Source organism: Pseudomonadota bacterium (genome assembly GCA_027624955.1).
Classification (GTDB): domain Bacteria; phylum Pseudomonadota; class Alphaproteobacteria; order UBA828; family UBA828; genus PTKB01.
This window is the reverse complement of sequence record JAQBTG010000005.1, coordinates 1-56,049: the sequence shown is the minus strand read 5'-3', so window position 1 is coordinate 56,049 and position 56,049 is coordinate 1. Positions and strand designations below refer to the sequence as shown.

The 56,049-nt window shown below is 60.1% G+C and carries 57 protein-coding genes, 1 tRNA gene and 1 other RNA gene (1 of these 59 only partly in view); 28 read left to right on the top strand and 31 right to left on the bottom strand.

Annotated features, from left to right (window positions below):
* The 3 genes in view from O3A94_03345 to O3A94_03335 are tightly spaced (at most 39 nt apart) and all read left to right on the top strand, a layout consistent with a single transcriptional unit that may run on beyond the window.
* Positions 1-2,146, top strand: the 3' portion of a protein-coding gene (locus tag O3A94_03345) for an aldehyde dehydrogenase family protein (protein MDA1355284.1). The gene continues 284 nt to the left of window position 1, outside the view; the window shows 2,146 of its 2,430 coding nt (coding positions 285-2,430); its start codon lies beyond the left edge, outside the window; it ends in the stop codon at positions 2,144-2,146.
* On the top strand, positions 2,143-3,492 hold the full coding sequence (gene deoA / locus O3A94_03340; GenBank protein ID MDA1355283.1) for a thymidine phosphorylase: 1,350 nt from the start codon (positions 2,143-2,145) through the stop codon (positions 3,490-3,492). Before O3A94_03345 ends, deoA begins: the two co-directional genes overlap by 4 nt.
* A 39-nt stretch (positions 3,493-3,531) precedes the next feature.
* Positions 3,532-4,731, top strand: a complete 1,200-nt coding sequence (locus tag O3A94_03335; GenBank protein ID MDA1355282.1) for a phosphopentomutase — start codon at positions 3,532-3,534, stop codon at positions 4,729-4,731.
* Between the two features lie 158 nt (positions 4,732-4,889).
* Here the strand turns inward: O3A94_03335 and glnT are convergent, their stop codons facing one another.
* On the bottom strand, positions 4,890-6,197 hold the full coding sequence (gene glnT, locus O3A94_03330) for a type III glutamate--ammonia ligase (protein MDA1355281.1): 1,308 nt from the start codon (positions 6,195-6,197) through the stop codon (positions 4,890-4,892).
* A 91-nt stretch (positions 6,198-6,288) separates the two neighbouring features.
* Positions 6,289-6,504 (bottom strand): hypothetical protein, encoded by a 216-nt coding sequence (locus tag O3A94_03325; GenBank protein ID MDA1355280.1) that lies wholly within the window; start codon positions 6,502-6,504, stop codon positions 6,289-6,291.
* Between the two features lie 151 nt (positions 6,505-6,655).
* Between O3A94_03325 and O3A94_03320 the strand changes: the two genes are divergently transcribed.
* Positions 6,656-7,294: an XRE family transcriptional regulator gene (locus O3A94_03320; GenBank protein MDA1355279.1), complete on the top strand. Its 639-nt coding sequence runs from the start codon at positions 6,656-6,658 to the stop codon at positions 7,292-7,294.
* Positions 7,295-7,576: 282 nt separating this feature from the next.
* Here the strand turns inward: O3A94_03320 and tsaD are convergent, their stop codons facing one another.
* Positions 7,577-8,653, bottom strand: coding sequence for a tRNA (adenosine(37)-N6)-threonylcarbamoyltransferase complex transferase subunit TsaD (gene tsaD / locus O3A94_03315; protein MDA1355278.1), 1,077 nt, complete (start codon positions 8,651-8,653; stop codon positions 7,577-7,579).
* Between the two features lie 28 nt (positions 8,654-8,681).
* Positions 8,682-9,056, bottom strand: a complete 375-nt coding sequence (locus O3A94_03310) for a nuclear transport factor 2 family protein (protein MDA1355277.1) — start codon at positions 9,054-9,056, stop codon at positions 8,682-8,684.
* Positions 9,057-9,196: 140 nt separating this feature from the next.
* Between O3A94_03310 and hemC the strand changes: the two genes are divergently transcribed.
* The 11 genes from hemC (at position 9,197) to O3A94_03255 (ending at position 21,344) form a co-directional block, all read left to right on the top strand.
* Complete coding sequence (gene hemC, locus O3A94_03305) at positions 9,197-10,132, top strand: hydroxymethylbilane synthase (protein ID MDA1355276.1); 936 nt, start codon at positions 9,197-9,199, stop codon at positions 10,130-10,132.
* An 8-nt stretch (positions 10,133-10,140) separates the two neighbouring features.
* Complete coding sequence (locus tag O3A94_03300) at positions 10,141-10,893, top strand: uroporphyrinogen-III synthase (GenBank protein MDA1355275.1); 753 nt, start codon at positions 10,141-10,143, stop codon at positions 10,891-10,893.
* A gap of 2 nt (positions 10,894-10,895) precedes the next feature.
* Entirely contained in the window at positions 10,896-12,191 is a 1,296-nt protein-coding gene (locus O3A94_03295; GenBank protein MDA1355274.1) for a hypothetical protein, read from the top strand.
* A complete protein-coding gene (locus O3A94_03290) occupies positions 12,188-13,603 on the top strand; it encodes a tetratricopeptide repeat protein (protein ID MDA1355273.1) in 1,416 nt (471 codons plus the stop codon). Before O3A94_03295 ends, O3A94_03290 begins: the two co-directional genes overlap by 4 nt.
* Before the next feature lie 61 nt (positions 13,604-13,664).
* Positions 13,665-13,740 (top strand) — tRNA-Thr (locus O3A94_03285).
* 68 nt (positions 13,741-13,808) lie between these two features.
* Positions 13,809-14,894 carry an LLM class flavin-dependent oxidoreductase gene (locus tag O3A94_03280; GenBank protein ID MDA1355272.1) on the top strand — a complete coding sequence of 362 codons (1,086 nt, stop codon included), beginning with the start codon at positions 13,809-13,811 and terminating at the stop codon, positions 14,892-14,894.
* A gap of 29 nt (positions 14,895-14,923) precedes the next feature.
* The gene (locus O3A94_03275; protein MDA1355271.1) at positions 14,924-15,313 is read left to right on the top strand and encodes a RidA family protein; all 390 of its coding nucleotides are present in this window, start codon (positions 14,924-14,926) and stop codon (positions 15,311-15,313) included.
* 433 nt (positions 15,314-15,746) lie between these two features.
* Positions 15,747-16,883 (top strand): substrate-binding domain-containing protein, encoded by a 1,137-nt coding sequence (locus tag O3A94_03270; GenBank protein ID MDA1355270.1) that lies wholly within the window; start codon positions 15,747-15,749, stop codon positions 16,881-16,883.
* A gap of 76 nt (positions 16,884-16,959) precedes the next feature.
* Complete coding sequence (locus tag O3A94_03265; GenBank protein ID MDA1355269.1) at positions 16,960-18,531, top strand: sugar ABC transporter ATP-binding protein; 1,572 nt, start codon at positions 16,960-16,962, stop codon at positions 18,529-18,531.
* The gene (locus O3A94_03260; protein ID MDA1355268.1) at positions 18,528-20,606 is read left to right on the top strand and encodes an ABC transporter permease; all 2,079 of its coding nucleotides are present in this window, start codon (positions 18,528-18,530) and stop codon (positions 20,604-20,606) included. The genes O3A94_03265 and O3A94_03260 overlap by 4 nt, the downstream gene beginning before the upstream one ends.
* A 33-nt stretch (positions 20,607-20,639) precedes the next feature.
* Entirely contained in the window at positions 20,640-21,344 is a 705-nt protein-coding gene (locus tag O3A94_03255; GenBank protein MDA1355267.1) for an SDR family NAD(P)-dependent oxidoreductase, read from the top strand.
* Here O3A94_03255 and O3A94_03250 read toward each other — a convergent pair whose 3' ends face one another.
* The 7 genes from O3A94_03250 to O3A94_03220 form a co-directional block, all read right to left on the bottom strand.
* Positions 21,345-21,587, bottom strand: coding sequence for a hypothetical protein (locus O3A94_03250; protein ID MDA1355266.1), 243 nt, complete (start codon positions 21,585-21,587; stop codon positions 21,345-21,347).
* Between the two features lie 2 nt (positions 21,588-21,589).
* The gene (locus tag O3A94_03245; protein MDA1355265.1) at positions 21,590-22,366 is read right to left on the bottom strand and encodes a hypothetical protein; all 777 of its coding nucleotides are present in this window, start codon (positions 22,364-22,366) and stop codon (positions 21,590-21,592) included.
* A 2-nt stretch (positions 22,367-22,368) separates the two neighbouring features.
* Positions 22,369-23,424, bottom strand: coding sequence for a ferric reductase-like transmembrane domain-containing protein (locus O3A94_03240; protein MDA1355264.1), 1,056 nt, complete (start codon positions 23,422-23,424; stop codon positions 22,369-22,371).
* Positions 23,421-23,546 carry a hypothetical protein gene (locus O3A94_03235; protein ID MDA1355263.1) on the bottom strand — a complete coding sequence of 42 codons (126 nt, stop codon included), beginning with the start codon at positions 23,544-23,546 and terminating at the stop codon, positions 23,421-23,423. Before O3A94_03235 ends, O3A94_03240 begins: the two co-directional genes overlap by 4 nt.
* Positions 23,547-23,559: 13 nt before the next feature.
* The gene (locus O3A94_03230; protein ID MDA1355262.1) at positions 23,560-23,802 is read right to left on the bottom strand and encodes a hypothetical protein; all 243 of its coding nucleotides are present in this window, start codon (positions 23,800-23,802) and stop codon (positions 23,560-23,562) included.
* Between the two features lie 145 nt (positions 23,803-23,947).
* The gene (locus O3A94_03225; protein ID MDA1355261.1) at positions 23,948-24,508 is read right to left on the bottom strand and encodes a PA14 domain-containing protein; all 561 of its coding nucleotides are present in this window, start codon (positions 24,506-24,508) and stop codon (positions 23,948-23,950) included.
* 62 nt (positions 24,509-24,570) lie between these two features.
* Positions 24,571-26,289 carry a CocE/NonD family hydrolase gene (locus O3A94_03220; protein MDA1355260.1) on the bottom strand — a complete coding sequence of 573 codons (1,719 nt, stop codon included), beginning with the start codon at positions 26,287-26,289 and terminating at the stop codon, positions 24,571-24,573.
* Between the two features lie 533 nt (positions 26,290-26,822).
* Here O3A94_03220 and infA point away from each other — a divergent pair.
* The gene (infA, locus tag O3A94_03215; protein ID MDA1355259.1) at positions 26,823-27,041 is read left to right on the top strand and encodes a translation initiation factor IF-1; all 219 of its coding nucleotides are present in this window, start codon (positions 26,823-26,825) and stop codon (positions 27,039-27,041) included.
* Between the two features lie 20 nt (positions 27,042-27,061).
* Here infA and O3A94_03210 read toward each other — a convergent pair whose 3' ends face one another.
* The 4 genes from O3A94_03210 to O3A94_03195 are packed head-to-tail and all read right to left on the bottom strand — an operon-like array spanning position 27,062 to position 30,926.
* Positions 27,062-27,379 (bottom strand): antibiotic biosynthesis monooxygenase, encoded by a 318-nt coding sequence (locus O3A94_03210; protein MDA1355258.1) that lies wholly within the window; start codon positions 27,377-27,379, stop codon positions 27,062-27,064.
* Between the two features lie 58 nt (positions 27,380-27,437).
* Positions 27,438-28,313, bottom strand: coding sequence for a DMT family transporter (locus O3A94_03205; GenBank protein MDA1355257.1), 876 nt, complete (start codon positions 28,311-28,313; stop codon positions 27,438-27,440).
* A gap of 37 nt (positions 28,314-28,350) precedes the next feature.
* Positions 28,351-29,871 (bottom strand): amidase, encoded by a 1,521-nt coding sequence (locus O3A94_03200; protein MDA1355256.1) that lies wholly within the window; start codon positions 29,869-29,871, stop codon positions 28,351-28,353.
* A gap of 23 nt (positions 29,872-29,894) precedes the next feature.
* Positions 29,895-30,926: a zinc-binding dehydrogenase gene (locus tag O3A94_03195; protein ID MDA1355255.1), complete on the bottom strand. Its 1,032-nt coding sequence runs from the start codon at positions 30,924-30,926 to the stop codon at positions 29,895-29,897.
* A 148-nt stretch (positions 30,927-31,074) separates the two neighbouring features.
* Between O3A94_03195 and O3A94_03190 the strand changes: the two genes are divergently transcribed.
* From O3A94_03190 to O3A94_03180, 3 genes are read left to right on the top strand one after another with little or no spacing between them, the layout of a single operon-like run.
* Positions 31,075-32,061 (top strand): Gfo/Idh/MocA family oxidoreductase, encoded by a 987-nt coding sequence (locus tag O3A94_03190; GenBank protein ID MDA1355254.1) that lies wholly within the window; start codon positions 31,075-31,077, stop codon positions 32,059-32,061.
* Between the two features lie 35 nt (positions 32,062-32,096).
* Entirely contained in the window at positions 32,097-32,261 is a 165-nt protein-coding gene (locus tag O3A94_03185) for a hypothetical protein (GenBank protein MDA1355253.1), read from the top strand.
* 42 nt (positions 32,262-32,303) lie between these two features.
* Positions 32,304-33,239, top strand: a complete 936-nt coding sequence (locus O3A94_03180) for a tetratricopeptide repeat protein (GenBank protein ID MDA1355252.1) — start codon at positions 32,304-32,306, stop codon at positions 33,237-33,239.
* 29 nt (positions 33,240-33,268) lie between these two features.
* Here the strand turns inward: O3A94_03180 and O3A94_03175 are convergent, their stop codons facing one another.
* From O3A94_03175 to O3A94_03165, 3 genes are all read right to left on the bottom strand, one after another.
* Positions 33,269-33,757 (bottom strand): tetratricopeptide repeat protein, encoded by a 489-nt coding sequence (locus tag O3A94_03175; GenBank protein MDA1355251.1) that lies wholly within the window; start codon positions 33,755-33,757, stop codon positions 33,269-33,271.
* Between the two features lie 62 nt (positions 33,758-33,819).
* Positions 33,820-34,620 (bottom strand): alpha/beta hydrolase, encoded by an 801-nt coding sequence (locus O3A94_03170; protein ID MDA1355250.1) that lies wholly within the window; start codon positions 34,618-34,620, stop codon positions 33,820-33,822.
* Positions 34,621-34,623: 3 nt separating this feature from the next.
* The gene (locus tag O3A94_03165) at positions 34,624-35,922 is read right to left on the bottom strand and encodes an O-acetylhomoserine aminocarboxypropyltransferase (protein MDA1355249.1); all 1,299 of its coding nucleotides are present in this window, start codon (positions 35,920-35,922) and stop codon (positions 34,624-34,626) included.
* Positions 35,923-36,083: 161 nt separating this feature from the next.
* On the opposite strand from O3A94_03165, the gene O3A94_03160 reads away from it, so the two are divergent.
* The 3 genes from O3A94_03160 to O3A94_03150 are packed head-to-tail and all read left to right on the top strand — an operon-like array spanning position 36,084 to position 38,984.
* On the top strand, positions 36,084-38,339 hold the full coding sequence (locus tag O3A94_03160) for a N,N-dimethylformamidase (protein MDA1355248.1): 2,256 nt from the start codon (positions 36,084-36,086) through the stop codon (positions 38,337-38,339).
* Between the two features lie 14 nt (positions 38,340-38,353).
* Positions 38,354-38,641, top strand: a complete 288-nt coding sequence (locus O3A94_03155; protein MDA1355247.1) for a DUF1330 domain-containing protein — start codon at positions 38,354-38,356, stop codon at positions 38,639-38,641.
* A gap of 55 nt (positions 38,642-38,696) precedes the next feature.
* Positions 38,697-38,984, top strand: a complete 288-nt coding sequence (locus O3A94_03150) for a DUF1330 domain-containing protein (GenBank protein ID MDA1355246.1) — start codon at positions 38,697-38,699, stop codon at positions 38,982-38,984.
* Positions 38,985-38,991: 7 nt separating this feature from the next.
* Here O3A94_03150 and O3A94_03145 read toward each other — a convergent pair whose 3' ends face one another.
* Together O3A94_03145 and O3A94_03140 are read right to left on the bottom strand one after the other, a co-directional pair.
* On the bottom strand, positions 38,992-40,215 hold the full coding sequence (locus tag O3A94_03145) for a CoA transferase (GenBank protein MDA1355245.1): 1,224 nt from the start codon (positions 40,213-40,215) through the stop codon (positions 38,992-38,994).
* Between the two features lie 48 nt (positions 40,216-40,263).
* A complete protein-coding gene (locus O3A94_03140) occupies positions 40,264-42,567 on the bottom strand; it encodes an MMPL family transporter (GenBank protein ID MDA1355244.1) in 2,304 nt (767 codons plus the stop codon).
* 31 nt (positions 42,568-42,598) lie between these two features.
* Here O3A94_03140 and O3A94_03135 point away from each other — a divergent pair, with 31 nt between their 5' ends.
* Together O3A94_03135 and O3A94_03130 are read left to right on the top strand one after the other, a co-directional pair.
* Positions 42,599-43,006, top strand: a complete 408-nt coding sequence (locus O3A94_03135) for a nuclear transport factor 2 family protein (GenBank protein ID MDA1355243.1) — start codon at positions 42,599-42,601, stop codon at positions 43,004-43,006.
* 345 nt (positions 43,007-43,351) lie between these two features.
* A complete protein-coding gene (locus O3A94_03130) occupies positions 43,352-44,293 on the top strand; it encodes a methylenetetrahydrofolate reductase (protein ID MDA1355242.1) in 942 nt (313 codons plus the stop codon).
* Positions 44,294-44,321: 28 nt separating this feature from the next.
* On the opposite strand, the gene O3A94_03125 is transcribed toward O3A94_03130, so the two are convergent.
* Positions 44,322-45,074, bottom strand: coding sequence for a hypothetical protein (locus O3A94_03125; GenBank protein MDA1355241.1), 753 nt, complete (start codon positions 45,072-45,074; stop codon positions 44,322-44,324).
* A 45-nt stretch (positions 45,075-45,119) separates the two neighbouring features.
* Here O3A94_03125 and O3A94_03120 point away from each other — a divergent pair, with 45 nt between their 5' ends.
* Positions 45,120-45,977 (top strand): SRPBCC family protein, encoded by an 858-nt coding sequence (locus tag O3A94_03120; protein ID MDA1355240.1) that lies wholly within the window; start codon positions 45,120-45,122, stop codon positions 45,975-45,977.
* Positions 45,978-45,995: 18 nt separating this feature from the next.
* On the opposite strand, the gene truA is transcribed toward O3A94_03120, so the two are convergent.
* Genes truA through def form a run of 3 tightly spaced genes read right to left on the bottom strand, consistent with a single transcriptional unit; the run spans position 45,996 to position 48,201 of the window.
* On the bottom strand, positions 45,996-46,733 hold the full coding sequence (gene truA / locus O3A94_03115) for a tRNA pseudouridine(38-40) synthase TruA (protein MDA1355239.1): 738 nt from the start codon (positions 46,731-46,733) through the stop codon (positions 45,996-45,998).
* Complete coding sequence (fmt, locus tag O3A94_03110; GenBank protein ID MDA1355238.1) at positions 46,715-47,665, bottom strand: methionyl-tRNA formyltransferase; 951 nt, start codon at positions 47,663-47,665, stop codon at positions 46,715-46,717. The genes truA and fmt overlap by 19 nt, the downstream gene beginning before the upstream one ends.
* Positions 47,666-47,679: 14 nt before the next feature.
* On the bottom strand, positions 47,680-48,201 hold the full coding sequence (def, locus tag O3A94_03105; GenBank protein MDA1355237.1) for a peptide deformylase: 522 nt from the start codon (positions 48,199-48,201) through the stop codon (positions 47,680-47,682).
* A 102-nt stretch (positions 48,202-48,303) separates the two neighbouring features.
* Between def and rmuC the strand changes: the two genes are divergently transcribed.
* Positions 48,304-49,425, top strand: coding sequence for a DNA recombination protein RmuC (rmuC, locus tag O3A94_03100; protein MDA1355236.1), 1,122 nt, complete (start codon positions 48,304-48,306; stop codon positions 49,423-49,425).
* Between the two features lie 3 nt (positions 49,426-49,428).
* Here rmuC and recR read toward each other — a convergent pair whose 3' ends face one another.
* The 4 genes from recR to ffs all read right to left on the bottom strand — a co-directional run bounded on the left by recR (position 49,429) and on the right by ffs (position 52,382).
* The gene (gene recR, locus O3A94_03095) at positions 49,429-50,028 is read right to left on the bottom strand and encodes a recombination mediator RecR (protein MDA1355235.1); all 600 of its coding nucleotides are present in this window, start codon (positions 50,026-50,028) and stop codon (positions 49,429-49,431) included.
* A 27-nt stretch (positions 50,029-50,055) separates the two neighbouring features.
* The gene (locus O3A94_03090) at positions 50,056-50,379 is read right to left on the bottom strand and encodes a YbaB/EbfC family nucleoid-associated protein (GenBank protein ID MDA1355234.1); all 324 of its coding nucleotides are present in this window, start codon (positions 50,377-50,379) and stop codon (positions 50,056-50,058) included.
* Between the two features lie 22 nt (positions 50,380-50,401).
* Entirely contained in the window at positions 50,402-52,219 is a 1,818-nt protein-coding gene (locus tag O3A94_03085) for a DNA polymerase III subunit gamma/tau (protein MDA1355233.1), read from the bottom strand.
* Between the two features lie 66 nt (positions 52,220-52,285).
* Positions 52,286-52,382: signal recognition particle sRNA small type (ffs, locus tag O3A94_03080), an RNA gene on the bottom strand.
* Positions 52,383-52,473: 91 nt separating this feature from the next.
* Between ffs and nudC the strand changes: the two genes are divergently transcribed.
* Positions 52,474-53,418, top strand: coding sequence for an NAD(+) diphosphatase (nudC, locus tag O3A94_03075; GenBank protein ID MDA1355232.1), 945 nt, complete (start codon positions 52,474-52,476; stop codon positions 53,416-53,418).
* Positions 53,419-53,434: 16 nt separating this feature from the next.
* Here nudC and O3A94_03070 read toward each other — a convergent pair whose 3' ends face one another.
* Both O3A94_03070 and O3A94_03065 read right to left on the bottom strand, forming a co-directional pair.
* Positions 53,435-54,310, bottom strand: coding sequence for a prephenate dehydratase (locus tag O3A94_03070; protein ID MDA1355231.1), 876 nt, complete (start codon positions 54,308-54,310; stop codon positions 53,435-53,437).
* Between the two features lie 23 nt (positions 54,311-54,333).
* Entirely contained in the window at positions 54,334-55,140 is an 807-nt protein-coding gene (locus O3A94_03065) for a 3-deoxy-manno-octulosonate cytidylyltransferase (GenBank protein MDA1355230.1), read from the bottom strand.
* 160 nt (positions 55,141-55,300) lie between these two features.
* Here O3A94_03065 and O3A94_03060 point away from each other — a divergent pair, with 160 nt between their 5' ends.
* Positions 55,301-55,771, top strand: coding sequence for a cytochrome c family protein (locus O3A94_03060; GenBank protein MDA1355229.1), 471 nt, complete (start codon positions 55,301-55,303; stop codon positions 55,769-55,771).
* Between the two features lie 12 nt (positions 55,772-55,783).
* On the opposite strand, the gene O3A94_03055 is transcribed toward O3A94_03060, so the two are convergent.
* On the bottom strand, positions 55,784-55,915 hold the full coding sequence (locus tag O3A94_03055) for a hypothetical protein (GenBank protein MDA1355228.1): 132 nt from the start codon (positions 55,913-55,915) through the stop codon (positions 55,784-55,786).
* Between the last annotated feature and the right edge of the window lie 134 nt (positions 55,916-56,049).

Sequence of the window (56,049 nt, the reverse complement as noted above, 5' to 3'; positions counted from 1 at the left end):
CGCGGCGCAACCAGCCTGGGCCAAACTCACCGGCCACGCCCGGGCACGTTATCTCTATGCCTTGGCGCGCTTGGTGCAGCGCCATGCCCGCCTTCTCGCGGTGCTGGAAACGCTCGACAATGGCAAGCCCATCCGCGAAACCCGCGATATTGATATCCCCCTCGTCGCTCGCCATTTTTATTATCACGCCGGCTGGGCGCAGATTGCCGCGCAGGAATATCCCAATCACACCGCGCTCGGCGTCGCTGGACAGATCATCCCGTGGAACTTTCCGCTGCTGATGCTCGCCTGGAAGATCGCGCCGGCGCTGGCGACCGGCAACACGGTGGTGCTGAAACCGGCGGAATATACCAGCCTCACGGCCCTCCTCTTCGCTGAGATGTGCCAACAGGCCGGCCTTCCGCCGGGCGTGGTGAACATCGTCAGCGGCGACGGTGCGGTGGGCGAATTGATCGTCGCGCACCCGGACATCGACAAGATTGCGTTTACCGGATCCACCGAAGTCGGGCGAAGAATCCGCGACATTACCGCAGGCACAGGTAAGAAGCTCTCACTTGAGCTGGGTGGCAAATCGCCATTTATCGTCTTTGACGATGCCGATCTCGACAGCGCCGTCGAAGGTCTGGTCGATGCCATCTGGTTCAATCAGGGACAGGTGTGCTGCGCCGGCTCACGCCTGCTGGTGCAAGAGAACATCGCCGAGACCTTGCTCGCTAAAACGCGCGCCCGCATGGAGAAGCTGGTGGTCGGCGACCCGTTGGAAAAAGGCATCGATATCGGCGCCATCGTCTCGGCGCAGCAATTGACGCGCATCCGTGACCTGGTGGCGACAGGCGAACGCGAGGGCGGCAAAATTTGGCAGCCCGCAAACCCCTGCCCGGCTGAGGGCTGGTTCTATCCGCCGACGCTGATCACCGATGTGGCGCCGGCGGCGACCGTCGCCCAGGAGGAAATATTCGGCCCCGTGCTGACCGCTATGACGTTCCGCACGCCGGACGAGGCTGTGGCGCTCGCCAACAACACGCGCTATGGCTTGGCCGCCAGCGTGTGGAGTGAAAACATCAACCTCGCCCTTGATATTGCGCCGAAGCTCGCCTCCGGCACCGTATGGATCAACGCGACCAACCTGTTTGACGCGTCTTGCGGATTTGGCGGCGTCCGCGAATCGGGCTTCGGGCGCGAGGGCGGAGGTGAAGGGTTGCAGGAATATCTCCGGCCGTCCTGGCAAGCAAAATTGCCTATCTATGAAACGCCGAGTGCGCAACCGCAGCCGCGCGCGCCACAGCCAAGCGCGGAATTGCCACTCGATCGCACCGCCAAGCTCTATATCGGCGGCAATCAGAAGCGCCCGGATTCAGGTTATAGCGCGCCGGTTTGCGCAGCCGAAGGCGCGCTCTTGGGAGAGGTCGCGGCAGGCAACCGCAAGGATATCCGCGACGCAGTCGAAGCGGCACAGAAGGCCGCTGGCTGGAGCAAAGCGAACGCCCACAACCGCGCCCAGGTGCTCTATTACATCGCCGAGAACTTGGAAGCCCGGGCGAGCGAATTCCGCGCCCGCCTGATCACCATGACCGGCGCGTCACGCAGCCAGGCAGCGCGTGAGGTGCGCACATCGGTGTCACGGCTTTTCGCCGCTGCAGCATGGGCCGATAAATATGAGGGCACGGTGCACCAGCCACCCATGCGCGGCATCGCGCTGGCGCTGCACGAACCGCTCGGCGTGATTGGCATCGCCTGCCCGGACGAGCAACCGCTCCTGGCATTCCTGTCCCTGGCTGCGCCGGCGCTGGCGATGGGCAACCGAGTGGTCGCCGTTCCGTCAGAACGCTATCCGCTCTCGGCCACCGATCTCTATCAAGTGCTCGATACCTCCGACCTGCCGGGCGGCGCGCTCAATATCGTCACCGGCGCACGCGACGAGCTGGCACTTGTGCTGGCCGAACATGATGACGTGGACGCGATCTGGTATTTTGGTTCGGCGGCGGGCAGTGCTGCGGTGGAACGCGCCTCGGCAGGTAATTTGAAACGCGTCTGGAGCGATCATGGGCGGCGGCGTGATTGGTTATCTGACCGCCAGTGCGAGGGCCGGGAAGTACTGCGCCACGCAGTTAACGTCAAAAATGTTTGGGCGCCCTACGGCGAATGAAAATGAAACAAGCTGGGTATTTGCCTCAGGAAATCATCCGCAACAAGCGCGACGGCGCGGAGCTGAGCGATGGTGAAATCGAATTCATGGTCGCCGGGCTGACGTCAGGCGCGATTTCGGAAGGCCAAATCGCCGCCTTCGCCATGGCGGTATTCTTCAACGGCATGAACATGACCGAGCGGGTGGCGCTGACCCGGGCCATGACCCATTCCGGGACGGTGCTTGACTGGTCCGATGCCGGCTTCGACGGCCCGGTTCTGGACAAACATTCGTCCGGCGGCATCGGCGACAAAGTAAGCCTGATTCTAGCGCCGATCATGGCCGCCTGCGGCGCCGCCGTGCCGATGATTTCGGGCCGTGGACTGGGCCATTCCGGCGGCACACTCGACAAGCTGGATTCGATTCCCGGTTACGCCACCACGCCCGATCTCGATACATTGCGACAAACAGTCAAACGGGCAGGCTGCGCGATCATCGGCCAGACTGCGGAGCTCGCCCCGGCGGACGGTCGCCTTTATGCCATCCGCGATGTAACGGCCACGGTCGAATCGCTCTCCCTGATTACCGCCTCGATTCTTTCCAAGAAACTCGCGGCTGGCCTAGACGGCCTGGTTATGGATGTAAAATACGGCACCGGCGCCTTCGCCGCCCGCTTTGAAGATGCGCTGGAATTGGCCGAGAGCATCGTTTCCGTCGCCAACGGCGCTGGCCTTTCTTGCGCGGCATTGCTCACAGACATGAACCAATGCCTTGGGCGCAGCGCCGGCAACGCCTTGGAAGTTCAGGAAGCCATCGATCATCTAAGCGGCGCAGCGCACGACGAACGCCTGCTCGATGTCACCCTGTCCCTTGCGGGAGAAATACTCGCGATCGGCGGCTTAAGCAAAAGCGCCGAGGACGGCCGCGCACAGGCCGACCGGGTCTTAAGTTCAGGCCAGGCGGCGGAACATTTTGCCCGCATGGTGGCTGCATTGGGCGGCCCCGCTGACATCATGGAACAGGCAGTCAAATATCTTCCCACCGCGCCCGTCGCAGAGTGTCTTGCACCGGCCCGGGCTGGCATCGTCACGGCGGTGGATGCGCGCGCGCTCGGCCTCGCGATCATCGATCTCGGCGGCGGACGGCGGCGCGTCGAAGACAGTATCGACTATGCGGTGGGCCTATCAGAAGTCGCCGCTATCGGTGAAGCAGTCGGGCCGGACCGCCCGCTTTGTGTCATTCATGCCGCGAGCGTTGCCGACGCAGAGCGCGCCGGTGCGACCGTTCGCGCCGCCGTCACCATCGGCGACAAAGCGCCACTGCCGGCACCAACAGTGCGCCAGCGCATCGGACCGTCAGGTGCGTAAAACCCACCAGCGCCGTCCGGTGGGTAGAACCCGCAAGCCATGAGCCGCGCCTTCGTTCTGGTCATGGATTCGTTGGGTCTGGGCGGGGCAGCGGACGCCGAAGCATTCGGCGATAGCGGCGCCGATACGTTGCGCCATATTGCTGAGAAACGGGCGCTTGAAATACCCAATCTGATGCGCCTTGGCCTCGGCGCGGCGGCGCAGAAAAGCAGCGGCGAATCGTTGCCGAACGTGCCGGCAGACGGTCCGATCTCGGGCGCTCATGGCGCGGCGCAAGAGAAGAGCGCCGGCAAGGACACACCGAGCGGCCATTGGGAAATGGCGGGCGTGCCGGTGTGGACCGACTGGGGCTATTTCCCGCGTGAGATACCTTGCTTCCCCGCCGACCTGACCGAGGCCTTGATCACCCGTGCCGGCCTCCCCGGTGTGATCGGAAATTGCCATGCCTCGGGCACGGAAATTATTGCTGAATTGGGCGACGCGCATATGGCGAGCGGCAAGCCCATCGTCTATACCTCCGCCGATTCAGTATTTCAGATCGCCGCGCATGAGGAGAGCTTCGGCCTCAAGCGCCTTCTTGAAATTTGCATCATCGCCCGGGAATTGGTGGATGAATATAATGTTGGGCGCGTCATCGCCCGGCCGTTCGTCGGATCGTCGGGAAGCTTCACGCGTACCGGCAACCGGCGCGATTATTCGCTGCCGCCGCCAGCACCTACCCTCCTCGACCGCTTCACCGGGGCTGGCGGCGCGGTGGTTTCGATCGGCAAGATCGGTGATATTTTCGCCCATCACGGCACCGGCCGGATCATCAAGGCAAACGGCAATGCCGAGCTTTGGCAGAAAACACTAGAGATCGCTGGCGGCAGTGAAAATGCGCTCCTGTCGCTGACCAATTTCGTCGATTTCGACACGCTCTTCGGCCACCGCCGCGACATCGAAGGCTACGCCGCGGCGCTCGAAGCCTTCGACCGGGCGCTGCCCGATTTCGAAGCGCTACTGCGCCCGGGCGATTTGGCGATCATCACCGCAGACCATGGCTGCGATCCGAGCTGGCGCGGCAGTGATCACACACGTGAGAATGTGCCCGTGCTTGCATTTGGACCGGGCGTGCATCCGGCGGCGCTGGGATTGCGCGAGAGTTTCGCTGACATCGGCCAGACCGTGGCCGGCCATCTCGGCCTGACGCCGCTTGCCCACGGCCAATCTTTTCTCACCGAAATCAATGCGCCAATATAGATCCTAACTCGCCAGGCGGTTTCCCACAGCCCAAATGGAACGACCAACCGGGGTGCCTGTCACATTTCGGCCAGCGCCCCCGCGCGCCCGAGCTTATGCGAGGTGAGCCAAGGCCGCGGAGGCGGCCGCCCGGCGCTTGAGGGGCCTCACAAAGAAAATTAGCAATCGAGCGTGTTATCGCGCTCCCATTGCGAAAGCGAGCCGGCATAATCGTTCCACTGTCTGTTTTTCAGCTTCACATAGCTGTCGATAAAAGATTCGCCGAAGCCGTCACGTAGGTTCTTGTCCTTGTCGGTCAGGCGGATGGCGTCGAGCAGGTTGAGCGGCAGTTTACGCAAACCGCGAACCTTGTGGCCGTCGGTATAGAGATTGATGTCGATGCGCTTGCCGGGATCGCGCTTGTTGTTGATGCCGTCGAGGCCGGCCACGAGGATACCGGCCTGCAACAAATAGGGATTGGCGGCGCCGTCCATCAGGCGCAACTCAATGCGCCCGGCATCGGGAATGCGCACCATGGTCGAGCGATTGTTGCCGCCGTAAGCGATGGAGTTGGGCGACCAGGTGGCGCCAGAGGAAGTAACCGGCGCGTTGATGCGCTTGTAGCTGTTGACGGTCGGATTCCAAATCGAACACATGGCCGCAGCGTTCTGCAGAATTCCCGCAAGAAAATTATAGGCCAGGCTGGACAGACCAAGTTCGCCCTTGGCGTCGTGAAACAGATTCTTGCGCCCGGTGTTGTCCCACAGCGAGACATGCGCGTGGCAGCCATTGCCGGTTAGATTGGCGAAGGGCTTGGGCATGAACGTCGCGCGCATGCCGTGGTTTTCGGCAATGGTACGGGTCATGAATTTGAAAAAGACGTGGCGGTCGGCGGTCTTGAGGGCATCATCATAGTCCCAGTTCATCTCGAACTGGCCGTTGGCGTCTTCATGATCGTTCTGGTAGGGCCCCCAGCCGAGCGCCGTCATGCTGTCGCAGATTTCGGTGATGACGTCATAGCGCCGCATCAGCGCGGACTGGTCGTAACATGGCTTGCCCTGGGTATCGAACGGATCCGACAAATCGCCACCATCGGGCGTGAGGAGGAAAAATTCCGCTTCGACCCCGGTTTTCATGCGGCAACCGAGTTTGGCCGCTTTGGCGAGCTGGTTCTTGAGCATGACGCGCGGCGTATCTGCCATCTCGGCGCCGTTCATCCAGCAATCTCCGGCGAGCCAGCCGACTTCCGGCTTCCACGGCAGAATCACCAGGCTGTCGGCATCGGGAATCACCAGCATGTCTGGATCGGCGGGCGTGCTGTCGAGCCAAGCCGCGAACGCGGCGAAACCTGCGCCATTCTTCTGCATGCCGCCGATCGCCGACGCCGGCACCAGCTTGGCGCGCAGGACGCCAAAATAATCAACAAAACTGATCAGGAAATATTCGAGCTTCCGCTCCTTGGCGATCTTCGCCAGGTCTGCCGCCATGTCGTCACCCTGTTTTTCTAGCTTGTGGACAAATTGATTTTTCGCCGGACGAATGCGAGTCCTACTCGCGTCCCTGTACCCACAATAGCCGTTATTTTCTGGGAATCCAGTCGGTTCCGGCGAGCGACTCTCTGGCCATAGTCGCCGATTCTATGGTGAGCGTCGCCAGAACCCCGGCTTCGAGATTACGGATGTGCGATTCGCTGTTGGCGCCCTTGCTGCTTTCTAACTCAAGCACCATTGCACTCAGATAATTGCGCGCCGGGCGCCCGCCACGCTCGAGATATGGATGCGTGTTCCTTTGCATGGTTTCTCAAATATTGGCAAAATAAGGCTCTCTACAGGAAAGAAAACCGCGTTAATTTGTGTAAAATATTTTCACGGCTGCGCGCATAGGCGGTATAGATTAATGTGGATCAGCCACCACGACTCTTATGGCTGAGAATGGGAATACCGGGATGTTTAAGGAACAAGGCGACAAAGTCGCCGGGTTCGAATCGCCGGTGGAACGCGTCAAACGCGTTAACCGGCTAGAGATGTGTATTGGGCGCGAAGTTCGGCAACTGCGCCAAAAGCACAATATGACCGTGACAGAGCTTGCAGAATTGGCGAGCCTTTCTTCTGGCATGCTGTCAAAGATCGAAAACGGCCTGACATCGCCTTCCCTCGCGACGCTGCAATCTCTCGCTTCGGCACTCAACGTATCGGTCACTGCGCTGATGCGCCGCTTCGAGGAACGCAGCGATGCGACCTTCGTGCCAGCCGGCGGCGGCCTCAAAATCCAGCGCCGCGGCACGCGCGCCGGGCATGAATATCGTGTGCTTGGCCATTCGCTCGGCGAAGAAATCACCATGGAGCCTTTCGTCATCACGCTGACCGACAAATCGGAAGTGTTTCCCGACTTCGAACATCCGGGCACCGAGTTTCTCTACATGCTGGAAGGCCGCATGGACTATCACCATAGCGGCGCGACCTACGCCATGGGCCCGGGCGATTCGCTGTTCTTCGATGCCGAAGCGGCGCATGGGCCGGAGAATCTGATTGAAACGCCGATCCGCTTCGTCTGCGTGATCGTATATTCGGCCGTACGCGCCTAACCCCACCCGTCGCGCGCGGCTTCATGGCATGGGGTTATTTTCACAGCCCTGGGCGTGACGTGGGCGTGACGTGGGCGTGACGGTGCAGGAACCGCGGCATCATCCGCAGCCGCTGCAACGGGTCGTTTTCAAATTACTCCAGGGAAAACGTTCCGCAACCCTACCCGCCAATTCGTCCGCACCCAGGCAACATTTGAATGCGCCGAATCCTGGGAAGAGCGCCGAAGATAACCTGGGCCCAAGTCAACATTGTTGTCTGATTTTCAAGTAATTTGGCCGCCGTTAGGCCTTCGGTCCGAGTTTTCCCGATTTGCCGGCACCGGGCGCCGGAGCGGCATCGCCATCGAGCGGCCAACGAGCCCGAGGCACGGCATCAAGACCGTCCTGGAGCCCGCAGCCGAGACGCTCGATACCCGCCCAGGCAATCATCGCCGCATTGTCAGTGCACAGGGCGATCGGCGGCACCGCGAGGGTGAGGCCATTTTCCGTCGCCAAAGTTTTGAGACGGGTGCGCAACAGGCTGTTCGCCGCCACGCCGCCGGCCGCGACGAGGGAACGGCCGCCGGGGTGCGCCGCCTGGAATTGGCGGATGGCGTTCCGTCCGCGGTCGATCACCACATCGGCTACCGCCTGTTGAAAGGAAGCCGCAAGATCAGCGCGGATGGCGTCATCGAGACGGCCCTCCAGGGCTCGCACTTTGTGCAACAACGCGGTCTTCAGTCCTGAGAAAGAGAAATCACAACCCTTGCGGCCCTTTAACGGGCGCGGGAGGTCATAGCGCGTGCCATCGCCATCCCGGGCAGCACGTTCGATCGCCGGCCCGCCGGGATAGCCAAGGCCAAGGAGCTTGGCCGCCTTATCGAAGGCTTCGCCGGCGGCATCGTCAATTGTGGTGCCAAGGCGCTGGTATCGCCCGACACCCTCGACGATCAAAAATTGGCAGTGCCCGCCGGAGACCAACAATAGAAGATAGGGAAATTGCAATTCCGCATCGCTCAGTCGGGCGCTCAATGCGTGTCCTTCGAGATGATTGACGGCAGCCAGCGGCACATTATGCACGGCGGCCACGGCCTTGCCGGTCATCAAGCCAACCATGACCGCGCCGATCAAGCCAGGGCCGGCAGTCGCCGCAACGCCATCAAGATCGGCGAAATTCACGCCGGCATCCTTCATAGCGCGAGCGATCACGCCATCGAGATGCTCGATATGGCTGCGCGCCGCGATCTCGGGCACGATGCCGCCATAGGGCGCGTGCTCGTCGAGCTGCGATAGCACCACATTGGCGCAAATCTCACGCTTATCGGTAACCAGCGCCGCTGCCGTCTCGTCACAACTTGTCTCAATACCGAGGATCAGCATGGATTAGGCCGGGAGCCGGACTCTGGCCCTATTCGTGAGTCTCGCTACGGAACGATTTGGAGACGATCTGCCACCGGCCGTCGAGCTTCAGAAGGGTCAAATAGTCGGTAAAATAACGTGGTGGGACGGCGCAGTTGAGCTTGGCAATTGCCGTCGTCTCGTCGGACATGTCGATCGAGATAATGCGATCGTGGCGCGACAATCCCTGACTCTTCGGCGACGGGCGCCCCTTCACGACTTCAAACCATTTTTCACGCGACCAATCGAGAAACTCTCCGCCTGAATTGGAAAACAGATGGCTTACGGGGTGAAAAACGCTGCCAAGCTTTTCCGTATCGCCCTCGTACAGGCCGTCTAAATATGTCCAAAGGGCGCTAGAAATATCGTTGTAATTTTTATCCATGGGCTGTTCCTCATATTTTAATGTTCTGCACCAGCGGCGCCCATAGTGCTTCCCGTATGGCCCTGTGGTCCAGCGCCAAATTGCCTTTCTCCCCGCCTCCCGTGTATGAAGACGAAAGACATGGAAGGGAGCCATTCGGCGTGACAATCGGCTTGCCGCTCAAAATTGGTACTAGAGGAAGCCCGCTCGCCCTCGCTCAGGCGAACGATGTGCGCGCCCGCCTGGCCGCCGCCCATGGCGAACTGGCGGAAACGGGCGCCATCGAGACGCATATCATCAAAACCAGCGGCGACAAATTTATCGACCGACCACTCGCCGATATCGGCGGTAAAGGGCTCTTCACCAAGGAGATTGAGGAGGCGCTCAGCGCCGGCGCCATCGATGTTGCGGTGCACTCGATGAAGGATGTGCCGACCTGGTTGCCGAATGGCTTGGAAATTTCTTGTATTTTGCTGCGCGAGGACCCGTGGGATGCCCTCATCGGTGACGGTCTATCCGGTCTCGCGGACCTACCCAAAGGCGGGCGCGTCGGCACGGCGTCGCTACGCCGGCGCGCGCAGCTCTTGAGTCTTCGGCCCGATCTCGAGATTACTTTGCTGCGCGGCAATGTGGCGACCCGGGTACGCAAAGTGGCGGAGGGTGATATTGATGCGACGCTATTGGCGGTGGCCGGCTTAAAGCGGCTCGATTGCGCCGAGCATATCGCCGCCGTTTTGTCACCCGAGGAGATGTTGCCCGCCGTCGCGCAAGGCGCCATCGGCGTCGAATGCCGCACCGATGATAGCCGCGTCCTGACCTTTCTCGCGGCGCTCAATGACAGCGAAAGCGCCCAACGCGTTGCCGCTGAGCGCGCCCTGCTCGCGGCGCTCGATGGCTCCTGCCGCACCCCCATCGCGGCGCTGGCAGAAATCACTGCGGGCGAGCGCCTCTATCTCCGCGCACTGATCGCACGGCCCGACGGCAAAACAATTCATCGTGCCGAGCGCGAAGGCCTGGCGGCGGATGGCATCGCCATGGGAATTGATGCCGGCGCGGAATTGCGCGCTGCCGGTGGCGCAGACTTTTTCACCGATTGACGCATTTGATGCTGCCCCTGGCTTTACTCACCCGTCCTCGCCCAGATTCGGAAACACTGGCAGCGCTGCTGCGGGATCGAGGCGTGGCGAGTCTGATCGAGCCGGTAATCGACATACTTCCGCTCGAGAACGCCGCCCTGCCGAATCTGGATAAGATGCAGGCGCTGTTGTTGACCAGCGCCAATGGGGTGCGGGCGTTGACCCGGCTGTTGGGGCCACCGCCGGAGGCTCGGCATATCGCGCTGCTTACAGTCGGCGCCGCGAGCGCCGAGGCGGCGCGCCTGGCGGGCTTCCAAAATGTGCATTCGGCTGGCGGCGATGTCGACGCTCTCGCAGCGCTGGCCATGGCGCGGCTCAACCCGGCGGGCGGACCGCTGCTGCATGTGGCGGGGACCAAGGTGGCCGGCGATCTCGCGGCCATGCTTGAAAACCACGGCTTTGAGGTCCGTCGCGAGCGCATTTATGAGGCGCGTACGCGCGTTCGGCTCTCGCCCGAAGCGCAGCAGGCACTCGCAAACGACAAAATCGACATGGTTTTGTTTTTCTCTCCCCGCAGTGCCCGCGCCTTTGCTAAGCTATCGTGCGCGGCGGCCGTGGATTCGGCGCTCGCGCAGGTGACCGCGATCTGCCTGAGCGCCGCGGTGGCAGAAGCGCTGTCCGGGGTGACGTGGCGCCGCGTGCGTACCGCGCCCGAGCCTGAGCAAGCGGCACTGCTCAATGAAGTAGTGCGAGAAATCAACGTGGCCGAACATGGCCGATAAATATGACCTATAAAAAAGAGCCGCCAGCCGAAGATGACTTCGAAGAGGCTGAGGAAGACGACGCGCGCGGAGAGACCCGGCGGTTCGGCGAATCCCGCCGCCGTCTGCCACTCGCCGCGCTTGTGGTTTTACTTGCCCTGATAGCTATCGGCATTTACGCCGCCTGGCCCAGCATCCGGGACGGTTTGCAGACCTCCGCCCCGGAAAAAATGGCGACGGCGTCCGAGGAGAGCACCAATCCCCCGCCGATGCCCGAGCCCGTGCCGGCCCCGACGGCGAAAATCGAGCCGCCGCCAGCGCTGCCGGATACCCCTGCCGCACCACCCGAGCCATCTCCCGCACTCATGGAACTATCTGCACAAGTAGCGGCGCTGCAGCGCGCACTCGCCGAGCGCGACGCCGCCCCCGCGCCGCCACCGCCCGATCTCGCGCCGATCCAAGAGGCCATGGCGCGCCTGGAAGAGATGGAACGGCGCCTACGCGAAGCTCCGACTGCCGCTGCAGTGGATAATTCCACGGTCGCAAACTCCGCTTCGGACCCGGCGAGCGCGGCGATGGATGTCCGCACGCTTGCGCGTCTCGACGCAGTCGAAAAATCGCTTAGCGCCCTCGACGCGGACGGCGCCGGCGCTGACCTCGACTCATTGCGCTCCGGGCAGGCGGAATTGGCGGCACAGATTGCCACGCTACGCCGACTTTACGGGGCGATCGGCGAGCGCGGAGTCGAGAGCGGACGCGCAATGATGCTGGTCTTGTCGCTTTCCAGACTATCGCGCGCCGCCGCCCTGGCCGCGCCGTTCGCGCGTGAGGTGGAGGCCTTTCGCGCCGCCGCCAAAGCGGAAGAGGCTGGCGGTCTTGCCGTCGAAGCAGCCATCCGGGAATTATCGGCGCATGCGCTGAACGGCACACCGACATTTTCTCAGCTCGCCGCCGCTTTCGACGATGTCGCACTCGCCGTGATTCATGCCGACGCCGAGGCCGAGGACCAAGGCTGGGTGGACGCCACCATCGGCCGTCTACGCCGCATTGTGACGGTGCGCCGGGTGGGCGGCGATATCGCCGCGGACAGCCTGGAAGGCCGCTTGAGCGCGCTCCATCATGCCCTCGCCAGCGGCGACCTCGCCGACGCCATTGGCCTTGCCGAGGCGATGCCGATAAAGGCGCGCAGCGGCGCCGAGGATTGGTTGCGCGGCGCCCACGCCCGGCTTGCGGTGGACCGCGCGCTCGGCGTGCTCGACGCGGAACTCTCGGCCCGCATGGCCGCACGCTGGACGGCGGAGGCGCGTGAACGCGAATGACCCGTGTGGTCATCTTTTTCCTGATTGTCGCCGCCCTCGCGGTGATTGCCGTGTGGATCGCCGATGAACCGGGACGGGTCGCCATCTCGTGGGGTGATTGGCTGCTCGAAACATCACCGGCGGCGCTAGCGGCAGCCGCAGCTATATTCACAGCGTCCGGCGCGCTTCTGTTCCAGCTCGCCCGCTGGCTCTGGGTGGGGCCGCGCACCATTGCGCGGGCGCGCCACTTGCGGCGTCAGCGGCGCGGCTATCTCGCCCTGACACAAGGACTTGTGTCGGCCGCCGCCGGCGATCCACGCGGCGCGCGACGGCTCGCACGGCGCGCCAATCTCTTACTCGGCGAGCCGCCGCTCACCCTGCTGCTATCAGCCCAGGCGGCACAATTAGAGGGCGAGGATGATCTCGCCAAAGCCTATTTTGAAGCCATGCTGGAACAGCCCGAAACCGAGTTTCTCGGCCTACGTGGACTGTTGGTGCAAGCCAGCAAAGCGGGCGACAATCAGGCGGCACTGTCTCTTGCCGAACGGGCGTTCGCGCTGCGCCCGCATACGCCCTGGGTTCTGACGACGCTGTTGGAATTGCAAAGCCATGCCGGGCGCTGGTCGGACGCGCTCGGCACGTTGCGCGTGGCGCTCCGCCAAAAAGCAATAGAAGCCGAGGCCGGGCAGCACCGCGAAGCGGGCCTGCTGCTCGAACAAGCGCGTGCGGCGCGCGATGCGGGCGACGGGCGCGAGGCGGCCAAACTGGCGGAACGGGCCTCTGCCGCGGCGCCACAATTTATTCCGGCGATCATTTTCGCTACCGGCCAATATCTGGCGCTCGGCCGGCGCCCGCAAGCGGAGCGCATGATCACTCAAGCCTGGTCGAACACGCCGCATCCGGCGCTGGCGCAATATTTTAACGAGATTCACAGCGCCGCCGATGCGCTGACGCGGGCCAAACATTTCGAAAAACTGGCCACACGCAATCCCGGACATCCCGAGAGCCATCTTTTGCTCGCCTCGGGCGCGCTCGAAGCGAAACTTTGGGGCTCGGCGCGAAGCCATCTGCAGGCGGTGCTTGATGAACGCCCGAGCGCCGGCGTGTACCGCCGCTTGGCACATTTGGAGGAAGCCGAGCATGACGACAAGGAGGCCGCCCGGCGCTGGTTGTTGGCGGCGAGCGATGCGCGCCCCGACCCACTCTGGGTGTGCACCGACTGCGGCGTGCCGGGCAGCGATTGGTCGCTCGCTTGCGGATCGTGCGGCGCCCTCGACCGCATGGCGTGGCGCCAGCCTGCGGCCCGGCCGGCCGCGCTAGAAGCCGGCGCCGCACGGGCATCTGCAGAGGCAACGGGTGCAGCCACCGCGACCGACAACACCGGAAACGCTCCTGCAGCAGCAAAGAACGGACAGGCCGCCGAACCCGCCTGAGCGCACACCCGAGCACACAATTGACGCCATCTCGCGGCGGGGGTAGCGTGCCCGTCGTGGCGCCGCCTTAGCTCAGTTGGTAGAGCATCGCATTCGTAATGCGGGGGTCAGGTGTTCGAGTCACCTAGGCGGCACCACATTCGCGCGATGCCCGTTTCGCCCCGGCAAGGACAAATAAAATCACCAATCCCGGGAGATCAATCCTATGAAAGTCGGCGCATTTCTAATGCCCAATCACCCGCCGGAACGGGATTTCGCGGAGGGGCATTACCACAATCTCGACACCATCGAGTTTTACGATCAAATTGGTTTCGAGGAAGCCTGGATTGGCTGCCACTACACCGTACCGCGCGAGCCCAATCCGGCGCCCGACCTGCTGGTCGCTCAGGCGCTGATCAGAACCAAGAATATCCGCGTCTCGCCGGGCGGCTATATGCTGCCTTACCATCATCCGGCAGAGCTTGCCCACCGCATCGCCTGGCTCGATCATATCTCGCAAGGGCGCTGTTACATCGGCATTGGCTCGGGCTCCATTCCGACCGATTGGGGGCTCTTCAATATCGATGGTTTCAGCGGCGAGAACCGCGAGATGACGGAAGAATCGCTGGATATCATGATCCGCCTTTGGCAGAGCGACAGCGCATTCGAATATGAAGGTAAATATTGGCGCGGCAAACGCCCGGCGGACGATCCCGGTGACCTCTACAAATTCCACATCAAGCCGTTTACCAAGCCCTATCCGCAACTGGCCATCGCCGGTTTCAGCGCCGGTTCACCGACATTGGAGCTCGCCGGGCGCAACGGCTACATCCCGCTCAGCCTCAGTTTCGGCAACAATTATCTGAGCGGTCATTGGCAGTCGGTCGAGAAAGGCGCGGCCGAGGCGGAGCGCGAGGCAGGGCGCGATATTTGGCGCATCGGCCGCGATGTCTACGTCGCCGACAGCGATGCCGAAGCGCGCGACAAGGTGCTGAACGGACAGATCGGTGACCAATACCGTAATTTTTGGCTACCGGTCCTGAAGCGCATTGGCATGCTCGATACTTGCAAACATCACCCGGACGTGGCGGATTCGGACGTCACGCTCGAATATATGATGGAGCATAATATGTGTATCGGCAGTCCGGCGACGGTCGAGCGCAAGATCGCCGACATCGTCGAATCTTCTGGCGGTTTCGGACAATTACTCGTCATCTCCTATGACCATCTCGACGATATGGTGGGCTGGCGCGAATCCAAAAGGCGGCTGGCGCAGGAGATTATCCCGAGTATTTCCCGCCTCGGCGCATAGAAAACTCAACTGGAAGAAAAGAGAGCAACATGATCAAACTACACACGCCAACTTCTATCGCTGCTCCCGCTTCGCGTTACAGTCACGGCGCCGAGGCCGGCCCCAATGCGCGCTGGCTGCATATTTCAGGCCAGGTCGGGACCAATGCGGATGGCACAATCGCTGAAGGTCTCGAAGCGCAACTTCACCGCGTCTGGCAAAACACCCTGGCTGTGCTGGAAGCAGCCGGCATGGGGGTCAAAGACATCGTCAAAGTGAACACGCTGCTGACGGATCGCGGCCATCTCACCGCGATGCGGGACATTCGCGATTCCTACCTCGGCAATCACCCTGCTGCTTCGACGTTGTTCATCGTTGCCGGCCTCGCTCATCCTGATTGGCTAATCGAGATGGAAACTATCGCCGCGCAAGAGGCATAGCCGGCGCCTACGCGCGATTTGGAAGGAGAGAGGCCGCCGGTTTTATCCGATGAAGAGAGCGCCTTGCGCACAAGAGTGACGAAGCGAACCTACGACGCGATGTCCTGGCCCTACCGCATGTCGACGAAGGCCGGCGCTTAAACGCCGCCATATGGGGTCAGATAAATCGCCGGGCGTTTTATGGCTTTCTTTCCTGAGCTCTGCTTTGAAGCAAATATTCGTCGCGTTTTTCTACCATGGCGACCGGTGGTCGCTGGGGCGAGGCGGCAACAACCATATTAAGATTGCTGGAATGTCGCGGAATACCTCGTTTTTCTTGTTAGCGATCGATTGACTTGTATTGACGACACGCGCCAAACTCATTCTCAAGATCAACGAGCTCCGGCCATATCAAATCAGCCGGGGACACATCGCAACGAGGGAGATCAACGCCATGAGAAAATTTTCGGCTAGATTATTCGCGCGATACGCTTTGCTCACTGTTCTCGGTGTAGCGATCGCGTGGGGCGTGACGCCTAAATCGGCATCGGCTAAAACCGCTGACGGCAAGTTCTTGGTCTATTACAGCATGAGTTATGTCGGCAACGCCTGGCAGACGGAGGCAAAAAATCTGATCACCGCGATGGCTCTTTTGCCGGAATACGCTGACCGGGTCGAGCTTCGTGTACAAGCCGCCGGCGCCAATGCAGCGCGCCAAATTCAACAGATGAACGCCATGATTCAAGCCGGCGCGGACGCGATCCTCGCTTTCCCGATTTCGCCGACCGCACTTAACGGCGTCATTAAGAATGCCTGCAAGAAGGGTGTGACCATCGTCGTGATCAACGGCGTCACTGAGCCTTGCGCCTATGTGGTAAAGGTTGATGGCGTGAAGCTTGGCGCTCAGCGCACCAAATTCGTCGTCGACGCAATGGGCGGCAAGGGCAACATCGTCGCCATTACCGGCGTCCCCGGCGTTTCCTACAGCGAAGAGCATCATCAGGGCGTCAAGGAAGAGATTGCTCGCAATCCGGGCGTCAACATGTTGGCTGAATTGGTCGGTTTTTGGAGCCACTCGGCGGCGCGCCTCAAAATGCGTGAATTGCTGGCCACCCATGGTTGGGACGAGATCGACGGCATCGTCGTGCAAACCGGCTGCTATACGGTTTCGCAGATGCAGGTCGAAGATGGCTGGTGGCCCGAGCACCCGATCATTCCGTGCGCCGGCGAATCGGCCAACGGCAACCGCCTGCAAATGTTGCCTGTCTCATCCGGCATCGAAGGCGCGCTCGGCAAAAAGGGCCAGTCCATCGGCTCGGGGCTGTGGGCCGTGGGATATACGTTCCGCGTGGCCATGCAGGTGCTCGACGGCGAGAAGGTGGATCATTTGATCTATTATACCGGCGTCGAAGTGACTGAGGCCAATGTGGCTCTGTGCGAAACCGGCTCGGCGGCAGAATTCGCGGCCGGCTGCAACACCATTCCCCCAGGCACGGTACCGCCTGATTACGCGATTGATTTCTGGTCACCGCAGGTGCCGGAAATGGGCTTCAAAGCGGCGATGCACGGTGTGCCCGACGCGTACGAATAGGCTCACCTCACGTTAGATGACACTGGCGGGCGGCCAAGGTTCGGCCGTCTGCCAGTCTCTTCGTGCGCCTCAAAACATGAATGAATCTTTGCCCGCAATTGAAGTCGAGGGCCTCTCCAAGCGCTTCGATGCGACGGTGGCGCTGGACGATGTCTCATTTTCCGTTCCCCAGGGCGAAGTTCGCGCCTTAATCGGTGAAAACGGCGCGGGAAAATCGACACTCGTTAAAATCTTAAGCGGCTTGATCCGCCAGGATTCCGGCAGCGTGAGCGTGTTCGGCAAAACCGCTGCCCTCGGCCGCCCGGCCCGGGCGCACCGCTTCGGCATTCACACTGCGTTCCAGGAAATGACCCTGGTCGACGATTTGACGGTCACGCAAAATATGCTGCTGCCCTACGAACCGGCGCCGATATTGGGCCAGATCGACCGCCGCAAGAGCCGGCAATTAGTGGCTCAACATTTTGCCGATTTGAATCTAGAGAACATCGATCCCGGCGCCTTGGTGAGCGAGCTCGACCTCTCGACGCGGCAAAAAATAGAAATTGCCAAGGCGGTATCGAGAAAGCCACGCGTCCTCCTCCTCGATGAGCCGACGTCGACGCTCTCGGTTTCCGACGTCGATTGGCTCGGCGGATTGATTGAAAAATTGAGCGGCGACGGCGTCACTTTGGTCTTTATTACCCACCGCATGGCCGAGGTGCGGCGCTTTTGCAGCGGCCTTACGGTCTTGCGCAACGGCCAGCATGCCGGATCGTTCGAGGTGAACGAGATTTCCGACGCTGAGGTGGTACGCCTGGTGATCGGCCGCTCGCTCGGCGCGATATATCCCGTCAAAGAGGATTACCGGCTGAGCGATGCGCAGGCGCCTGCGCTCGCCGGAAATTCTCTTTCCACCGGCAGGCATTTGGTTGACGCCTCCCTGCAATTATGGCCGGGAGAAGTTCTCGGTATCGCCGCCCTCCAAGGCATGGGGCAGCTCGAATTATTCGAAGCTCTGTTCGGCGTTAGGGGCCTTCGCGAAGGCAGCGTGGAGCTGGATGGCAAGGCCGTCACCCTGGCCACACCAGCCGACGCCGTGCGCGCCGGCATCGGCATCAGCATGGTGCCAGAGGACCGCAAAACAGAGGGCCTCTTTCTTACCCTTTCGGGTGCTGCCAATGTTTCCATTCCGGTCATCGAGAGGCTCGCCCAGTTCGGCTGGATCGTCAAAGAAGCGGAAGCGGCGGCAGTGGACGAGGTGCTTGCGCGCCTAAACGTTCATCCGCGCGCGCTTTACAAAAGCGTTTCATCGTTTAGCGGCGGCAATCAGCAGAAAATCGCCATCGCCAAATGGTTGCTGGCGCGCAGCAAGGTGCTGCTGATGTTCGATCCCACGCGCGGCGTCGATATCGGAACCAAGCACGAAATATATGTTCTCATCCGCGAATTGGCGAAAGAGGGCAACGCGATCTTGTTTTACTCGACGGAAATTCCCGAGCTGGTGAATGTGTGCGACCGGATTTTGGTGATGTATCGCGGCCGCGTGGTCAAAGAACTCCTTGGCGATGAACTTTCCGAGGAGAACATCATGACCTACGCACTGGGTAGCCAAGAGGCGGAACCGAGCGCGGCGGAACACAGAGCCACCCCAGGAGCGACAAGCCAGTGAGCAGCACCTCTATCCTCTCCTCCGTGCCGCTAACTTGGCGCCGCGGCCTGGCGCGCCAGCAGCGCTTGTTCGTCGCCGTCGGCGCCTTTATCGCTATTTTTGTTTATCTCGACTTCATCTCGCCGGGCCCGGTCAGCTATTTCGAAATCAGCTTCCTGTTTGCCAATGCAGGGCCGCTCGCGCTCGCGGCCATGGGACAGACCATTGTCTTCCTCATTCGCGGCTTTGATTTGTCATGCGGTGCGACCATGGCACTGGTGAATGTCATGATCGCGCTCTACACCCGCGATACGGCGCACAGCCAAATCCTGATGTGCGTGGCGGGCCTCGGCATGGGCGCTGCGGTCGGCGCCTTCAATGGCTTCTTCATCGCTTTCATGCGTCTCCAGCCGGTGGTGGTGACCCTGGCCACGATGTTCATCATCCTCGGCCTTAACCTGCTGATCATGCCTGATCCCGGCGGCATGGTCCCCTACGGCATCACTCAGATGCTGACGGGAGACCTAATTTACGAAGTCATTCCGGCGTCACTCGTGGTCCTCCTTATTGCGCTGCTCGTCTGGGCGCTGATCAAGCGATCGCGATTCGGCACTGCGCTCTACGCTGTCGGCAGCAACGAGGATGCCGCATTCTCAAACGGCATCTCCGTCACCCGGACAAAATTTTTCGGCTATGTTTTGGCCGGTGGGTTTTATGGCGCCGGCGGCGTGTTCCTGAGTGCACAAACCTTGTCCGGCGACCCGCTGGTCGGCAGCGGCCTGTTGTTGCTGATCTTCTCCGCGACCATCCTCGGCGGCACCCGCATCGGCGGCGGGCAAGGCGGCTGTGTCGGCACGGTGTTCGCTGCGCTGACCCTGATGCTGATCTCCAACGTGATGTTGGTGCTGAACATTTCTTCGCATTTCACGCCAATCGTAGAGGGTATTATTTTGCTACTGGCAGTGGCCGGGGCGACCCTGGGCAAGGATTCACCGCTCTCCGGGCATTGGCAAATTCTCAAGCTCAACATCACCGGTCTCAGTAATCGCACATTGCCGCAATTTCTCGATCGCCCCGAAGCCCAGCGAGGCAAATTGCGAACGACCTGGAAACCGCGCGTGAGCGACGAGCTGACCGGTTCGACGCTCCGTCAATGGCGCGTAAAAAACTGGGAGACCTTGCGTCTGATTATCCCGGCCTGGGTGCTTCTTTTGGTCGCTTACGTGCTGGTGCTCGTTTTGATCGGCGGCTCGGCCTGGAGCACGCATTATTTCAATTCACTGTTTACGCTAGCTTTATTCTTCGCCGTGCTTGGGCTGGGACAGGGTGCGGTGGTGATGACGGGCGGGCTCGATCTTTCAGTACCGCACACCATGGCTTTTACTGGAGTCATGCTGGCGGCATTGTCAAACGGCATGGACGGGCCGGCCTATTGGGCCATCCCGGTTGTGCTCGCCGTCGGCATCGGAATAGGCATCGTGAACGGGCTCGGCATCGTGCTTTTCGGTATGCCGGCGATCGTCGTCACCCTGGCAACCAACGGCGTCATGCAGGGCCTTGGGCTGCTCTACACCGGGGGCATTCCCACCGGTCGCTCGCCACCAGTTCTGGTCTGGCTGTTCACCGGTCGGTTTCTCGGGTTCGCGCCGTCGGTTTGGCTGCTGATTGTGTTTGTCGCGATTTCCATTATCGTCATACACCGAACCACCTTCGGGCGGCGTATCTTCGCCCTTGGCAATTCCTCGCGCGTCTCCCTGCTTTCGGGCGTGCGCGTCGACCGCACGACCATCGGCGTCTACGCCCTGAGCGGCTTTTGCTCAGCTCTGGCCGGCGTGATGATGACCGGGTTCAGCACCGTCTCGTTTCTCAATATGGGCCTGCCGTTCCTGCTTCCTTCGATCGCCGTCGTTCTTGTCGGCGGCACCTTGGCAACCGGCGGCCGCGGGCACTATGTCGGTATTCTGGGCGGCGCCTTGCTGCTGACGGCAGTGGCCACGCTGGTCACCGGCACTAATATACCGATTGCGTGGCGCGATATCGTGTTCGGTATCGTGGTGCTGGGCGCGGTGTTGACGCTCCGCGAGCGCGCACACTAAGTAGCGAACCGCCAAACGGGGGAGCATGGGTGAATGAATTTTGATGGGTTGCACGTCGTCGTCACGGGAGGTGCCGGCGCGCTTGGCTCCGCGGTAGTTGGACAATTAACGGAGGCCGGGGCGGTCTGCCATATACCGAGCCGAAGTGATCGAGAAAGCGACAACCCCCGCGTGGAATTTCATGGCGGCATAGATCTGACCGACGAAGATAGTGTGCAAGCGTTCTACGCCAGCCTGCCCGATATTTTCGCTTCCATCCATACCGCCGGCGGATTTGCCATGGCGCCGTTCAGCGAGACCTCCAAGAGCGACTTCCTGGAACAGATCAACATGAATGCCGTGACCTGCTTTCTATGTTGCCGGGAAGCGGCGGCAAAGATACGCGCCAGAAGCGTTGCCCCGGACGGCCCGGTGGGCGGACGCATCGTCAACGTGCTTGCCCGCCCGGCCTTGGAGCCACGATCCGGCGCCGGCATGATTGCGTACGCTGCGAGCAAGGCCGCAGTTGCGGTGCTGACTGAAAGCTTAGCCGAAGAACTGGCGGCTGAGAATATTTGGGTCAATGGCGTGGTGCCATCGATCATGGACACCCGGGTCAACCGTGAAGCGATGCCAGATGCCGATCATGCGAGTTGGCCGAAGGTCGCGGATATCGCCAACGCCATTGCGTTTCTGGCATCACCTGAAAACAACGTAACGCGTGGCGCTCTTCTCACCGTCTATGGCAACGGCGGATAATCAGTTCGGCGAATTTTCTGGCGGCGATTTGCCCAGCCGGGTGGCGATACGACCGGCAAAATCGATGGCAAACTGAATGAGACTCAGGAATATAAATGCCGCGATGACGGCGGCAAAAATTCCGAAGCTGGAGATGAACGTGCCGCGAATCTGTACTTGCACCTCCAACCACACCCAATAGGAAGCATAGCCAAACGCTGCTGTCGCGACGATGCCAAGCGCCATCCAGGCGATGCGCGGCATCGTCAAAACACCTTCGCTTGCGCTAGGTCGACTTTGAAAATAAGGAGATCGTCCAAGCGTTCCACCTCGCCTTCGAGTTCCACCAGCACGGCGGTCAGATCACGAAAACGATCGGGCAGCGGTCCGCCGTCCGGATCGGCCATGAGAAAAAATTCTGTCCCCTCGACCGAACCGGTGCTCACGAATACCGGCGGCGCACCGGACGTAATGCAAAGATTGGCGCATGCTTTGTGGGCCAGCCCATCGCCGGGCGACATGGCGCCCGTATAGCACTTGCCGTCGCAAATTTCTCCGACCAGCCGCCAGCGGCCAAGCGACACCGGCGGCGCCGGCACAAATGCGATAATCTCTTTGCCTTCCTCCTGCACAGGCGCTTTGAGGGCTATCTTGCCCTGTATCTGGAGCATGTCGATCGATCCACGTTTGAACCAGAACCCGCCGGCATCGACAGGCTTGCCCAAGAGTTTGGCATATTTGCCCTCGATGCCGCGCTTGCCGGGTACGGTCAGCATGACGGTGCGCGCCTTCGGGTTCATATCGTCAGGCCGAAGGCGAAGAATCGGGTAGGGCTTGGCGACCAAAATACCGCTCGCCTTTTGGTATCCGTCTTTCCAGGCGAAGTTTCCATCACCAGGATCGTTGACGCTGCTGCCTAAGCTAAAACCTATACCGCTCAAACCGCCGATGGCAAGAAATGCGATGCACAGAAGAAATAGCGCGAGCGGCCGCGGGATCGAATTGAGCCAGCCGACAAAAAATACGGATTCGCGTTTCGCCATGTTTAAGCCTTCGCGTATTGCAGCGGCTCGACGGGCGTGCCCGGCGCATTGGGCCTCGGGTCGAGCAGGATTTGATCGCCTACGAGTTTTAGCTGGTAGGTGGCAATTTTTTCGGTGAAGGGCGGCGGCGCACAACCGTCTTCGGGGCGGTACTGAAACCCGTGCCAGGGGCAGGTAATGCAGCCAAAGAGAATGCGCCCTTCACCAAGCGGCCCGTTCTGGTGGGCGCAAACATTCGCCACCGCCGAAAGCTTGCCGTCATAACGAAATATGGCAACCCGCTCGCCACCTTCGACGGCAACAATGATTGCCCGGTCTTCGGGAATGCTTTCCGCCCGGCCGACCACGATCCAAGGCGCCTCCTCGGCAGGCTCGGGATAATCTTGATCTTTTGATCTCTCGATACGGCCTGCGACAAAGTGAAGTGCGGCGACGCTGACCGCGCCAATTGCGACGATGACCGCGAAGAGCGGATTTTGCGCAGATTGGAGGTAGCCGAGCGCAACATGCAGAACCACTGCCACATAGGCGAGATAGACCGACATGTGGATCGCCTTCCACATCGGCGGCGTGAGAAAACTGAGCCAAAAATCGTGGCTCGTCACTGCCATGACGAGCAGGACAAACAATGCGAAAATGCCAAAACTTTCGAACGGGAAACCGAGGATCTGGCCGTAGCTCGTATTACTCGCCAGCACCGCGGCATATTTGTTGAGCGGGCTGAACGAAAAATAAATGCTCACCATGTGGCTGGCATGGGTAAACGCCAAAGCGCAGGTCAAGACGCCGAAATGGCGGCGATTATACAGCAGCGGCAAAAAGCGCGGATCGAGCCGCGCCAGCGGGCCGATGCATAGAATGATCGTCAACAAGAGGAAGGTGCAGGTGCCGAACGCTTGGCCGCGAAGGATGGCGCCGCTAAACGGCCGGGTCACATCCTGAAAAGACGGCGCGATTTTCAGAAAAAGCAGGATGTATCCGGCAACGGCGCAGAGCAGAACAAGATCGTAAATTATCTTGTTTCGGTTCCAGCCGACAGGGTGATAGCGCACGCTCATTTTTCACTCGCCTCGGCCATCGGTTCGATCTTCACCGCCGCTTGTTCAGTGGGTCCGACCTGGCGGATCGCAAACGCCGCGATCAGGATAGCCGGCAACGCCAGGGCAAGAATCACCCACATGCGGGCGTGCGCATTACGGTGTCGGCGTTGCATCTTTATGCTTTCCGGATTTGCTGCGTTCAAGGGAATACCAGCGCAGCAAAACCAATGGCCACAGCACGATAAGCCCGGGAATGAGCAGGGGGCGAAAAGCGTATGACCGCTCTGCCGACGGGTCGATTCGCTCAATGCCGAACAGGAGAAACGCGGTTGCGACGCCAAGGCCGATCCAACCCCAGATCACGACGATATCGATTAGCGTACGTGCGGTTTCCATTGATCCCCCAAAACCCGCGATTCACGTCTTGCCCTGCTGCTCGGCAACAAACTTAACGCATTCAAGTCATCAGACAATCATAGACTGATGATTGTTTCAAAATCCAGTTCGGCTTTGGGCTTTCAATACACAATTATCGAGCTTCTCAATTCGCAAAATGAGAAGCCGGTACGGCGATAAATTCACCGTCCTGTTGCCAACTCAGCTCGATGGCCCAGCTTCCTTTGCGCTCATAATAGACGATGGCGATCGGCACCCAGCCAGCTTCACGCGCCGTAAACGACACGGCATCTGAGGTCCGGTCTGGATGGGGCTCCGGGTCCTCATGCAACGTGATACCGCCAATGGTGAGCTGCACACCGTCGTTTGAGCGAATTTTGAACCGATACGTGCCAGGGCTGGGAAAATTGATATAGCCAGTGATCATCGCCGCGACGAGGTTTTTGTGTTTCTGGTTGAGCACCGGTTTGCCCGAACCACCGCGAAAATCGACGTTGGGCAGGGGTTCGCCTGACGCCGATTCGTTAAATCTGGCAAATTCGATGACGTCGTCAATATGGCGGAAATCGTTGTAGAAATATTCGATCGACAGGCCCGCCTGCATGCCTTCGCCGCGCATCGGTGCATCCGCCGCGAAGCTGCTTCCTGCGACCAGCGCCATGGCGATGCCTACGAAGATGCCCGCAATGCCTTTCAAAGCGATCATGGCTAGATTCCTTTTTTAATAACTGTGTGCACTACCGGCCATTTCAATTCAGGCCGGTTTTACTATCCCCCCGCGACCACTGGCAATTCGATGTGAGACGGCCGGACTGAATCGTGGAACACAGTTTGGCTCGCTGTCACCATCACGTCATCCTCACCGAACGGCTTGCCGTTGTTTGGATTGCGGTCGAAATGTGGGAAGTTGCTGCTCGACACTTCCATTCGGACGCGGTGCCCGGCAGCAAAACGGTGGCACGCAACCCCGGCGGCAATGGTGAATTCGTATATTGCGTTGGGTACCAGCATCACTTCACGCTCAAGCGATTCACGGTAACGGGCGCGGATGATGCCTTCGGTGATGTTGATGGCCGTGCCATCGGGCGCCACATCGCAAAGTTTGACAGTAAAGTCGGTGTCCACTGCCGAGCTGGCGGCGTGCAACACCGCGTTCACTTTACCGGCAATGAAGAGCGGCGCCTCAAGCGGCGCCGAACTGTAGACCAGAACGTCGTTGCGGTACTCGACCTGGCGCTGATCTTCTGGGCCCATCGGCGCGCGGTCGGGCAGGCAACAGGAATGGCCGCCCAGGCTCTCGACCGGCCCCTCTGGGCCGTAGATAAAGAAATCGGCGCCTTCTTCGCCGGGTGCCTGTCGCGACAACGACCCGTCACCCGACAATGAGTTGGCTCGCCCGCCGCTATGCAGATACCAAGGCTCTGCCGAGGTCCCGGCCAATGGCCACGCATCATAATCTCGCCATTCATTGGCGCCAGTCACAAAAATGCGCACCATGGGAAGAGCGTCGAGTTTGCTGCGATCTCCTTTGAGCTGGGCGTCGAACCAGGCGATTTGATAGTCGTCGACGAAATTGCGTGCCTCCCATCCATAATCGATAGCACCCACTTGCTGTGTCCAAGGAATGTGGTACCACGGCCCAACCAGCAAGCGATGCTCCGCCCGCGCTGCTGTCGAAAGAGTCTCGTAGCTCTCCATCGTCTTGGCGATGAAAGTGTCATACCAGCCGCTGATATGGAGGCAGGGGATATCGATGCTGTCCAGGCGCGACGGCAAATGCCATTCCTGCCAATACTCATCCTGCGCAGGGTGAGCCAAATAATCGGCAATAAATGGCAGCGAATCGGGCGTCGTAAAGAACGGGGTGTCCTTCAGGGGCGTTCCCGGATGCCACTTGCCTGATAGTTGGTCCGCCGGCACGACTTGAGCCAGTGCTTCGGAATCGCCTTTGCGGATCGCTGCGTCTGCGGCAATCACCACAGCCCACTGCGCCAACGTCGCTAGCGCTAAGGCGCCGCCACGATAAACAAATCCATCATGCAGGCCGGACGGATAAAACGCCGGAATTGCCGTTGTCAACGCCGGCGGCCGCAGATGGGCGGCAAGCAATTGGTTGATGCCGGGAATTGAGAAGCCGTAGCTCCCCACCTTGCCGTCGCACCACGGTTGCGCGGCGCACCATTCGATGGTGTCAAAGCCGTCTTCGCCATCAAGGCGGAGGGGATAAAATTCGCCCTCCGAAGCGTAGCGCCCGCGCGAATCCTGCACCAGAACGGCGTAGCCGTGGCGCGCATACCAGGCAGGATGAGCATAGACGTATGTTTGTGCGGCATCCTTGTTATAGGGAATGCGCAACACCAGCGTCGGCACAGGCCCACCTTCCGCCGGGCGAAAAATATTTGCCCGAAGGGTCACGCCGTCGCGCATGGTAATAGCGACGTTCATCTCGGCGCGGATGCCGGCAGCCTCGAAAGCATTTTCTGACATGTGGATTATTCTCCAGGGTTTCGCAGCAATGAACGGACGTCTGTTTCTTATTCTAACCAAAGCGCCCGAAATGATGATCACGCATTCGGCCTGCGAAGACGAATAATATTAAACATTCGATGTTCGGCGTGCGTTGACCAATTACACGAATTTTTTGGGTATATTCGCCGTCCCCAAGCAATCCGTGCGCTGTTCGGCGTCGATCCAGGGGCGTCGCGTCACTTCCCTGACCACAGACGGCCGAATCCGGATGTGATCATCTGCGATCTGCACTTGGACAAGATGGTTGGTATGGTGTTTTGCACCTGACTGCGTCGTCGTGAGTAGGCGGCTGTGCGCCGGATATCGGTTGTGATTCTGATCGGCGAGCGCGAAGAAACGCCGCTTACGATCGGTTGAAACCCGATCCTTTGCCAGCACCGTCACACCGACCAAACGCGCCTTTGGCTGGACAGGAATGATTTCACCACCCTATAGTGCGCCCGTAACGCGCTCTGAGAGGGCGCAATCGCGATAAACTGATAGAAGGCAAAATGGCCAAAGAAGAACTGCTAGAATTTTCGGGCACGGTCACGGAGAAGCTGCCTGACACGATGTTCCGGGTGAAACTCGAGAACGATCACGAAATCATCGCACGCCCCGCCGGCAAGATGCGCAAATTCCGCATCCGCGTTCTGGTCGGCGATAAGGTCGATGTCGAAATGACGCCCTATGATTTGACCAAGGGCCGGATCACTTTCCGCCACAAATAGCGCCGATCTCGAAACGCCCACTATTCCCGCGCGGCGCCCTCGGGGCCGTAAACGCGCAACGATTGCGCCACCATGATGCGGTAGTCGGCGAAGAGTTCGCTTTTCCCCAGGGCCTGTGCCGCGGCATGGCCATCATGGCCGCGCCACGCCACGACGGCAGCCTCATCGCGCCAGTAGGATATCGAGACGAACTTACCGGGCGTGGCCAGGCTCTCGAAACGTTCGATGGATATGAATCCGTCCTGTTTCTCAAGTTCCGGCCGGAGTTCGGCGGCTAGATCGAAATAGCGCGGAGCTCCAGCTTTAGTCGGCTGGACTTCAAAAATTACGACGATCATTTTATCCTCCCTAGCCCAGTAGGCTTTGGCACCGGACCACTGACCGAATGGCCCGGCGTTAAAAAGCGCCGGTCGCGCGCCGAAAATTGCGCAAGCTCAGCCCGGCATTGAAGGCGACCGAGGCCAAAATGAGACCGGCGCCGATAAGGACGAGCCGGGTCGGCACCTCGTCAAAACCGAGCCACACCCAAATCGGCGCGAACACGGCATCGATCAGCACCACAAAAATCAGCGTTGGCGCTGGGAGAAAGCGCGCGGCGTAAAAATATAGTGTGAGCGGCAGCGCGAGTTGCAGCACACCAAAGGCGGCCATCATGGCGATATCATGACCGCCGGCCTGCAGCGGAAGCGCCAGAGGCAGCGCGGCAAATCCGGCCACCAACGCCGCCACAAAAACGGCCGGCTCCATCTGCACATCGCGGAATTTGCGCGCCACCAGTGTTTGCAGGGCGATCGAGGCGGCAACGGAAAAAGCCAGCAGATTTCCGTACAGGCCACCCAACCCCGCCGCGCCGGAGAACATGACACCGATGCCGCACAATCCTCCGATCATGGCGAGCCAAGTATGTGCGGCGACCCGTTCGCCAAGGAACGGGCGGGCGAGCAACGCCACGATAAGGGTCGACGTGGTCATGATCGCCGTGACGTTGGCCACCAGAGTCATCTGCATGGCCATCACAAAGGCGATGATCGCCCAGCCGGTAATCAACCCGATGATCAGGCTCGGCAGTGCCGATGCGCGCAGGGAGGCCAGCGTGCGGCCGCGCTCGCGGGCGACAAAGATGAGAGCGACCGCGATGGCGGCAAAAAAACAGCGCAGGGCGATGATTTCCCAACGGTCGATGGAAACCGAGCGCACGAAAAAACCGCCGCTGGAGAAACATAATCCGGCGCAGACCGCAAACAACACGCCGATGACGGGGCGGGAAATCAACCGCCCACCCGCCTCACGGCCAGAATTATGACGCGCCTCACTCAGTCATATAGGCGTTGGCGGCGCGCAGCACCGTGGCGTCGTCCATCCAACGGCCAGTCAGCATCAGGCCAACCGGGAGGCCCGACACGCCCTGGCACGGCACGCTGATAGAAGGGTGCCCGGTCAGGTTAATCGGCGCCGTGTTCTGCACCATGTTGAGCGCATTGCTGACATAGGACATGCGATCCTCCTCCACCGAGGGCAGCGTGTGATGCGCTTGCTGCGGCGTGGTCGGCATTAAGAGGATGTCATGCGTCGCCAACACCTTGTCATATTCGCTCGACAGCACCCGCGCCATGTTCTGCGCCCGCGCATAAAAGGCGCCTTGATATTGCTCGCGCATATAGTGACCGACGAGAATGCCCATCTTGGCGGTGGGCGAAAAATCGCCGCCATTGGTTTGAATGGCGCGCGACAGGTGGGTTATGAAGCGCGGGTTGTAGAGACCTTTGGTCTGATAAACCACGCCGCCTCGATAGAGATTATCGGTCGCGCCTTCGATGGCGACGGCGTTCCAAATCGGCAGGCCGCGGCGGTGATAGGGGATCGAAACGCTTTCCACCTCAGCGCCGAGCGCGGCCAGCCGCTTCGCCGCTTCACGCACGGCGATGTCGACCTCGCGCGTTGACACACCCTCATGGCCGAAGCCTTCCTCGACGACGGCCACTTTGAGGCCCTTGGCGCCGCCGCCAAGGGCGGCCATGTAATCCTGTGTCTCGACCGTAGTCGGCTGGCGCGGATCGATGCAGGTGTCATCGGCACCGGCCAACACGGACAGCATCAGCGCCGTATCGGCAACGTCCTTGGTCATCGGACCGATATGATCAATGGAAAGATCGAAGCCGACGATGCCGGTATAGGGAATAAGACCATGACTTGGCTTGAGCCCAACAATGCCGGACCAGGCGGCGGGAATGCGGATCGAGCCGCCCTGATCGCCGCCGAGCGTGAGATCAACCCGGTTTTCTGCGATGGCGATCGCCGAGCCGCACGAAGAGCCGCCCGGATGATGATTGGGATTGACCGGGTTGTGGGTCGGGCCATAAGCACTGGTATGGCCGGTCCCGGCAAAGCCGAAATCGTCGGTGTTGAGAATATGAGTGATGTGGCCGCCGGCTTCGAGAAGACGCTTCACCACGGTGGCATCGCCGTCAGGCGTATAATCATAGAGCAGACGTGAGGCGCAGGTCATGGGGATGCCAGCAACGCTGATGGTGTCCTTGAGGCCAATAGTTTTGCCTGAAAGTGCACCGCCGCCAGAGTTAATGGCCTTCACACTGCACAGACGGACGACGCCGTTCAAGGGATCGTCTTCAGGCTCAGGCCGGGCGCCGACTTGGCGGATCGCCTCGGTAAGCGGGCGCACCGGATCGGGAATTTGATCCAGCACGTCATAGGATTCCATCACGCCGCACACCACATCGTAATAGCTTTCAAGTTCGGCTTCGGTCAGCTGCAAATGGTGGCGTTCGCTGATGTCCTTCAGGTTTTCCTTTGACGGGCGCCTTAATGTCATCTTTTTCGTCTCCTTTTGAGCGATTACGGCGTTAAGACCATCTTGCCAAAGAAATTTCGATTGGCCGTCAATTCCGCTGCTTCGCTGGCTTTCTCTAACGGCATGGTGGCGTGGATCGCCGGCGTGAGCTTACCTTCCGCGAGCAGGCTCAGCACCTCTGCGGTTTCAAACAGGCTGGCAAGCGCACTCCCCTGAAAGCGGACATGCTTGCGGAACAGGCTGATCACATCCACTTCCACGGTTTCTCCCGCATGGCAACCGCAGGTGATGACAGAGCCTGCCTTGGCCACTGCCGCCAAACTCTTTTGCAAGACGTCGCCGCCGACCGATTCGATCACCAAATCCGGTCCCTTGCCACCGGTCAGACGGATCGCCTCTTCGGCCAAATCCTGAGTAGTATAATTAATCAGGCCAGTCGCACCCATTTCCTTGGCACGCGCCAATTTTTCGTCTGAGCCCGCGGAGGCGATGATGTTGGCACCATGCAGCTTGGCGATCTGGATGGCAGAGCTGCCGACACCGCTACCGGCAGCATTGATCAATACATCTTGTCCCGCATGGATATTGCCGAGAGTTACCGCCATATGCCAGGCGGTTGCAAAGCAAAGATGGCCAGCAGCTGCGGTTACAAAATCAAGCGCATCCGGCATAGCGACAAGCTGATTCTCTTTGGCGCAGGTATATTCAGCGTAGGTGCCCCACATGAAGAGGCCGAGTGCGCCGTTGGGCTTTTCGCAGAGATTCTCCATGCCAGTGCGGCAAAGACGACAAGTGCCGCAAGAAGCGATAATAGAAATACTGACCCGGTCGCCGACCTTCACGCTGGTGACGCCGGGGCCGATTTCGGCCACTTCGCCGGCGCCTTCGATGCCCGGGACATGCGGCACCGGTGTGGGAAAGCCGGCAATTCCCTCGCGAATGTCGTGATCCAGATGATTGACTCCGGCGGCGCGGATCCGCACCAACACTTCGCCCGCTCCAGGGGACGGCGTATCGACTTCTTCATAGAGCAGCTTGTCGGGGCCGCCGGTTTCGCGAATGATGACTGCCTTCACTTCGTTCTCCCCAAACATCTTTTTTTTAAAGCGATGCCATCATAGCCATTCCGTCGTGTGCCGCCAGTCACGGCGTTGTGCACATCATTTGGCGGCGCTGGATTTTTTGCTATGGTCCGGCGCGAATTCGCAAAGGGAGCCAAAATTTATGTTGCGTGCAGCCGCTATCGGCCTCGGCTGGTGGGCCGACGAACTGACAAAGGCCATCCAGGACATGTCAGGTAAAATCCGCGTCACCGCATGTTATTCGCGCGCGGCGGAAACTCGCGCGGATTTTTGCCGGCGCTACGGCGCGGCGGCCTATGATTCCTATGCCGCCGTCCTCGGCGATAGCGAGATCGATGCCGTTCTGTTGTGCACACCACATTCCCTCCACGCTGAGCAGGTCGAACAAGCGGCGCGGGCGGGCAAGCATGTGTTTGTGGAAAAGCCGTTTACCCTCACCGAAGAAAGCGGGCGTGCCGCCGCGAAAGTTTGCAGCGATGCTGGCCGGGTACTCGCGGTCGGCCAAAATCGCCGCTTCGCCGCCGCCACCCAGGAGGTGAAACGCATGCTCGAGGCCGGCGAATTCGGCACGCCGCTTCATTGCGAAGCTAATTTCTCCAGTTCCAGGCCGCTCGGATACAGCCCGGATGGCTGGCGCGCCAGCCGAACCGAAAGCCCGGGCGGCGGCATCGCCGGAATGGGGGTGCACATGATCGATGCCATGACGCATTTTCTCGGCCGCATCACGCGCGTGCAGGCTCAGGCCAAACGTCTGGCTGTCACGGTCGATATCGACGACACCACATCAGCTCTGTTCGAATTCGAATCTGGCGCCACCGGCTATCTCGGCACCCTCAACGCCTGCCCGCAAACTGTATTTTTCAATATCTACGGCACCGGGGCCAATGCCTTCGCCGCGCCGGACGCCAACCGCTTAACGCTCCACCGAGCAAATGAACAGCCGGCTGACGTGACCCTGACGCCGGTCGATACCCTGTTGGCTGAGCTCGAAGAATTCGCCGATGCCTGCGCCGGCCACGCAGCGTTCCGCGTGCGTCCAGAGGAGGCAATCCATACGGTGGCCGTTATGCAGGCAATGGTCGCCTCTGCCGAACGTGGCGAGGCGGTGACCCTCAACGGCACATCATGACGACACTGCCAAGGCGCCTCAGCGGCGACAAATGAATGCTCCTTAGGATAGTTATCATCCTCGGCGGCATGGCGATCATTAGTTCCATGGTCTATGACCGCTTCACCGGCAAACGGACAACGCGTAGGATCCTCTGGCCTTTGGCGGGCGGTGTTGCCGCGATCTTTATCGCCATCGCCGTGCGCAGCTTCCTAGACTAGGGCCGCTTGAACCGCGCTCGCCCAATACTAGATTGCAATATCATGATTGAACAATCCGCACACCGACTCCCCGTCGCCGCCACCGTTTCCGCCGCCATCTTTCTTGTCCTTCTGTTATTCGCATCAGGCCCGGCACGGGCGGACATGAATACCGGCATGGCGGCGCTTGAAGCGGGCGATTTCAGCGAAGCCTATGCCCATCTTCTACCGGAAGCACAGGCGGGAAACGCGACGGCGCAATTTGAAACCGGGACAATGCTAGATACCGGGCTGGGAACTGAAATCGACGCCACCGCGGCCGCCAAATGGTTCCGCGCCGCAGCCGAGCAGGGCCATATGGACGCACAGCATCGCATTGCCACCTTTTTCGAGGAGGGCAAGGGGGGGCCTCAGGATTTGGCGCAAGCCGCCCACTGGTACGGCCGTTCGGCAGCGCAAGGAAATGCCAAAGCGGCGCGCAATCTTGGCAATCTGTATCTCGAAGGCAATGGTGTGCCGCGCGACTTCGCGCGCGCGGCGGAGCTGTTTCGCAGCGCCGCGGACTGGGGCAACTCCAAAGCGTACAAGAATCTGGGCTACATGTATTATTTCGGCACCGGCGTTGTGAAGAATGTGCAGCACGCCGCTGAATTATTCCGTCTCGGCGCCGAAGACGATGAAGCCAAGTCCGAATTTGCGCTCGGCTTCCTGCATTATCACGGCGATACAGTCGAAAAGGACTTGGCCCTGGCCTACAGATTGTTCCGCCGCGCCGCCGCGAAGGGCCATGCCGACGGTCAGATCTTTCTCGGCCGCATGTTAGCCGAAGGCGTGAGCGTGGAACGCGATGTGGCTGAAGCGTGGTTTTGGTTTACCCTGGCCGAAGCGCAGAAGCCAAGCTTGGCCGCCTATTATTTCAGCAAGTTTGGCGGTGCGCTCAAGACAACGCAAAAGGACGCAGCGCGTCTCAGGGCTCGGCTTTGGGTGCCGAAAAGCTGACACTCCTTGCGGCCACGCAGGAGACCGCCCTAGTCGACCGTCTCGCCGAGCTCTAGCAATTTCTTGCGGATCGCTTCGTTGTCCGGCGCCATGTCATGGGCGCGGTGAAAATCTTCAAGGGCGCGGGCAAGCTGGCCACTCGCCTCCAGCGTCAGGCCACGGTGGAAGAACATTTTTTGGTTTACGGTGCCGAGTTCAATCGCGGCATCAAAATCTGCGAGCGCGCGCGCCCAGTTCTCCAATTTTCGGAAGGCGCTGGCGCGTGTGGCAAGCGCGATGCCGACCAAGGTGTCGTTGATCGCACCGCTGTCGATCGCGGTGGTCAAATCATCGGCGGCAGGCTGGTACTGCTCCAGATGATAGAGCGCCTGCGCGCGGCTGATACGCATGGCGGCGTTGGTCTCTGGCAGCAATTCATTAGAATTGATCGCCGTGCTCAAATGCACAACCGCAGCGGTGAAATCCCCATTGCGCAGAGCGAGCGAGCCCTGATTCATTTCATCCAAGCTGTCCGCCATGACAGGCAAGGCCGCAAGCAAGAAAATTAGAACAGCGGCTAAGAATTTCACACCCTGGCCCATCACGTTTGCAGTGGGATGAGAAAATCACGCAGCGCGTCGAGCGTGGCATCCGGGTCTTCTTCCAACATGATATGGCCGAGACCGGGAAACACGATATGCGATGCATCTGGAATCACCGCTGCCATGGCCCGGCCCGCCTTGGCCGGTGTCATCAAATCTTTCTCGCCGATCACCACCAGCGTGGGGCAGGCAACCGCTGCGGCGGCGGCGCTGCCGTCATAGGCATTGGTCGCGGCGAGATCAGCATGCAACACACCTTTGGCGGCACGCTCCATAATGCGCAATCCGCCGCGCATCATCCATAGACCCGGCATGCGGTGCACACCTAGTTGGGCGCGCCGGCCATAGCCCCACACGTTCAGCAAATCAAAGGCCAAATGATCGTCCGCCGCCGCCGGGTCAAGGAGCGCTGAATTAACCGGAATGGCGAGTGCGCCGCCCAAGATCGCCAGCGCCCGCACGCGCGTGCCGTGTCGACCTGCACAATCGAGCGCCACCTGCCCGCCCATGCTGTGGCCGACCAGCGCCGCTCGTGCGACGCCCACAGCATCCAGCACCCGGGTCACCCAATCGGCCATCGCCTCAATGGATTTGAGTGGCGTTCCAGCTGAGCGGCCATGTCCGGGGAGATCGGCGGCGAGAACATTGCTGCCATGCCAGGCAAAATATCGCGCCTGCAATTTCCACACGGTGCGATCAAATGACGCGCCGTGAATGAATAGCGTGGTCGGCAATGCCGGATCGAAATCCTTGCCGCCGGTCGCACAAAATACGTTCACACCATCGACTTGGAGTTCCATCCTTTAGGCCCTCTGTGACGCTTTGAGAGCGCGCACGAGATCATCGGTCAAATCTTCCGGATCCTCGAGGCCGATCGAGAGTCGCACCATGTCCTCGCCGACGCCGGCTTGCTCGAGCGCCTGGGCGTCCATCTGTTGGTGGGTGGTGCTGGCCGGGTGAATCACCAGGCTCTTTGCGTCGCCGACATTGGCGAGATGGGAAAATAATTCGACGGCATCGATAAATTTCCGACCGGCTTCGCGCCCGCCCTTGATGCCGAATGTAAAAATCGATCCGCAGCCATTCGGTAACAGCAGCGCCGCCAAATCGTGATCGGGATGGGAAGACAATTCGGGATAGCTGACCCAGTTTACAGCTTCGTGACCCTGGAGGAAGGCGACGATCAGCCGGGCGTTCTCGACATGTCGTTTCACGCGCATCGGAAGTGTTTCCACGCCTTGCAGAATGTAAAAAGCGTTACCCGGGCTCATGCAGGCGCCAAAATCCCGCAAGCCCTCTGCGCGGGCCCGCATAATAAATGCGCCGGGGCCAAACTCTTCGGCGAAATCGAGACCGTGATAGCCCTCATAAGGCTCGGTGAGGGTGGGAAATTTTCCTGACGCCTCCCAATCGAAGGTACCGCTATCGACGATCACGCCACCGATGGCGACGCCATGTCCGCCGAGAAATTTGGTCGCAGAATGCATGATGATGTCAGCGCCATGCTCGAAGGGTCGAAACAGATAAGGTGTCGCGAAAGTATTATCGATCATCAGCGGCAGGCCGTTCTGATGGGCGATCTCAGCGATGCGCGGCATATCCATCACTTCGAGACCTGGATTGCCCAATGTCTCACCGAACAGCAGCCGCGTATTCGGCCGGATGGCGGCAGCAAAAGCGTTTGGGTCGCGCGCATCGACGAAGCTGGTCTCAATGCCAAAGCGCGGCAGTGTATGGGCAAAGAGATTGTGGCTACCGCCATAGATCGAGGCCGAGGAAACGATGTGCGAGCCGGCGCCCATCAACGTCGCTACCGCCAAATGCAGCGCAGCCTGACCGCTCGCCGTGCATACCCCGCCGACACCGCCTTCAAGCGCCGAGATGCGCTCCTCCAAGACCGCCACCGTGGGGTTGGAGATACGCGAATAGATATGCCCAGCACGTTCCAGGTTAAACAGCGACGCCGCGTGCTCGGTGTCTTCAAAGACAAATGAGGTGGTTTGATATATCGGTACGGCGCGCGCGCCGGTCACTGGATCGGGCCGTTGCCCGGCATGCAGGCTGAGCGTATCGGGCCTAAGGTATTTCGGATCTGCTGCCATGGCGGGAAGCCCCTTGCGGCGTATGCTGGTTTCCGGCGGTATCCTAAGCGGGCGCGGCGGTTTGTCCAGGCAAGTTGCGGCAATTGCGGAAAACTGTTTGGGGCCGCGCCAGCAAGGCGTAAGATCACCGCCAAAGGTTTAAAAATTTGGGAGACGTGTCGATGCTCAAGATCACCGGCTATTCGGATCGCGTCAGCGCGCGTCCCGGCGAGACAATCAAATTCATGGTCAATTGCGAACTTGGCGATTACCGCGCCGATATCGTCAAATTGATCTGCGGCGACAGCTCGCCGGACGGGCCAGATTTCAAAGAAAAGCTGATCAAAACGCCGGCGAACAAGCGTTACAAAGGACGCCCACAAAGCATTCATATGGGCTCTTACGCCGTTGTCGAAAACAATCCGACGCTCGAAAATCTGGCGAGCTTTACTGTCCAAGCAATGATCTGGCCGACCACGCCGGACAAAGGAATGCAGGGCATTCTCGGTAAATGGAACCCGCGCGGCAAGAGCGGTTTTGCCCTGGTGATTGCTGAGGATGGTTCTCTCGGCCTGACGCTAGGCAACGGCAAGGGACGATCAGAAACCGTTTCGCTCGGAAAGCCGATGCTGGCGCGCCATTGGTATCTGGTGGCGGCGAGTTGGGACGCTGAGAAGAAAGAGGTGCACCTCTATCAAGAGCCACTACGCGACTATGTCGGTGTGACCCATGGCGGCACAGCGCGCAAGAAAGTGAAACTCAGCAAGATGGCGGGCAACCGCGCGCCCCTGACTATGGCTGCCCTGTTCGAACGCAGTACGGGCGGCCGCACATTTTGTGGCAACTTCTACAACGGCAAGATCGACGGGCCGAAGCTGACCGGCCGAGTGCTGAAGCGGACCGAAATCGAGGCCCTAAGAGGCAATAACGTGCCGCTCTCCTTGGCGCCCTCTGTGCTTGCCGCTTGGGATTTTTCACGCGACATCCCTTCGATCAAAATCAGCGATGTCAGCAGCCGCCAAATGCATGGTGAGATTGTCAATTTGCCGGCGCGCGGGATGACAGGCGCCAATTGGACGGGCGCGGAGCTGTGCTGGCGCCACGAGGAAAGCGAATATGGCGCAATGCATTTTCACGATGACGATCTGTACGACGCCTGCTGGGACGTGGATTTCGAATTCACTGTGCCCAAAGGCCTGAAAAGCGGCATCTACGCCGCGCGCCTCCGGGCCGCCGATGCGGAAGAATATATTCCCTTTGCCGTCAGGCCTGAGCGTGGCGGCGAAGCGAAGATCGCGTTCATCCTGCCGACTATTCACTATATGGCCTACGCCAACGAGCACATGGCCTTCAACGGCCCGATCGCCGAAATGTTGACCGGACAGGTCTCGGTCATGAACGACACACATCTGTTTCTCAATGAGCATCGGGAGTATGGCGCCTCGCTCTACGACACCCATTCTGACGGCTCGGGCGTGTGTTATTCCTCACGTCTCAGGCCCATTCTGAACATGCGGCCGAAATATCAGACGCAATGGTCCTGCTTCGGCAAGACGGATACCAATTTGCGCGAATTCAATCTTGACCTCTATTTCATCGATTGGATGGAGCGCTTTGGTTTCGACTATGACGTGGTGACGGACGAAGATATCCATTATGAGGGTATCGACGCGATCGAACCCTATAATGTGATTCTCACCGGCGGCCATCCCGAATATTACTCCAAGCAGATGCGTGATTCGGTGTTCGACTTCACGCAGAAGGGCGGGCGGCTGATGTATATGGGGGGCAACGGTTTTTACTGGCGCGTGGCGCTACATGGCGAAGTGCCGGGCGTGATCGAGGTTCGCCGCTGCGAAGCGGCGATCAAAGCATGGGGCGCCGAAACCGGTGAATATTATCACAGCTTTACCGGTGAACATGGCGGCCTCTGGCGCCATCAGGGCGAAACCGAGCCGCAACGCCTGACCGGCGTTGGCTTTAGCGCCGAAGGCTTCGATATATCCTCTTATTATCGGCGCAACCCGGACAGCTTCGATCCGCGCGTGGCATTCATGTTCAAAGGCATCGGCAAAGACGAATTGATCGGCGATTTCGGCTATCATGGTGGCGGCGCGGCAGGCAACGAATTGGACCGCGCCGACCCCGCCCTCGGCACGCCACCACACGCGCTCGTCGTTGCCACCTCTGAGAAGCACACGGACCTCTACATGGTGGTCAACGAGGAAATCTTGATCAACCATCCCGGCATGACGGGCAACGACCATCCGCTGGTACGTGCCGATATGGTGTTTTTCGAAACGCCCAACGGCGGTGCTGTATTTTCCACCGGCTCCATCGCCTATGGCGCCAGCCTGCCGTGGAACGACTATAAGAACAACGTCGCCAAACTGACCACCAACGTGCTCAAGCGTTTCGCAGATCCGAAACCGTTCTAAAGGAAAAGCATGCAATGCCTGCCTATTTGATCGCCGATATCACGCTTACCGACGCCGAACTTTATTCGAGCTACACGGCGGTCACGCCCGGCACCATCGCAAAATATGGCGGGCGCTTCGTGATTCGCGGCGGCGCACATGAAGTGGTAGAGGGCGATTGGCAGCCGGGGCGCCTCGTGATGCTCGAGTTCGACGATATGGCAGCGTTAAAGCGCTGGTATAATTCGCCGGAATACACCGAAGCACGGGCGATCCGCCAACGCGCCGCGACCGGCAGCGTAATTTTCGTCGAAGGGTTGTAGAAACGCCGAGACCGTGGCGCTTCAACCACATCTAAAAATTAAAGGAGAAAGCGCCATGTCAGCCTATGTGATCGTCGATTCACACATCAAAAATCTCGCAGGCATGCAGGAATATATCGACAAGGTCGGCGCCACCTTGCAGCCGCATGGCGGCAAGCCGATTATTGCCGGCACCAACATCGAAGTTATGGAGGGCGATTGGAATCCAAACCGCATTGTCGTCGTCGCGTTTCCCAGCATGGATGCAGCCAAGGCCTGGTACAACTCGCCCGCCTATCAGGAAATTCTGCCGATCCGCACAGCCAACACGGACGATAACTTCATCCTCGTCGAAGGCTTGTAAGGCGCGTTCAGGCTACTTCGGGGCCGGCGATGATTCCGGCATCGTGCAGGCGGCCGATTTCGCCGTCGCCCATGCCGAGAATTGTGGACAGAATTTCGTCGCTATGTTCGCCAAGCAGCGGTCCGCGCGCCACGTCGCTGCGCGGATGGGTGGTGAAATCGAGGGGCGAGCCTGGAGTCAGGAGACGCCCGATGCCGGGCTGGTCGATATCTTGAAACATCGGATTGCCGGTCGACACGAAGGGATCTTCGGCGAGCATCTGTTCATAGGTTCGAAACGGCCCCCACAGGATACCTGCCGCAGTCAGCGCCGCGCTGGCCGCGGCCATGGTTTGTCCGGCGAACCAAGCGGCTACCATTTCGTTCAACTCGGCGCGCACCTTCCAGCGGTCGGCTTCAAGTTCGAGATCGACGCCGCGCGCCACCTCTAATTCCTTGAAACGCTGGCCCAGGCCCGTGACGTCACCCAGCGCCCTGATGTGACGGCGGGTAACGATGACGAGCATGATTTGGCGCCCGTCGCTGGTGGTGAAGTCGCGCCCAAAAGTGCCGTACATATCGTTGCCGATGCGCGGGCGCGTGCGGCCGTTGATTTGGACGTCGCCGATATAGCCGAGCGATCCGGTGATGTGGTAGGCGACATCGGCCAAGCTCAGTTTTACCAACTGCCCCTCGCCGGTCCGCGCGCGGTGGCGCTCGGCCGCCAGCAGGCCGATGGCGGCGGTCAGCCCGCAGGTCAAATCCCAGCCCGGCAGCACGTTGTTGATCGGCCCCACATGGTCTTCCGGCCCGGTAACAAAGGGCCAGCCCGTGCGGGCGTTGATGGTGTAGTCCACGGCCACACTGGCATCGGGATTGCCGATGATCTTGAGCATGATGACATCGTCGCGGCGCGCCTTCAGGGCGTCGTAATCAAGCCAAGGCTGGACCTGTAGATTGGTCAGGAAGATACCGGCTTCGGGCCCCGGCGCGGTGATCAGCGCGGCAATGATTTCCTGGCCTTCCGGGTCACGCAAGTTGATTGCCAGCGAGCGCTTGCCCTTGTTCATGGTCGCCCAGTAGATGCTGGTATCATCGGCGGTTACAGGCCAGCGTTTGTAATCGAGGCCACCGCCGATCAAATCGAAGCGGATCACGTCGGCGCCCATTTGCGCCAAGGTCATGCCACCCAAGGGCGCGGCAACAAAGGCCGAGCCCTCGACAATTCGAAGTCCTTTGAGAATATCATTCATAGCGGTCCGCTTTACGCCAATCGGCCGATCAGCTCAAGACAAACGGCATCAGCCTGATGGTTTTTGCTGCGCCCGGCGGTCTTGCCGTTTAGCCAAAGCGATTAGCAATGGCGGCAGAAAAAGAAAATCGGCGATCAGGGCAACAACAAGCGTGATCGCAGTCAGCGCGCCCAGACTGGCATTCACCTTGAATCCGGAAAAGCTCAGCATGGCAAAGCCCGCCGCAAGAGTGATTGCGGTGATGGTGAGGGCGCCGCCGACGCTTTCAAAGGCATGGCGCACGGCGTCCGGCGCCGGCAGCCCCATTTCCCGCCGGCCGCGCAGGAATTTGTTGAGAAAATGAATCGAATTATCAACGACGATGCCGAGCGTCATCGCGGTAACCACCGATCCGGCGAGACCTAGCTCGCCCACCAGCCAGCCCCACAGCCCGAGCGCAATCACCGCCGGGGCCAAATTAGGCAGCAGGCTGAGCACGCCGAGCAGCGGACTTCTGAGAGCGAAGACGAGAAGCGCCGAAATAAGCAGCAGTGCGGCACCGGTGCTGATCAACATGCCTTCGATATTGCGCGCCGAAACATGCGCGTACATCATCGAGAGACCGGTGGCGGGTGCCGCTATTTGCGGTGCGTTGCGGGCCAGCCACGCGTCTGCCCCGGCGCCTAGATCGCGAATCTGGCGGGACGACATGCCGCGCACGATCACGCTCAATCGCGAGATCTCGAAAGCGCCATCCACAAGCACCTTGGCGCCACCATCAGGCGCGACAACCGCATATTGCGTGAGCAGGGCGCCGGCGCCGGTCTCCGGCAGACGGAAAAACGCCACGTCATCGGCGTGGATCGCCTGATTAAGGCGTTTGGCCATCTCAGCCAGACTGGCAACATAAACCACGCCCGGCTGCGCGCGGTACCACTGGCCAAGCCCGTCCACAACAGCGAGATAATCGCCGTCAATCACACGCCCCGGCCCGCCCGCAGGCAGCGCATGTTCAATCAAATCGATGCCGGTTAAATGGCGCTCAACAAAATCCGTATCGCGGCGAAACTCGTACCGGCTGTCGAGATATTCGCCGAAACGATCATCCAGATTGATTTGCGATATACCGGCTCCAAGGCCGAGCGCCACCAACGTAATCGTAGCGAACAGCGGCCAACGGTGGCGCACGATGGCCGCGCCGATGGTGGCCATGATCTTTTGTTCGATTCCGGTGTGCCCCTTACGGCCGAGCGGCAGCAAAGAGAGCAGCGCCGGCAACAGGGTTACTGAATAAATGAAGGCGGCGGCAACGCCGATCGCGGTGACATTTCCGAGATCGCGGAATGGCGGCGACACACTGGCGTTCATCGTGAGGAAACCCGCCGCTGTCGTCGCACTGGTCAGAAATATCGGCCAGAGATTGAGACGCAGACTCTCGGCGATGGCCGCCGGTTTCTCCAGCCCGCGCGCCATTGCGTGGCGAACGCCAGATATCAGATGGATGCTATCGGCGATAGCAAGTGTGAGGATGATCGACGGTGCAGCGGCAGAGCCAGGGTTGAGGACAAACCCCGCCCAGCCCGCGATTCCCATGGCCGTCAACGTGGCGGCAACGATTACCGCGAGTGTGCCGATGACACCGCCCCAGGAGCGCAGCATCAAAACAAGCAGTAGCAACACCAATGCCGCCATTCCAGGCATGATGGTTTTAAGGTCGCCCCTGGTCGCCTCGCCGAATGTGGCGCCGCCCACGACCGGACCGGTCAGATAGAATGCGAACGCCGGGTGCGCGGCTTCAAGGCGGCGGATGAGAGCCCTGATGCCGGCGACACTGCGGTCCACTGCCGTGCTGTCACCCGGCGGCAACGCCAAATTCAGGCTGAGAGCGGTGACGTTACCATCTCGCGAGACCAGCCAATCGCGGAACAGGGGCTCGTCGCGAATGCGCCGCGCCGCCGTATCATCCAACGCTCCATCACTGCCGAGCAGCGGCGATACCTCCAGCCGACCTGCCGTCCAACGCGGTAGGGCCGTCGACAACGGACTGTCGATGGCGGCGATATCGGGCAGCCCGCGGGCCAGCCGAACCGCATCCGCGAGCGCCTCCAGCGCCGGCCTGCTCAGCGCCGCATTCTCGCTGCCTGCTGTAATGCCGCCCTTCGGCGCAATTGCCAGCAGAGCTGTTTGCGCCACATCAAAGCTTTGTTCCAGGCGCTCTAGAGCAGCGCGTTCGGGATTGTCGTGGCTGAAAAACACACGGCTGTCATTGGTGAAGGAGAGTGAGGGCGCCCCGGCTGCGCTGGCTAGAATCGCGGCCAGGCAGACGAGCAGAAGCCAGAGCCGCGCGCGTGGTGTAAGCTCAAAAAACGTCATATGTCTGGCCCAGCAACGGAGAAGAAATGTGATGCGCGATGAACAGGCTGTTTTGCAGGCCAACCAGGCCTTTTACACCGCCTTCGCCACACGCGACCTCGCGGCCATGGAACAGATTTGGGCGCATGAGGCGACCATATGCTGCATCCATCCGGGTTGGGCGCCGCTCGTGGGGCGCGCACCCGTCATTGAGAGTTGGGCCGCGATCCTCTCGGACCCCGGCGCGCCCGAAATAAGCTGCGGGGATGCGAGTGCCATTCTGCATCATCAAAGCGCTTTGGTGATGTGCCATGAATATTTGCCGCAGGGCCATCTGCTGGCCTCTAATTTTTTTGTGCTTGAAAATAACGCCTGGCATCTGGTCCATCATCATGCTGGCCCCGGCCCGCAAATTGCCGTGGCAAGCTCCATGCGCCCTGACGGCGGCACCGTGCATTGATGGCGTTTTGATCGGCGGACGGCGCACTTCCATCACTTGGGCACTCGATCCAATGTTGCACAGGTCTTTAAGTCCCAACTCCTGCCGCGCGCCACCGAAAAACATTTATTGGCGAACCAGAGGCCGTCGTGAACGCGCAGATTTTATTTTGTTTCCTCGAAATATCCGCCCCTTCTCAGCGTTTTTATCAGCTATTTTTCCCGGCTGTCAAAAAAACGAAAAGGCGATTTCCCCGCCTTGGCCGGCAATTTTTTGGCCATTCTTGTTTCCTTCCCGGCTTCGGTTATATTTCGCGGCAATGAATCTCCGGACGCCGTGGCAGTCGGGGCTGGACAAGGGGAAAGCATGAAAGACCATAAAGCGGCGGCACCGTTAAGTGGTGGCAACCTGGAAACTATTCTCAAAGCCGGGCAGTTCGCCCTGACCGCCGAAACGGCGCCGCCCGATTCCGCTGACCCCGAGGCTGTGTTGGCCCGCACCGGATGCCTGAAAGGACTGGCGGATGCGGTCAATGTGCTGGACGGCCCGGGCGCGCAGACCCACCTCTCGCCGCTGGCTTCGGCGGCGATCATGGCGCGTGCCGGCATCGAACCAGTGCTGCAATTCACCATGCGTGACCGCAACCGCCTGGCGTTGGAAGCCGATATCCTCGGTGCGGGAGCGCTCGGAATCCCGAATATTCTCTGCTTGACCGGTGATTCTCCCGAAGCTGGCGATCAGCCAGAAGCCAAAGCCGTATTCGACCTGAATTCCGCTCAATTTATGGAAATCGTCAACGATATGCGCACCCGGGCCATTTTTCCCGGCGGGCGGGCGATCGAGACCCCGCCCCGTCTTCTAATCGGCGCCGCCGACGCGCCGCGCAAACTTGATGCCGATTTTTCCCCCGGCGGCCTCCTGGCAAAAATCAATGCCGGCGCTGATTTTTTTCAAACACAATATTGCTTCGATATGGAAATCTTGCGCGATTACATGTTGCGCTTGGGCGATTTAGGCATTCTCGAGCGCACCTATTTCATCATCGGCATCGGCCCCATCGCCTCCGCGCGCTCGGCACGGTGGATGAATAAAAACCTGTTCGGCGTGCATATCCCGGAGCCCATCGTGACACGATTAGAGCAGGCGAAAGACTCCAAGGCGGAAGGCCGCAAAATTTGCGTCGAGCTAATTCAGGAGCTTGTCGGCATGGAAGGAGTCTCCGGCGCACATCTTATGGCGCCGCATGGCGAGCAATCTGCCGCCGCCGTCATCCGAGAATGCGGAGTGCTTGAAAATCGGATGGCTTGAATATTCCGGCAGAGAGTTTGAAAACGATCTAACGATTACCGAGGACAATTATCTCGCGTAGCGAATAATCGCCACCTTCATTGGCGATCGTCAAGCCGGCGAACGGGTCACGGAAGCTGACGTCGGTGACGCTGAACAGCACCCCACCATCAACCGAGATTTTCATGACGCCATCTGAATCTCGGCTAAACTCAACGCGGTGGCGGAAGTTATCTTCCAAATTGAGTGCCTGATTATAGGCGCCAATGGAACGTAAGCCACTAGAGCCGAAACGCTGCAATTCCAAAGACGGCTGCCCGCCGGGCACATAAGCTAGGCGGTAACCGGCGCTACGCGAGCGCCCCTGGAACAGGTCCATTGAGAACCGACCGTGCTTTTCACGCGAGACAATTTCGAGAACCACCTGGAAGGCGTTCGAGATCGGCGTTTGAAGGAATATTTCAGCGCGCTCGGGCTGGACCGGCTGGCTAGGCGCCGGCTCCGCCGCCTTTTTTTTCTTGCTGCCTAACAATGAGCCTAAAACATCGGTGACAAGTTCCGTGCGTGACTGCTGCGTGGTTTGCTGTGCCGCCGGAGCCACTTTGGCAACGACGCTTCTCAGACCCAGTCCCGAATCGACGGTGAAGCGCCCCTCAACCACTGTCCAGGCCGGATTGCGGGTGAAATTGCCGTCGCCAAAATCATCGTGCACGAGCTTTTGCGATGGCAATGTCGGCGCCGGTTCGGCCTTCGGCGCAGCCGCTGTGTGCTCGGCAATGGCATTGCGTAAATCGCGCAGCAAGATGGGATCCGCCGCGCGCGACTTTTCTGCCGCGTCGATCAGTTCATGCAGGCGATCGACCAGCGCGTCATATTTTTCATCGCCGCCACCCCATTCCGAATAGCGCTCCTCCGCCCGGGCACTGCCGCCCGCAACGAGGAATACACAGAGCATCGAAACAGCAAAAATTTTTATTGTCACAAATTTCATGATCTTAGAATAAGACAATCCTGCCGGAAGGAAAACAGTGAATTAACTCTTTGCAATTATCCTTTTGAATTGACGCGCGGCATCCGGCACCATGGCGGCGCGAAAACAAAGACACATAAACAACGGGGAGATGGTTTCATGGCTAACTCACGCGCTGCGGTTTCCGTCAAGGTTGGCGCCCCCGCCGACCAAGTTTGGGAACATATCGGTAGCTTCGCAAATATTAAGGCGATCGCGCAAGGGGCGATCACAAGTTGCGAGATGGACAAAACTGGCACCATTCGCAAGCTCAAAGTAAAGGGCGCAAAGGGAATTATTACAGAGAGGCTGATCAAATATGACAGCCAAACCCTCACACAAATTTACACCATCATCGACAAGCCCAACAACATCGTTCCGTTTATCAATTATACCGCGATCATCAAGGTAAAAGCGTCTACAGCGCGTAGTTCCACCATCGAATGGTCAAGCCGCTTCGAACCGAAAAAAGGCCAGACGGCAGACGGTTGCCGCGACTTCGCGCTGGGCATCTACGACCTCGCCATCGGCGGCGTGAAAAAACGGCTCGGCCTGACAAAACCAGAAAAGAAAGCGGCGGCAAAGAAAAAGGCCCCGGCAAAAGCCAAGGCAAAAACCAAGGCCAAACCCGCCGCCAAATCGGCGGCCAAACCAGCGGCCAAATCCAAGGCAAAGGCGCGCGCCAAGAAAAAGTAACTCTTCTCGCGCGGCTCTCTAATAGAGAACTGCCTGTAGATAGAGACCCCAGGGCGGCGCATTGGGGCCGGCGCTGCGGCGGTCGCGTGCCGCCAAGACGTCATCGATATGCGCTTCTGGCCAGCGCCCCTCGCCGACCCATACCAGACTGCCTACCATGGCGCGCATTTGATGGTGCAGGAAAGATTGCGAACGCGCGGTGAGGCATATGTCATCGCCCTGGCGTGTGACCTCAAGCGCATCCAATGTCTTGACCGGCGAAAGCGCCTGACAGGCGCTGGCGCGAAACGACGAAAAATCGTGATGCCCCAGAAGGCGTGCCGCGGCGCGCGCCATGGCGTCGGAGTCGAGCTCGCGCGAAATTTGCCATGCGCGTTTGACGTCAAGCGCCAGCGGCGACCGGCGGTTGACGATTTGGTAGCGATAGATGCGCGCCTTGGCCGACCGCCGGGCATCGAAATCCTCAGCGACAGTTTGAGCAGCTAAAACGGAAACCCGATGCGGCCGCAAATGGGCGTTCAGCCCATCGCGCAAGGTGCCGGGCGCGGGCACGCTAACGAGATCAAGATGACAAACTTGCGCCACCGCATGTACACCCGCATCCGTCCGTCCGGCGCCATGCACGCGGACGGTTTCGCCGCCAAACGCCGCGACCGCATCTTCCAACGCCTGCTGTACGGAATGGCCGTTGGTCTGCCATTGCCAACCGACGAATTCCGAGCCGTCATATTCGATCGTCAGCTTGTAGCGAGGCACGGCAATGTCTCTCCCGCAGGGATCGCGTGGCCACGCAGGAATTCAGCTGCCGCGAGATCGCTCTTGCCAGCGCGTTGCAGACGCAGGAGGCGGAGCGCCGTGCCGGCACCGCAAGCGACAAAGAGGCCGTCGTCATCAAGCACGGTGCCGGGCGCCTCAACGATTTCGGGCGTCAGCGCCTGAGCGGCAAGCAGCTTGATGCGCGCGGTTCCGTGCAGAAACCAGGCGCCCGGAACTGGCGACAAGGCGCGTACCAGATTCGCCAATTCGGGCGCCGGACGTGTCCAATCGAGCCGCGCCTCTGCCTTGTCAATTTTGGCGGCATAGCTGGCGCCGTCGGCCTGTTGCAAAGGCATCGGCGCCTTGCCCCGGCACAGTTCGCCCGCAACCTCGGTGATCAGATCGGCCGACAGTGCAGCGAGCCGATCATGCAATTGACCCGCGTCGCAATCCGCATCGATCGCCAATTTGGCCTGGCGCAATACCGGGCCGGTATCCAGCCCTTCGTCCATTTGCATGATGCTCACGCCGGTCTCGTTGTCACCGGCCATGATGGCGCGCTGAATTGGCGCTGCGCCGCGCCAGCGCGGCAGCAGGGATGCATGGGCATTGATGCACCCCAGGCGCGGTGCGCTCAGCAATGCCGGCGGCAGGATCAGGCCATAGGCCACAACCACGCAGAGTTCCGCCCCAATAGCCGTGAACACGCGCTGCTCGGCCTCTTCTTTCAAACTCACCGGCATGTGCAGATCCAGCCCTGCCGCTTCGGCGCGACGCTGAACCGCCGTAGGCCGAGGCTGCTTGCCGCGACCGGCCGGGCGCGGCGGCTGGCAGTAAACCGCGGCAACGGGGAAACCCGCCGCCAATAAGGCGTCAAGCGATGGCACCGCATAATCCGGCGTGCCCATGAAGATAAGGGTGTTGGCAGCCATGCGCCGAGTCTACCTCACGCGTCCTTGCCTTGGGCGCGCGCTGCCTTGGCCATTTTACGCAGGATGATCCCCCGCTTTACCAGCGATAAATGGTCGACGAACAATTTTCCGTCGAGGTGATCCACTTCATGCTGCAAGCAAACCGCAAGCGTTTCCGCCGCCTCAATCTCTTGTGTGTCGCCGTTCTCGTCGAGATAGCGCACGCGTACCGCGTCGGCGCGCTGGACGTCGGCGAAATATTCTGGAAACGAGAGGCAGCCCTCTTCATAGACGATACGCTCGGGCGAGAACCACAGAATCTCAGGATTGATCAGCTTGAGCGGTGCCGGCGGATCGTCGGGCGCGTGCACATCGACCACAATCACGCGCTTGGGAACGCCGACCTGAATTGCCGCAAGGCCGAGGCCGTCGCCGTGATACATGGTCTCCAACATGTCGTCCAACAGAGCGCAAATTTCCGCGTCCACCTTTTCCACCGGATTGGAGCGGAGTTTCAATCGTTTGTCGGGCGCAACTAGGATCGGGCGTACGGCCATGAGCAGATCATCCAGAGAAATTCACGGTTTAGGTATTACTCGTTACGGCTATCGTCAAGCGGGGCCATGCCGCTTTGACAGGCGGCGGATGGCGGGCTCATAGTGACGCACATGGATATCGTTATTCTTGCCCTGTTGATTGCGGTCGCCCTGATCGCGGCATTCGCGACGTTTTCGATCCTGCGGTTGCGCGGCCGGGCTGGAGAGACGGAGGCTCTACGCGGCGAATTAACCCGCCTGACAGAGAACTTCGCGGCCGGCCAACGCGACATGGAGGAGCGCCTGAAGGCGGAACAGCGCGCCCTCGCCGAACGCATATATGAGCGTGAGGCGTCGCTCAACAAAACCCTCGCGGAAGGATTGCAGACGACGACCAATAAGACCTTGGAGAGCATAGGCAAAGTAGAAGTCCGCCTGGCCGTGATCGACAGGGCGCAAGCCAACATTGCTGACCTTTCCGGCCAGGTCGTCAATCTGCAGAATATTCTTTCCAACAAGCAGGCGCGCGGCGCTTTTGGCGAAATTCAACTGAACGATTTGGTGCGTCAGGTGCTGCCACCCTCCGCTTACCGTTTTCAGGCTCAGCTCGGAAACGGAAAACGGGCGGATTGTCTCCTAGAATTGCCCAATCCGCCGGGCGCTATCGCAATTGACGCTAAATTTCCCTTGGAAAGCTATCACGCGCTGCAAGCAGCGACGGACGACGTTGCCAGGAAAACCGCCGAGCGCGCCTTCCGTGACGCCATGCAAGGCCACATCAAGGATATTTCTGAGCGCTATATTGTGCCCGGCGAAACCGCGGATGCGGCGCTGATGTTCCTGCCCTCCGAGGCGGTCTATGCCGAACTTCATGGCAATTTCCCGGCCGTTATCGATGCGAGCTATCGGGCACGGGTGTTCATCGTCTCTCCCACGACATTATGGGCGACGCTCAATACCGTACGGGCGATCCTCAAGGATGTACGCATGAAGGAGCAGGCGGGGCTTATTCAGAAGGAAGTCCAGGCACTGTTAGGCGATGTCGTCCGCCTCGATGACCGAGTCGGAAAATTGCAGCGCCATTTCGATCAGGCAGGTGACGATATGCGGCAGATTCGCATTTCCACCGACAAAGTGGGCAAACGCGCCGAGCGCATCGAATCGGTGCAGCTCGAAGACGCCGTGGAAAGCGAAGGCAGCGAAAGTCCCATCGCCGCGCCGCTTCAATCAGCCGGCAAGGATTAATATTTAGCTATCAAGCGGACGACGCGCCTTGAGGGCCGCGCTCAGCGTGCCGTCGTCGAGATAGTCAAGTTCGCCTCCCACCGGAACACCGTGCGCAAGGCGGGTAATGCGGACACCCAGGCCGCGCAATCGATCGGTCACATAGTGCGCTGTGGTTTGCCCATCGACGGTGGCACTCATGGCCAGAATGATTTCCGTCACTTCGGGCGGGTCTGCACGGGCGAGAAGGGCGGCGATGTTTAAATCCTCCGGGCCAACGCCGTCCAATGCCGAAAGTAGCCCGCCGAGAATATGGTACCGCCCCTTGTAGCTCAGCGTGCGCTCCAGCGCCCAAAGATCAGCGACTTCCTCCACCACGCAAATGATGCTGCCATCGCGTTCAGGGTTGGCACAGATGGCGCAAGGGTCTTGGCTGTCGAGATTGCCGCACATCATGCACGGCTTAATGGATTCCGCGGCACTTTTAAGCGCCATCAAAAGAGGCACCAACAAGGCCTCGCGGCGCTTCAAAAGGTAGAGCGCGGCACGGCGCGCCGAGCGCGGCCCGAGGCCGGGCAGCTTGCTCAGATAATTAATAAGCCGTTCGATATCGTCGCCTGCCATGGCCTGAATCCGGCTTTATGGCAGCGTCTAAAAGGGTAAATTCATGCCCGGCGGCAAGTTCAGCCCGCCGGTCACTTTTGCCATCTCTTCTTGCATGTGAGCCTCGACCTTGGCTTTTGCGTCGTTGAACGCCGCTGTCACCAAGTCCTCCAGCACTTCTACTTCGTCGGCAATCGCAAGTGAGGGGTCAATTTTGATGGCGCGCATGTCGCCCTTACCGTTGAGAGTAACGCTGACCAATCCGCCGCCGGCGGCACCGCTGACTTCCAACGCATCCAGACCTTCCTGCATTTCCGCCATTTTGGCTTGCATTTGCTGCGCCTGTTTCATCATTTGGCCCAGATTCTTCATATGCTTTCTCTCCGTTCTGAGGTCACTCGTTATCGTCCGATTCGTCGCTCTCGCGCAAGCCGGCGATTTGCGCGTCCGGAAATATTTTCAATACCTGACGGACTAGTGGATCGTCCTCAGCTGCCCGCAATTTAGCCGCAACTCTTGCTTCCGCCTGTTCCTCCAGTGTCGGCTCACCGGGTTCTTCAGACAACACCACCATCCAGCGCCGGCCGGTCCAAACCTGTAATTTTTCGCCGAGTTCGCCGGCCAATGGCTTGAGAACCACCTCGTTTTGGCGCAATTCGATACGGCCCGGCAAAAATCGCACCAGATGAACGTCGGAAACCAGCCAATGACGCAAATCCATTTCACGGTGCTGCCCGGCAAGGGCGACAACATCCTGGAAACATGTGACTCCGCCGCCAGGTGCCTCGCCGGCGATGGTTTCGCCAGCCCGGACGACCGGTTGTTGCTCGGCGGGCTCAGCCTGCTCCGGCGCCCGTTCCTCAGCTAGAGCCGTCTGACCGCCACCCGATTCGGCGGTAGATTCGGGTGCGCCACGCGACAGGACGGGCGGCGTTGCCTCAGACACCAAGTCTGGTGCCAGCGCTGATGGCGGCGCTGATGGCGACACTGATGGCGGCGCTGATGGCGGCGCTGATGGCGGCTGCGCGGCGGCCTTCACAGGTGCGGCCGTGGGCGATGCGCCGTCAAGCGCCCGCAAGGCGTCCGCCGGGCTCGGCAGATCGGCGGCATACGCGAGACGCACCAACGCCATTTCAACCGCCATCAAGCTTTGCGGCGCACTGCGCGCCTCGGACAGGCCCTTCAGCAGCATCTGCCAGGCGCGGGTCAGTTCGGGCATGGCCAGCTGGGCGGTCATCTCCTGCCCCTGGCGCCGTTCGATTTCGGGTATGCTCGGGTCGTTGGCGATTGCCGGCACCAATTTCACCCGAGTTAGCCAGTGGGTCAGTTCCAGCATGTCTTCCAAAACGGCAATGGGGTCCGCGCCGGCGCGGTATTGCTCACCCAGAAGATCGAGGGCGCTAGCGGTTTCGCCCTTCATCACCGCGGCGAAAAGCTCGAACACCCGCTCACGGTCGGCAAGGCCGAGCATATCGCGCACCTCGGCTTCGCTGACCGCACCGCCACCATGGGCAATTGCCTGATCAAGCAGCGAAAGACCATCGCGGACGGAACCGTCGGCGGCGCGCGCGATCAGGCGGATCGCGCCCTCAGAGATCTCAGCATTTTCCTTCTCGGCGACGGCCTGAAAATGAGCTGCCAGAGTGGTGGCATCGACGCGCCTTAAATCGAAACGCTGGCAGCGCGACAGGACGGTAACCGGCAGGCGGCGCACTTCGGTGGTGGCAAAAATAAATTTGGCGTGTGGCGGCGGCTCCTCGAGCGTCTTCAATAAGGCGTTGAACGCCTGCTTGGAGAGCATATGCACTTCGTCGACGATGTAGACCTTGTAGCGAGCGCTGGTCGGACGGTAGCGCACGCCATCGATCAGCTCGCGGATATCGTCGACACCGGTGCGCGAAGCCGCATCCATTTCCATCACATCGACATGGCGGTCTTCGGCGATAGCTTGGCAATGCTCGCAAACGCCGCATGGTTCAGCCGTGGGACCTTCGCCGCCCGCGCCGGTACAATTGAGAGCACGGGCGAGTATCCGTGCAGTCGACGTCTTACCGACGCCGCGCACACCCGTGAGAAGAAAGGCATGCGCTAGCCGGCCGGTGCGAATCGCGTTGGTCACCGTGCGCACCAATGCGTCCTGCCCAATTAGGTCGGAAAAATTGGTTGGCCGGTACTTACGGGCCAGAACGCGGTAAGGGCCGCCGTCGCCCATCCGGAATCCACGGTTGTTGTTAGGTCAGGTGCGAATCGGCTGAAAGGCACCGATCACGCGGTAAAGGCGGGAGGCCGGACAGGCAACCCGTCCAGCACTCGTTACGGCTGCTTCCTTCCGGACCTGACCGAGTTAGCGAGGCGGCCGTCCGCCGCCGGTCTCCCTGGCGATACTATACCAGCATTGCCCGCCCCCGACGCAAGCTCTTAACCGAGCTCTTTGACCCGTACGGACAGTCATGCGAGGTTGGCGGCATGCAAAAGCTATCGATCTTGCCGGGCAATGTATTCTCAGGGGTGCCGCTCGACCGGGCGGATCACCTGAGAACTGATGTCGGCTGGATAGAGGCCCAGCTGAACGATCCGGTGAGCCGCTTCATCGCGGTGTGGAACCAAAAAACCATTGTATTTGAGGGCGCGGAGCCACGCGCCGCGCTGAACAACCGCGAGGCGCTCGATGGATTACTCGACGCCAACGCATCGCTAGCTTTCCTCGGCGTCGCCCCAGAAGAAGACGGGATCGCTCATTTCGCCGTCGATCTTTCTCATTTGCCGGAGGAAAGACTAATCGCGCGCTACTCCGGCGGCGTCCTCATGGATTTGCGCGATTCGGTGCAATTGGTGCCGGCGCACGAGGCGGCAATTTTGGCTTATGCGCGCGGACTGATGTATTGGCACCAGAAAAACGGGTTTTGCGCCGCTTGTGGACATAAAAGCGAGGCGCGGCGAGCCGGACATGAACGCGTCTGCACCAATCTGGCCTGCGGGGCATCGCATTTTCCGCGCACCGATTCTGCGGTGATCGTGCTGGTGCATGATGGCGATGACTGCCTGCTATGCCGTCAATCTCACTGGCCCACCGGGATGCATTCGACCCTGGCCGGATTCCTCGAGCCCGGCGAAAGTCTGGAAGAAACCGTAGCGCGCGAAATATTCGAAGAATCCGGCGTCCATGTTGCCGACGTGCGCTACCATTCGTCACAACCTTGGCCTTTTCCCGCATCGATCATGGTGGGCTTCATGGCCAAAGCCGCAAGCCGTGAAATCATTGTCGACGGCAAAGAGTTGGAATACGCCCATTGGTATGGGCGCGACTGGTTGCGGAACGTCGTGGATTCGGACGAATTCCGCATGCCCGGCAAATATTCCATCGCACGCCGCTTGATCGGCGATTGGATCGAGGGCCGGTTCCCGATTTGAACGTTATCGGTGTTGATCAGGCGGTGCGTGCCGCCGACTCGACACGGAAAGGGTGCGCCAGATAGACCCCCATAATCTTAATCTCGCTGGTGAAGAAGGAGAGCTCCTCCAGCGCCAGCTGCAGCCGCGGCTCGGAAGGATGGGCCTCGACCTCGGCAAAAAATTGGGTAGCGGTAAACGTCCCGCCGACCATGTAGCTCTCCAATTTGGTCATGTTGACCCCGTTGGTGGCGAATCCGCCAAGTGCCTTGTACAGCGCGGCGGGCACGTTGCGAACATGGAAGACGAAAGAAGTCACCACCGGGCCATCTGCCGGATCGGGATCGATCGCTGCACCGGCGAGGACCACAAAGCGCGTGGTGTTGTGCGCTTCATCCTCGACCCCGGCCTCGATTACCTCCAGACCATAAATCTCTGCCGCCAAGCCAGAGGCGATGGCTGCGATGGCGGGGTCTTTGAGCCTAGCGATTTCCGCCGCGGCGCCCGCCGTATCGGCCTGGACAACCGCGTTCAACCCGAGGCGCCGGATCACGTTGCGGCATTGCGAGAGCGCATGAACATGCGAGCGCACGATCTTTAACCCCGCGGCCGTTGCGCCCTTGCAGGCAAGTAAATTGTGCTGCACGGGCTGATAATGTTCGGCCACAATGTGGAGTCTAGATTCGGGCAGCAATTGATGAATATCGGCCACCCGGCCAGCAACAGAATTTTCAATCGGAATCATGGCGAGGCGCGCGTGGCCGTCAGCCACGGCGGCAAAGGCATCCGTGAAAGTGTTGCACGGCAAGGTGTGCATTTCGGGGAACACCGCGCGACAGGCCATGTCCGAATACGCGCCCGGCGCGCCCTGAAAGGCGATCGTTTGCGCCGCCTTGGATTGATTGTCACTCATCTGCCGGTTCTATCCGCCTGCGCTCAACTACCGGCGCGCGCGCCAAGCAATTCACGCGCCCGCGCCAAGTCGCGCGGAGTATCGACACCGAGCGGAACGGTGTCAACGAAGGCCACATCGATGCGCATGCCTGCTTCTAAGGCGCGCAACTGCTCAAGACGCTCACGCTGCTCCAGCGGGCTCGGCGGCAAAGCGATGAATTGTTCAAGCGCGGCACGGCGGAATGCGTAGAGCCCTATATGGTGCCACAAAACGCCATCTCCCGAGGGCGCGCGAGAGCGCGTAAAATAAAGCGCACGGCCGCTGCCGGCCGCCACGCCGTCTGGCGCCTTACTTGTAGAGATGACAGCTTTAACCACGTTCGGGTCGTCGCGTTCAGCGGGGTCGTTAATCTCGGCCGCAAGGGTGCCGATATCGACCGCCGCATCAGCCAACAAATCGAGGGCGGCACGCAGCAAATCCGGCGCCAGCGTTGGCAGATCGCCCTGCAGATTGATTACCGCGTCATGCTTCCGATCACCGTCCAGATGCGTCAACGCCTCGAATATACGGTCGGAACCAGAAGCGTGATCGGCACGCGTCAACACCGCCTCGCCGCCAGCCGCCATCACCGCATCGGCAATTTCGCGTTCGGCGCAGGCGACCACCACACGCCCCAAATTCGCCTCCTGGGCGCGCCGCATCACGTGGATGATCATCGGCACACCCGCGATATCAGCGAGCGGCTTATTTGGCAGGCGCACGGATTGCAGGCGCGCCGGAATCAGGACGATCGGATTGGCGGGGCGACCGCGCCTCCCCCCTTCATCCGCAATCAAGGACGTTTCCATGCCACTTGGCTCCTTTGATGCCGCCTTATAGGAGTTGGACAGGCGATGGGGAAGTCGTTAAATTCTCCACTAGGAAAATCACCGAGGCTTTGTTCATCCCATGTCGCCATTCGAACTGAATAAGATCGCCGGAGCCATCCTTTTCGCGGGACTGGTCGCAATGATTTCATGGATCATTCCCGCCAATATTTATCATGTCGACGGCGCCCATGGCAGCGCCGCGCACGCCCTGCCCCTCGCTGAAGAAGCGGATGGCGTGGCAGGGACACACGCTGCAGAGGAAATTGTGGCGTCGGTTTCGATCGACCAATTGCTGGCTGTCGCAGACATGGCCAAGGGGCAAAAAACATTCAAGAAATGCAGCGCCTGTCACACCGTTGATCAGGGCGGCAAGAACAAGGTTGGCCCCAATCTGTGGAATATCGTTGGGCGCGGTGTGGCGGTGGTCGAGGGCTTTAATTATTCCGACGCCATGGCGTCGCATGGCGGCAGTTGGAGCATCGCGGCGCTGAACGAATTCCTCGCCAACCCGAAGGGGACCGTGCCGGGAACCAAAATGTCGTTCGCCGGCGTCAAGAAAGACGGCGACCGCGCCAACGTGATGCTGTATCTGCAAAGCTTGAGCGAGTAGAAGACCACCGCTTCACAGGTTGAGCAGGAGATCGAGAGCTTGCTCGGTGCCGCCAGGCGCCACCGTCAGACGAAACAGACGCTCCGCCTCGGCCTGGCGTTTAATGAGGCGCACGACGCCCATAGGATCGAAATCCGGCGACACGACATTTTCCAGAGCGGAATCGAGCGCCTCTCCTGCCGCCAGCGGTAGGAGTGATGTCTCCCCGCGGCATTGTCACGTTAACAGGCAGGACACGCAAGGAACCGTGCCAGCTGTTTTTCAAGCCGCCACGCACG

Excerpts from the sequence above, each read along its gene's own strand:
- O3A94_03165 (MDA1355249.1), bottom strand. The coding sequence starts at position 35,922 with ATGGCAGCAGATCCGAAATACCTTAGGCCCGATACGCTCAGCCTGCAT.
- O3A94_03200 (MDA1355256.1), bottom strand. The coding sequence starts at position 29,871 with ATGACATTAAGGCGCCCGTCAAAGGAAAACCTGAAGGACATCAGCGAA.
- O3A94_03335 (MDA1355282.1), top strand. The coding sequence starts at position 3,532 with ATGAGCCGCGCCTTCGTTCTGGTCATGGATTCGTTGGGTCTGGGCGGG.
- glnT (MDA1355281.1), bottom strand. The coding sequence starts at position 6,197 with ATGGCGGCAGACCTGGCGAAGATCGCCAAGGAGCGGAAGCTCGAATAT.
- O3A94_03275 (MDA1355271.1), top strand. The coding sequence starts at position 14,924 with ATGATCAAACTACACACGCCAACTTCTATCGCTGCTCCCGCTTCGCGT.
- O3A94_03060 (MDA1355229.1), top strand. The coding sequence starts at position 55,301 with ATGATTTCATGGATCATTCCCGCCAATATTTATCATGTCGACGGCGCC.
- O3A94_03065 (MDA1355230.1), bottom strand. The coding sequence starts at position 55,140 with ATGGAAACGTCCTTGATTGCGGATGAAGGGGGGAGGCGCGGTCGCCCC.
- O3A94_03240 (MDA1355264.1), bottom strand. The coding sequence starts at position 23,424 with ATGAGCGTGCGCTATCACCCTGTCGGCTGGAACCGAAACAAGATAATT.
- infA (MDA1355259.1), top strand. The coding sequence starts at position 26,823 with ATGGCCAAAGAAGAACTGCTAGAATTTTCGGGCACGGTCACGGAGAAG.
- O3A94_03270 (MDA1355270.1), top strand. The coding sequence starts at position 15,747 with ATGAGAAAATTTTCGGCTAGATTATTCGCGCGATACGCTTTGCTCACT.
- deoA (MDA1355283.1), top strand. The coding sequence starts at position 2,143 with ATGAAAATGAAACAAGCTGGGTATTTGCCTCAGGAAATCATCCGCAAC.
- O3A94_03120 (MDA1355240.1), top strand. The coding sequence starts at position 45,120 with ATGCAGGCGATCGACCAGCGCGTCATATTTTTCATCGCCGCCACCCCA.
- O3A94_03180 (MDA1355252.1), top strand. The coding sequence starts at position 32,304 with ATGATTGAACAATCCGCACACCGACTCCCCGTCGCCGCCACCGTTTCC.
- recR (MDA1355235.1), bottom strand. The coding sequence starts at position 50,028 with ATGGCAGGCGACGATATCGAACGGCTTATTAATTATCTGAGCAAGCTG.
- O3A94_03090 (MDA1355234.1), bottom strand. The coding sequence starts at position 50,379 with ATGAAGAATCTGGGCCAAATGATGAAACAGGCGCAGCAAATGCAAGCC.
- O3A94_03250 (MDA1355266.1), bottom strand. The coding sequence starts at position 21,587 with ATGCCGCGCATCGCCTGGATGGCGCTTGGCATCGTCGCGACAGCAGCG.
- O3A94_03085 (MDA1355233.1), bottom strand. The coding sequence starts at position 52,219 with ATGGGCGACGGCGGCCCTTACCGCGTTCTGGCCCGTAAGTACCGGCCA.
- O3A94_03150 (MDA1355246.1), top strand. The coding sequence starts at position 38,697 with ATGTCAGCCTATGTGATCGTCGATTCACACATCAAAAATCTCGCAGGC.
- O3A94_03170 (MDA1355250.1), bottom strand. The coding sequence starts at position 34,620 with ATGGAACTCCAAGTCGATGGTGTGAACGTATTTTGTGCGACCGGCGGC.
- O3A94_03245 (MDA1355265.1), bottom strand. The coding sequence starts at position 22,366 with ATGGCGAAACGCGAATCCGTATTTTTTGTCGGCTGGCTCAATTCGATC.
- fmt (MDA1355238.1), bottom strand. The coding sequence starts at position 47,665 with ATGGCTGCCAACACCCTTATCTTCATGGGCACGCCGGATTATGCGGTG.
- O3A94_03320 (MDA1355279.1), top strand. The coding sequence starts at position 6,656 with ATGTTTAAGGAACAAGGCGACAAAGTCGCCGGGTTCGAATCGCCGGTG.
- O3A94_03225 (MDA1355261.1), bottom strand. The coding sequence starts at position 24,508 with ATGATCGCTTTGAAAGGCATTGCGGGCATCTTCGTAGGCATCGCCATG.
- O3A94_03135 (MDA1355243.1), top strand. The coding sequence starts at position 42,599 with ATGCGCGATGAACAGGCTGTTTTGCAGGCCAACCAGGCCTTTTACACC.
- def (MDA1355237.1), bottom strand. The coding sequence starts at position 48,201 with ATGGCCGTACGCCCGATCCTAGTTGCGCCCGACAAACGATTGAAACTC.
- O3A94_03070 (MDA1355231.1), bottom strand. The coding sequence starts at position 54,310 with ATGAGTGACAATCAATCCAAGGCGGCGCAAACGATCGCCTTTCAGGGC.
- O3A94_03145 (MDA1355245.1), bottom strand. The coding sequence starts at position 40,215 with ATGAATGATATTCTCAAAGGACTTCGAATTGTCGAGGGCTCGGCCTTT.
- O3A94_03160 (MDA1355248.1), top strand. The coding sequence starts at position 36,084 with ATGCTCAAGATCACCGGCTATTCGGATCGCGTCAGCGCGCGTCCCGGC.
- O3A94_03210 (MDA1355258.1), bottom strand. The coding sequence starts at position 27,379 with ATGATCGTCGTAATTTTTGAAGTCCAGCCGACTAAAGCTGGAGCTCCG.
- O3A94_03265 (MDA1355269.1), top strand. The coding sequence starts at position 16,960 with ATGAATGAATCTTTGCCCGCAATTGAAGTCGAGGGCCTCTCCAAGCGC.
- O3A94_03140 (MDA1355244.1), bottom strand. The coding sequence starts at position 42,567 with ATGACGTTTTTTGAGCTTACACCACGCGCGCGGCTCTGGCTTCTGCTC.
- O3A94_03130 (MDA1355242.1), top strand. The coding sequence starts at position 43,352 with ATGAAAGACCATAAAGCGGCGGCACCGTTAAGTGGTGGCAACCTGGAA.
- nudC (MDA1355232.1), top strand. The coding sequence starts at position 52,474 with ATGCAAAAGCTATCGATCTTGCCGGGCAATGTATTCTCAGGGGTGCCG.
- O3A94_03235 (MDA1355263.1), bottom strand. The coding sequence starts at position 23,546 with ATGTGGGTGATTCTTGCCCTGGCGTTGCCGGCTATCCTGATCGCGGCG.
- O3A94_03325 (MDA1355280.1), bottom strand. The coding sequence starts at position 6,504 with ATGCAAAGGAACACGCATCCATATCTCGAGCGTGGCGGGCGCCCGGCG.
- O3A94_03280 (MDA1355272.1), top strand. The coding sequence starts at position 13,809 with ATGAAAGTCGGCGCATTTCTAATGCCCAATCACCCGCCGGAACGGGAT.
- O3A94_03300 (MDA1355275.1), top strand. The coding sequence starts at position 10,141 with ATGCTGCCCCTGGCTTTACTCACCCGTCCTCGCCCAGATTCGGAAACA.
- O3A94_03190 (MDA1355254.1), top strand. The coding sequence starts at position 31,075 with ATGTTGCGTGCAGCCGCTATCGGCCTCGGCTGGTGGGCCGACGAACTG.
- O3A94_03290 (MDA1355273.1), top strand. The coding sequence starts at position 12,188 with ATGACCCGTGTGGTCATCTTTTTCCTGATTGTCGCCGCCCTCGCGGTG.
- O3A94_03255 (MDA1355267.1), top strand. The coding sequence starts at position 20,640 with ATGAATTTTGATGGGTTGCACGTCGTCGTCACGGGAGGTGCCGGCGCG.
- O3A94_03220 (MDA1355260.1), bottom strand. The coding sequence starts at position 26,289 with ATGTCAGAAAATGCTTTCGAGGCTGCCGGCATCCGCGCCGAGATGAAC.
- O3A94_03155 (MDA1355247.1), top strand. The coding sequence starts at position 38,354 with ATGCCTGCCTATTTGATCGCCGATATCACGCTTACCGACGCCGAACTT.
- O3A94_03185 (MDA1355253.1), top strand. The coding sequence starts at position 32,097 with ATGCTCCTTAGGATAGTTATCATCCTCGGCGGCATGGCGATCATTAGT.
- O3A94_03295 (MDA1355274.1), top strand. The coding sequence starts at position 10,896 with ATGACCTATAAAAAAGAGCCGCCAGCCGAAGATGACTTCGAAGAGGCT.
- O3A94_03310 (MDA1355277.1), bottom strand. The coding sequence starts at position 9,056 with ATGGATAAAAATTACAACGATATTTCTAGCGCCCTTTGGACATATTTA.
- tsaD (MDA1355278.1), bottom strand. The coding sequence starts at position 8,653 with ATGCTGATCCTCGGTATTGAGACAAGTTGTGACGAGACGGCAGCGGCG.
- O3A94_03175 (MDA1355251.1), bottom strand. The coding sequence starts at position 33,757 with ATGGCGGACAGCTTGGATGAAATGAATCAGGGCTCGCTCGCTCTGCGC.
- O3A94_03230 (MDA1355262.1), bottom strand. The coding sequence starts at position 23,802 with ATGGAAACCGCACGTACGCTAATCGATATCGTCGTGATCTGGGGTTGG.